The organism is Leisingera sp. XS_AS12, from assembly GCF_041224635.1.
Taxonomy (GTDB): Bacteria; Pseudomonadota; Alphaproteobacteria; order Rhodobacterales; family Rhodobacteraceae; genus Leisingera.
On the sequence record NZ_JBGFGM010000061.1, the window covers coordinates 1 to 57142 of the forward strand.

The 57142-nt window shown below is 61.5% G+C and carries 49 protein-coding genes and 3 pseudogenes (1 of these 52 cut by a window edge); 32 read left to right on the forward strand and 20 right to left on the reverse strand.

Going from position 1 to position 57142, the window contains the following annotated elements; translation table 11 throughout:
- The 3 genes and pseudogenes from AB9K35_RS02310 to AB9K35_RS02320 form a co-directional block, all read right to left on the reverse strand.
- A pseudogene (locus tag AB9K35_RS02310) lies at window positions 1–377 on the reverse strand (IS5 family transposase); the annotation flags it as partial.
- Window positions 378–596: 219 nt separating this feature from the next.
- On the reverse strand, window positions 597–1637 hold the full coding sequence (locus tag AB9K35_RS02315) for an IS110 family transposase (protein ID WP_369924261.1): 1041 nt from the start codon (window positions 1635–1637) through the stop codon (window positions 597–599).
- An 86-nt stretch (window positions 1638–1723) separates the two neighbouring features.
- A pseudogene (locus tag AB9K35_RS02320) lies at window positions 1724–1900 on the reverse strand (transposase); the annotation flags it as partial.
- A 418-nt stretch (window positions 1901–2318) separates the two neighbouring features.
- Between AB9K35_RS02320 and AB9K35_RS02325 the strand changes: the two are divergent.
- From AB9K35_RS02325 to AB9K35_RS02340, 4 genes are read left to right on the forward strand one after another with little or no spacing between them, the layout of a single operon-like run.
- A complete protein-coding gene (locus tag AB9K35_RS02325) occupies window positions 2319–3041 on the forward strand; it encodes an energy-coupling factor ABC transporter ATP-binding protein (protein ID WP_369924262.1) in 723 nt (240 codons plus the stop codon).
- Window positions 3016–3633: an energy-coupling factor transporter transmembrane protein EcfT gene (locus tag AB9K35_RS02330; protein WP_369924263.1), complete on the forward strand. Its 618-nt coding sequence runs from the start codon at window positions 3016–3018 to the stop codon at window positions 3631–3633. Before AB9K35_RS02325 ends, AB9K35_RS02330 begins: the two co-directional genes overlap by 26 nt.
- Before the next feature lies 1 nt (window position 3634).
- Complete coding sequence (locus AB9K35_RS02335; RefSeq protein WP_369924264.1) at window positions 3635–4183, forward strand: biotin transporter BioY; 549 nt, start codon at window positions 3635–3637, stop codon at window positions 4181–4183.
- A 26-nt stretch (window positions 4184–4209) separates the two neighbouring features.
- A complete protein-coding gene (locus AB9K35_RS02340; RefSeq protein ID WP_369924265.1) occupies window positions 4210–4785 on the forward strand; it encodes a hypothetical protein in 576 nt (191 codons plus the stop codon).
- Window positions 4786–5022: 237 nt separating this feature from the next.
- Here the strand turns inward: AB9K35_RS02340 and AB9K35_RS02345 are convergent.
- Together AB9K35_RS02345 and AB9K35_RS02350 are read right to left on the reverse strand one after the other, a co-directional pair.
- Window positions 5023–5331: pseudogene (locus AB9K35_RS02345) on the reverse strand (transposase); the annotation flags it as partial.
- 63 nt (window positions 5332–5394) lie between these two features.
- Entirely contained in the window at window positions 5395–6321 is a 927-nt protein-coding gene (locus tag AB9K35_RS02350; protein WP_369924266.1) for a LysR family transcriptional regulator, read from the reverse strand.
- A 112-nt stretch (window positions 6322–6433) separates the two neighbouring features.
- Here AB9K35_RS02350 and AB9K35_RS02355 point away from each other — a divergent pair, with 112 nt between their 5' ends.
- Genes AB9K35_RS02355 through AB9K35_RS02385 form a run of 7 tightly spaced genes read left to right on the forward strand, consistent with a single transcriptional unit; the run spans window position 6434 to window position 12406 of the window.
- The gene (locus AB9K35_RS02355; RefSeq protein ID WP_369924267.1) at window positions 6434–6904 is read left to right on the forward strand and encodes a TRAP transporter small permease; all 471 of its coding nucleotides are present in this window, start codon (window positions 6434–6436) and stop codon (window positions 6902–6904) included.
- The gene (locus AB9K35_RS02360) at window positions 6901–8199 is read left to right on the forward strand and encodes a TRAP transporter large permease (RefSeq protein WP_369924269.1); all 1299 of its coding nucleotides are present in this window, start codon (window positions 6901–6903) and stop codon (window positions 8197–8199) included. The genes AB9K35_RS02355 and AB9K35_RS02360 overlap by 4 nt, the downstream gene beginning before the upstream one ends.
- A gap of 32 nt (window positions 8200–8231) precedes the next feature.
- Window positions 8232–9224 (forward strand): TRAP transporter substrate-binding protein DctP, encoded by a 993-nt coding sequence (dctP, locus tag AB9K35_RS02365; protein WP_369924270.1) that lies wholly within the window; start codon window positions 8232–8234, stop codon window positions 9222–9224.
- A 60-nt stretch (window positions 9225–9284) separates the two neighbouring features.
- On the forward strand, window positions 9285–10385 hold the full coding sequence (locus tag AB9K35_RS02370; protein ID WP_369924272.1) for an NAD(P)/FAD-dependent oxidoreductase: 1101 nt from the start codon (window positions 9285–9287) through the stop codon (window positions 10383–10385).
- Window positions 10360–10674 (forward strand): (2Fe-2S)-binding protein, encoded by a 315-nt coding sequence (locus AB9K35_RS02375; RefSeq protein WP_369924273.1) that lies wholly within the window; start codon window positions 10360–10362, stop codon window positions 10672–10674. The genes AB9K35_RS02370 and AB9K35_RS02375 overlap by 26 nt, the downstream gene beginning before the upstream one ends.
- The gene (locus AB9K35_RS02380) at window positions 10661–12055 is read left to right on the forward strand and encodes an NAD(P)/FAD-dependent oxidoreductase (protein WP_369924274.1); all 1395 of its coding nucleotides are present in this window, start codon (window positions 10661–10663) and stop codon (window positions 12053–12055) included. The genes AB9K35_RS02375 and AB9K35_RS02380 overlap by 14 nt, the downstream gene beginning before the upstream one ends.
- Before the next feature lie 9 nt (window positions 12056–12064).
- Window positions 12065–12406, forward strand: coding sequence for a RidA family protein (locus AB9K35_RS02385; RefSeq protein ID WP_369924275.1), 342 nt, complete (start codon window positions 12065–12067; stop codon window positions 12404–12406).
- A 58-nt stretch (window positions 12407–12464) separates the two neighbouring features.
- Here AB9K35_RS02385 and AB9K35_RS02390 read toward each other — a convergent pair whose 3' ends face one another.
- Together AB9K35_RS02390 and AB9K35_RS02395 are read right to left on the reverse strand one after the other, a co-directional pair.
- A complete protein-coding gene (locus AB9K35_RS02390) occupies window positions 12465–14510 on the reverse strand; it encodes an FAD-dependent oxidoreductase (RefSeq protein ID WP_369924277.1) in 2046 nt (681 codons plus the stop codon).
- A 47-nt stretch (window positions 14511–14557) separates the two neighbouring features.
- A complete protein-coding gene (locus AB9K35_RS02395) occupies window positions 14558–16123 on the reverse strand; it encodes a trimethylamine methyltransferase family protein (protein ID WP_369924278.1) in 1566 nt (521 codons plus the stop codon).
- A gap of 191 nt (window positions 16124–16314) precedes the next feature.
- Here AB9K35_RS02395 and AB9K35_RS02400 point away from each other — a divergent pair, with 191 nt between their 5' ends.
- Window positions 16315–17196, forward strand: coding sequence for a LysR family transcriptional regulator (locus AB9K35_RS02400; protein WP_369924280.1), 882 nt, complete (start codon window positions 16315–16317; stop codon window positions 17194–17196).
- Window positions 17197–17206: 10 nt separating this feature from the next.
- On the opposite strand, the gene AB9K35_RS02405 is transcribed toward AB9K35_RS02400, so the two are convergent.
- Both AB9K35_RS02405 and AB9K35_RS02410 read right to left on the reverse strand, forming a co-directional pair.
- Window positions 17207–18706 carry a UdgX family uracil-DNA binding protein gene (locus tag AB9K35_RS02405; protein WP_369924282.1) on the reverse strand — a complete coding sequence of 500 codons (1500 nt, stop codon included), beginning with the start codon at window positions 18704–18706 and terminating at the stop codon, window positions 17207–17209.
- Window positions 18706–19941 carry a putative DNA modification/repair radical SAM protein gene (locus AB9K35_RS02410; protein WP_369924283.1) on the reverse strand — a complete coding sequence of 412 codons (1236 nt, stop codon included), beginning with the start codon at window positions 19939–19941 and terminating at the stop codon, window positions 18706–18708. The genes AB9K35_RS02405 and AB9K35_RS02410 overlap by 1 nt, the downstream gene beginning before the upstream one ends.
- Before the next feature lie 320 nt (window positions 19942–20261).
- Between AB9K35_RS02410 and AB9K35_RS02415 the strand changes: the two genes are divergently transcribed.
- From AB9K35_RS02415 to AB9K35_RS02465, 11 genes are all read left to right on the forward strand, one after another.
- Entirely contained in the window at window positions 20262–21659 is a 1398-nt protein-coding gene (locus AB9K35_RS02415; protein WP_369924285.1) for an HWE histidine kinase domain-containing protein, read from the forward strand.
- A gap of 210 nt (window positions 21660–21869) precedes the next feature.
- Entirely contained in the window at window positions 21870–23522 is a 1653-nt protein-coding gene (locus AB9K35_RS02420; RefSeq protein WP_369924287.1) for an ATP-binding protein, read from the forward strand.
- Window positions 23519–24856 (forward strand): sigma-54-dependent transcriptional regulator, encoded by a 1338-nt coding sequence (locus tag AB9K35_RS02425; RefSeq protein ID WP_369924288.1) that lies wholly within the window; start codon window positions 23519–23521, stop codon window positions 24854–24856. The genes AB9K35_RS02420 and AB9K35_RS02425 overlap by 4 nt, the downstream gene beginning before the upstream one ends.
- Before the next feature lie 123 nt (window positions 24857–24979).
- Window positions 24980–25990 (forward strand): C4-dicarboxylate TRAP transporter substrate-binding protein, encoded by a 1011-nt coding sequence (locus tag AB9K35_RS02430; protein ID WP_369924289.1) that lies wholly within the window; start codon window positions 24980–24982, stop codon window positions 25988–25990.
- A gap of 71 nt (window positions 25991–26061) precedes the next feature.
- Window positions 26062–26694 carry a TRAP transporter small permease subunit gene (locus AB9K35_RS02435; protein WP_369924291.1) on the forward strand — a complete coding sequence of 211 codons (633 nt, stop codon included), beginning with the start codon at window positions 26062–26064 and terminating at the stop codon, window positions 26692–26694.
- A gap of 12 nt (window positions 26695–26706) precedes the next feature.
- Window positions 26707–28107 carry a TRAP transporter large permease gene (locus AB9K35_RS02440; protein WP_222455672.1) on the forward strand — a complete coding sequence of 467 codons (1401 nt, stop codon included), beginning with the start codon at window positions 26707–26709 and terminating at the stop codon, window positions 28105–28107.
- Window positions 28108–28548: 441 nt separating this feature from the next.
- A complete protein-coding gene (locus tag AB9K35_RS02445; RefSeq protein ID WP_369924292.1) occupies window positions 28549–30036 on the forward strand; it encodes an aldehyde dehydrogenase in 1488 nt (495 codons plus the stop codon).
- Window positions 30037–30081: 45 nt separating this feature from the next.
- Window positions 30082–30963, forward strand: coding sequence for an NAD(P)-dependent oxidoreductase (locus AB9K35_RS02450; RefSeq protein ID WP_369924293.1), 882 nt, complete (start codon window positions 30082–30084; stop codon window positions 30961–30963).
- Window positions 30964–31049: 86 nt separating this feature from the next.
- Window positions 31050–32030, forward strand: coding sequence for a TRAP transporter substrate-binding protein (locus AB9K35_RS02455; protein WP_369924295.1), 981 nt, complete (start codon window positions 31050–31052; stop codon window positions 32028–32030).
- A gap of 55 nt (window positions 32031–32085) precedes the next feature.
- Complete coding sequence (locus AB9K35_RS02460; RefSeq protein ID WP_369924296.1) at window positions 32086–32613, forward strand: TRAP transporter small permease; 528 nt, start codon at window positions 32086–32088, stop codon at window positions 32611–32613.
- Window positions 32606–33889: a TRAP transporter large permease gene (locus AB9K35_RS02465; protein ID WP_369924297.1), complete on the forward strand. Its 1284-nt coding sequence runs from the start codon at window positions 32606–32608 to the stop codon at window positions 33887–33889. Before AB9K35_RS02460 ends, AB9K35_RS02465 begins: the two co-directional genes overlap by 8 nt.
- Before the next feature lie 60 nt (window positions 33890–33949).
- On the opposite strand, the gene uxaC is transcribed toward AB9K35_RS02465, so the two are convergent.
- From uxaC to AB9K35_RS02490, 5 genes are read right to left on the reverse strand one after another with little or no spacing between them, the layout of a single operon-like run.
- Window positions 33950–35350, reverse strand: coding sequence for a glucuronate isomerase (gene uxaC, locus AB9K35_RS02470; RefSeq protein ID WP_369924298.1), 1401 nt, complete (start codon window positions 35348–35350; stop codon window positions 33950–33952).
- A complete protein-coding gene (locus AB9K35_RS02475; RefSeq protein ID WP_369924393.1) occupies window positions 35347–36771 on the reverse strand; it encodes a mannitol dehydrogenase family protein in 1425 nt (474 codons plus the stop codon). The genes uxaC and AB9K35_RS02475 overlap by 4 nt, the downstream gene beginning before the upstream one ends.
- A gap of 5 nt (window positions 36772–36776) precedes the next feature.
- The gene (locus AB9K35_RS02480) at window positions 36777–39131 is read right to left on the reverse strand and encodes a TIM-barrel domain-containing protein (protein WP_369924299.1); all 2355 of its coding nucleotides are present in this window, start codon (window positions 39129–39131) and stop codon (window positions 36777–36779) included.
- Complete coding sequence (locus AB9K35_RS02485) at window positions 39131–40432, reverse strand: TRAP transporter large permease (protein ID WP_222455663.1); 1302 nt, start codon at window positions 40430–40432, stop codon at window positions 39131–39133. Before AB9K35_RS02485 ends, AB9K35_RS02480 begins: the two co-directional genes overlap by 1 nt.
- A gap of 9 nt (window positions 40433–40441) precedes the next feature.
- Window positions 40442–40960, reverse strand: a complete 519-nt coding sequence (locus tag AB9K35_RS02490) for a TRAP transporter small permease (RefSeq protein WP_369924301.1) — start codon at window positions 40958–40960, stop codon at window positions 40442–40444.
- A 261-nt stretch (window positions 40961–41221) separates the two neighbouring features.
- On the opposite strand from AB9K35_RS02490, the gene AB9K35_RS02495 reads away from it, so the two are divergent.
- The 4 genes from AB9K35_RS02495 (at window position 41222) to uxuA (ending at window position 45987) form a co-directional block, all read left to right on the forward strand.
- A complete protein-coding gene (locus AB9K35_RS02495; RefSeq protein ID WP_222455661.1) occupies window positions 41222–42196 on the forward strand; it encodes a TRAP transporter substrate-binding protein in 975 nt (324 codons plus the stop codon).
- A gap of 21 nt (window positions 42197–42217) precedes the next feature.
- On the forward strand, window positions 42218–44032 hold the full coding sequence (locus tag AB9K35_RS02500; protein ID WP_369924303.1) for a glycoside hydrolase family 2 protein: 1815 nt from the start codon (window positions 42218–42220) through the stop codon (window positions 44030–44032).
- Window positions 44029–44760: an FCD domain-containing protein gene (locus AB9K35_RS02505; protein ID WP_222455659.1), complete on the forward strand. Its 732-nt coding sequence runs from the start codon at window positions 44029–44031 to the stop codon at window positions 44758–44760. The genes AB9K35_RS02500 and AB9K35_RS02505 overlap by 4 nt, the downstream gene beginning before the upstream one ends.
- A 66-nt stretch (window positions 44761–44826) precedes the next feature.
- Window positions 44827–45987 (forward strand): mannonate dehydratase, encoded by a 1161-nt coding sequence (uxuA, locus tag AB9K35_RS02510; RefSeq protein ID WP_369924305.1) that lies wholly within the window; start codon window positions 44827–44829, stop codon window positions 45985–45987.
- Between the two features lie 119 nt (window positions 45988–46106).
- Here the strand turns inward: uxuA and AB9K35_RS02515 are convergent, their stop codons facing one another.
- Together AB9K35_RS02515 and AB9K35_RS02520 are read right to left on the reverse strand one after the other, a co-directional pair.
- Entirely contained in the window at window positions 46107–47693 is a 1587-nt protein-coding gene (locus AB9K35_RS02515) for a class I adenylate-forming enzyme family protein (RefSeq protein WP_369924306.1), read from the reverse strand.
- On the reverse strand, window positions 47662–48837 hold the full coding sequence (locus AB9K35_RS02520) for a thiolase domain-containing protein (RefSeq protein WP_369924308.1): 1176 nt from the start codon (window positions 48835–48837) through the stop codon (window positions 47662–47664). The genes AB9K35_RS02515 and AB9K35_RS02520 overlap by 32 nt, the downstream gene beginning before the upstream one ends.
- A gap of 115 nt (window positions 48838–48952) precedes the next feature.
- On the opposite strand from AB9K35_RS02520, the gene AB9K35_RS02525 reads away from it, so the two are divergent.
- Together AB9K35_RS02525 and AB9K35_RS02530 are read left to right on the forward strand one after the other, a co-directional pair.
- Window positions 48953–49519 (forward strand): LuxR C-terminal-related transcriptional regulator, encoded by a 567-nt coding sequence (locus AB9K35_RS02525; protein ID WP_369924309.1) that lies wholly within the window; start codon window positions 48953–48955, stop codon window positions 49517–49519.
- 315 nt (window positions 49520–49834) lie between these two features.
- Window positions 49835–50077 (forward strand): VPEID-CTERM sorting domain-containing protein, encoded by a 243-nt coding sequence (locus AB9K35_RS02530; protein WP_369924310.1) that lies wholly within the window; start codon window positions 49835–49837, stop codon window positions 50075–50077.
- Window positions 50078–50084: 7 nt separating this feature from the next.
- Here AB9K35_RS02530 and xrtE read toward each other — a convergent pair whose 3' ends face one another.
- Window positions 50085–51683, reverse strand: a complete 1599-nt coding sequence (xrtE, locus tag AB9K35_RS02535) for an exosortase E/protease, VPEID-CTERM system (RefSeq protein WP_369924312.1) — start codon at window positions 51681–51683, stop codon at window positions 50085–50087.
- A 316-nt stretch (window positions 51684–51999) separates the two neighbouring features.
- Here xrtE and AB9K35_RS02540 point away from each other — a divergent pair, with 316 nt between their 5' ends.
- The 3 genes from AB9K35_RS02540 to AB9K35_RS02550 are packed head-to-tail and all read left to right on the forward strand — an operon-like array spanning window position 52000 to window position 54149.
- Entirely contained in the window at window positions 52000–52740 is a 741-nt protein-coding gene (locus AB9K35_RS02540; protein ID WP_369924313.1) for an amino acid ABC transporter substrate-binding protein, read from the forward strand.
- 3 nt (window positions 52741–52743) lie between these two features.
- A complete protein-coding gene (locus AB9K35_RS02545; RefSeq protein ID WP_369924314.1) occupies window positions 52744–53418 on the forward strand; it encodes an amino acid ABC transporter permease in 675 nt (224 codons plus the stop codon).
- Entirely contained in the window at window positions 53415–54149 is a 735-nt protein-coding gene (locus tag AB9K35_RS02550; protein ID WP_369924315.1) for an amino acid ABC transporter ATP-binding protein, read from the forward strand. Before AB9K35_RS02545 ends, AB9K35_RS02550 begins: the two co-directional genes overlap by 4 nt.
- A gap of 155 nt (window positions 54150–54304) precedes the next feature.
- Here the strand turns inward: AB9K35_RS02550 and tcuB are convergent, their stop codons facing one another.
- The 3 genes from tcuB to AB9K35_RS02565 all read right to left on the reverse strand — a co-directional run.
- Window positions 54305–55363, reverse strand: coding sequence for a tricarballylate utilization 4Fe-4S protein TcuB (gene tcuB / locus AB9K35_RS02555; RefSeq protein ID WP_369924317.1), 1059 nt, complete (start codon window positions 55361–55363; stop codon window positions 54305–54307).
- The gene (gene tcuA, locus AB9K35_RS02560) at window positions 55350–56738 is read right to left on the reverse strand and encodes an FAD-dependent tricarballylate dehydrogenase TcuA (RefSeq protein ID WP_369924318.1); all 1389 of its coding nucleotides are present in this window, start codon (window positions 56736–56738) and stop codon (window positions 55350–55352) included. Before tcuA ends, tcuB begins: the two co-directional genes overlap by 14 nt.
- A gap of 153 nt (window positions 56739–56891) precedes the next feature.
- Window positions 56892–57142 carry the final stretch of a LysR family transcriptional regulator gene (locus AB9K35_RS02565; protein ID WP_369924319.1) on the reverse strand. 667 nt of this gene lie beyond the right edge of the window, so 251 of the gene's 918 nt are visible here — the last part of the coding sequence; its start codon lies beyond the right edge, outside the window; the stop codon is at window positions 56892–56894.

A 57142-nucleotide genomic window follows, 5' to 3' on the forward strand; every position in this document is an offset into this window, starting at 1 on the left:
TTGCAATGCCTCTCGGAACCAGTCGGCGTCATAGCCCCGATCCCCGAGCAACCAATCGACGTTTGGCAGGCTGCTGAGCAGCGCCCGTGCGCCGACATAATCGCTCACCTGCCCGGCGGTCACGAACAGGTTGAGAGGTCGGCCCTGGCTATCGCAGATGGCATGCAACTTTGTGTTCATACCTCCCTTGGTTCGACCGATCAGGCGACCACGCCCCCCTTTTTCTCGGCCATGCTGGTCGCTGTGCGGTGGGCCTTCAGGTAGGTCGCGTCGATCATCACGGTCTTCGCTTCGCCGCATTCGGCAGCCAGCCCGACCATCATCCGCGCAAAGATGCCTTTCTCGCTCCAACGCTTCCACCGGCTGTAGAGCGTTCTCTGATTGCGGCCTTGTCAAGCGTGGGAGGGGTGTTGTCCGTTCGGGGTCATGGTTCTCTCCGAGGTCGCATTGAGCGCCTCATGATGGTTTTCGGTGGCGGATCGTCTCCAATGTCTTGTGCGGGATGTGGCACCAGGCCATCCCATGCTCTACAGCGAGATCGATCAACCTCCGTCCCGTCGGGACTGCGCTCCCCGCTTCGGACGCGAGAACTCAGATCAGGCGGTGGCCTCCTTTGTCCATTGATAGTCGGTTCCATTTTTCCAGAGCGTCAGCATAAGCACGGCGATTTTGCGGGCCGTCGCGACTGCCGCCTTGCGAAAGCCGCGCCGTCTGGCCAGTCGCACGGCCCAGCTTTTCAGCCGCGAGAAACGTTTCACCTGGTGGAGCACGGATGATGCCGCCTCGAACAGTAGCCCGCGCATCGCACCGTCACCGCATTTCGAAACGCGCCCCGACCAATCCATCTCGCCAGACTGATGCCGCTTTGGCGTCAACCCAAGAAAAGCGCCCACATCCGACGTCCGGCTGAACCGACTGGGATCATCAACCAGGGCTATGAAGCTGAGCGCATTGACCGGACCAACACCGGGGATTGTCATGAGGCGGCGCGCGACAGGATGGACCCTGGCGGTTTTCTTCACCGCCTTGTCCAGGTCGTCCGCCGCTTGGCACAACTTGGCATGGGTCGCGATGAAGGCATCGGCTATGGCCCGCAGAACCGGGTCGGTCTCGCCCGCTGCCGCCAGTTGATCGCGGAACGCCTGCCTCTGCCGCCCCTGGCCAATGCCGATCATACGGATGCCGAAGGTTTTGAGGACGCCACGAATGTGACCTTCGAGGTCCTTACGCAGCCGGATCAACCGTTCCCGCGCGCCTACCAAGCTGCGAAGCCGGTCCGCCTCTTCGCTGCGTATGTGGACCGGTGTGAACCAACCGGTGCGCGCAAGCTGTGCCAGACCTTCGGCGTCGGCAGCATCCGACTTGTTGAGCCGTGCCGACAAGCTTTTGTGCGCCTTGCGGGCATCAATGCAGGTCGCAGGCAGACCGAGACCGGCGAGGCCGCGCTGCAACCAGATCGACAGCATTCCGCTTTCATGCACGATCCGTCGGGGCGTGAGTTCACGGTTGCGAAACCAGCCCGCCACGCCCTCGGGATCAGCGGGACAGACGCCATGCGCTACAGTCTCGCCATCCCTGTCTACAACGCAGATCGAAATCTCTTTCAGCGACACATCCAAACCGACATAGTATTCCATAGGTCGTTCTCCTCACGGCTTACATCCATGAGGCCAACATACCGGACCTCGTTCGCCGCAGGAGAGCGACCGCCGCAATCACACCATGTCTTGTAGGGACCATAGGTGGCGGGAGCGTCACGCCATCGCAAACCATTGCGATTTATGAAGATAATTCCGCTCAGCACCCGCTTGTCATCAACCCGAGGCTTGCCATGCGACTTCGGGAAAAAAGGGGGGAGCTTGGCCATCTGCTCGTCGGTCAGCCAGAAAAGATCGCTCATGTCACAGCTCCATTTTCCGAGCCGTGAACCACGCAGTGCGGCGGAAATCAATGCATCCTGACTCTAGCGACGTGTTCCCCTTAGACCCCAGTGGAGTTGCGACTGCTCGCGCCCTTTTGTCTTGCGGGATCGGCCGATCTCAACCTCCTGTTCCTGCCGGGCAAGCAGCTTGGCGCTATCCTAGCCAATGCAACGCTCCACCACCTCGTTTCCCAGCCGCTAATTATCATACGAATATCCGCTACCGCGGTTACTTTGCGGCTAACGCTGCCCTTCAACCGGCTGACACTGCCATCCTCAGCATCAGCAACGGATCTGCCGAAGCCGCGGCGCCTTAGAGCAGGAAATGCTTGATATTTGCGCAGCCGCAGTCCAAGGCTCCGCCCCAGATTGAGAGGCAGCGGAAAGACCAGAAACCATGACCAGCCGGATCGAGCTTTGCGACCTCGTCTTTACCGTCGAAGGCAAGACCATCCTGCGCGGCCTGACCCTGGACCTGTGCCAGCGCCGGATCGGGATCGTTGGGCGTAATGGCTCCGGCAAATCAACTCTGGCCCGCCTGATCGCCGGTCTGACCCGTCCCAGCAGCGGCGAGATCCGCGTCAACGGGCACGATCTCGCCCGCGATCGGCGCGCCGCGCTGGATGAGGTCGGTATTCTGTTTCAGAACCCCGAGCATCAGATCATTTTCCCCACCGTCGGCGAGGAGCTGGCCTTTGGGCTCGAACAGCAGGGCCAGAGCAAGGCCGAGGCCAAAACCGCCGCCGCCGCGGTGCTGGCCCGCTTTGGGCTGCAACACTGGCAGGAGGCCTATGTGAACACCCTGTCGCAGGGGCAGAAACATCTGGTCTGCCTGATGGCGGTGGTGGCGATGAACCCGCGGCTGGTGGTTCTGGACGAACCCTTTGCCGGGCTCGACATCCCAACCAAGGCGCAGCTGAACCGTTACTTGCGTCTCTATCAGGGCAGCCTGCTGCATATCACCCACGACCCGGCAGATCTGGCAGATTACGACCATCTGGTCTGGATCGATCAGGGGCAGCTACGCCAGTCCGGCCCGCGGGACGAGGTGATGGCGGCCTATCTGGCTGCGATGCATGATCAGGGAGGGGCAGATGATCTCGCTCACCTCGCCGGTTAGAACCCGCGCCCACGACTGGCCCGCCGGGGTCAAGCTTGGCCTCTTGGCGGTGGCCACCTTTGGCCTGTTCATGCTCAGCGACCTGCGCCTTCAGACTCTGGCAGCGCTTGCGATGCTGGGCCTATATGCGCTGCCGGGCAAACGGTTTTTCCTCAGCGGCATGGAGCGGCTGCGGATGCTCTGGCCCTTTGTGGCGATCCTCGCGCTCTGGCATGGCCTCACCGCCACCTGTGCTGAAGGCGTCCAGTTCATCCTGCGCCTGCTGACCACCGTCGGGCTGGCCAATCTGGTCACCATGACCACCGCCTTGTCCGAGATGATCGCGGTGTTTCGCTGGCTCGCCACGCCCTTGCGGCGGCTTGGGCTGAACACCCGCGCGATGGAACTGGCAATTGCGCTGGTCATCCGCCTGCTACCCACATTGATTACCAACGGCCAGCGCCTGACAGACGCCTGGCGTGCCCGCTCCCGCCGCCGCCCCGGATGGCGGGTGGTGGTCCCCTTTACCCTGCTAGCCCTCGACGATGCCGACCACCTGGCCGACGCATTGCGCGCCCGCGGAGGCATTCTGGAAACCAAGGAGAAACCCTGACATGGAACGCAATGTCGTCCTGATCGCCCTGTTCACCGCGATGATCGCCGCGCTTGGCCTCTTGCCCAAGCTGACTTTGGCCAGCGGCATCCCGATCACCGCCCAAAGCATGGGAGTCATGCTCTGTGGTACCGTGCTCGGCGCCAAGCGCGGCGCGCTAGCAGTGCTTTTGTTTCTGCTGCTGGTGGCGGCGGGTCTGCCGCTGCTGACCGGCGGTCGCGGCGGGTTGGGTGTGTTCACAACTCCCTGGGCAGGCTTCTACATCGGCTTCCCACTTGCGGCCTTTGTCGCCGGTCTGGTGATGCAGACCTGGCAGCGCGGCAATATCACCGTGATCGCCATCGTCGCAGCTGTGATCGGCGGCATCGGCGCGATGTATCTGGCAGCGGTGCCCTATTACATGCTGGTGAAACCCGCCGGTCTGGGGGAATCCCTGCTGACCGTCATGGCACCCTTCGTGCCGGGGGATCTGATCAAGGCCGTGGTGGCCGGGCTGATCACCGGCGCGCTGTACAAGGCCCGCCCCGCCAGCGTACTGTCGCGCAGCTGATCCACAGGCCGGCGGAGGGCAGCCAGATGACCACAGACCCAAGCAAGCGCTCCGCCTTTGCCAGCCGCGCCGAATGCGACGCGGCGCTGCCGCATATTCTGGCGGCGCCGCGCGACGCGGCCGCCATCGACAGCCTGTGTTTTCGCCCCGCCTATGGCGAACGTCGCTTTCCGGAGCAGCTGCATCTGACCGTGGCAGGCGGCATCGCAGGTGAGCGCTGGTTAAAAGCTCCCTGGCTGACCCTGCCCGACGGCAGCCCGGACCCGCGCATTCAGGTCTCGATCCTGCCGCGGCGGGTGATGGACCTGTGCTGGCGCGACCGCACACATACCGTCCATCCCGGCGACACCATGGTGGCGGACCTCGATATGAGCGAGGCCAACCTGCCCACCGGCACCCGCCTGCATGTGGGCAGAGCTGTGCTCGAGGTTTCGGATAAATTCAACACCGGCTGCGCCAAATGGCGCGACCGCTACGGTGCCGACAGTCTTGCGTGGATCAACCACACGCCCAACCGCCCGCTGCGCCTGCGCGGCGTGCTCTGCCGGATCGTGCAGGACGGTGTGATCCACGCCAGTGACCAGATTCGGGTAGAGCGCTGAGCGCCGCGCCGACCGTTCCCCCTAACAGGCCGGTGCCGCGTCATAACCTGCCGACTATTCAGCCCCTACCGTAGGCGTGCCCCGCCTGCGGCGCTGAGAGCGGCAAATGCGCTGACCCATCGAACCTGATCCGGCCAGGAACGGTTTCATGTATGAACACGCATACCGTATCTTAGCGCCAACGTGTTTATCTTCTGGGATACCTAGGGTCAGGAGTCATGACCAACAGTTGCAGTTCGCAGTGCGATGCGCCTTCAAATAGATCGCGTCGACGATCACGGTCTCTTCCTCGCCGGGCTCGGTGGCCAGTGCGATCATCATCTGCGTGAAGATGCTTTTCTCACTCCAACACTTTCATGAGCAGTGAAGCGTCTTGTGCGGACCACATTCCCGCGGCGGATCCCGCCAACACAATCTATTGCGACCAATGCAGAAAAGCCCGCTCAGAACCCGTCTATCACCCACCCGTGGCTTGCCGTGTGACTTCGGGAGGAAGGGAGTGAGCACAGCCATTTGCGCGCTGGTCAGCCAGTAAAGGGCGCTGATGTCACGACAGCGATTTCCGAGCCGTGAGTCACGCAGCGCGTTGAAAATCAATGCATCCTGGCCTTAAAGGCTGTTTTGCAATTCAGTCTGCATATTTCCAATGGCTTCGCATAGATGGGTTGTGAAGGCTTTTGACGTTAGGGACTGTGTTGCGTAGCCCGGTGTCAGGATCGAGACGCTGGTGCTGATCCGAGGGCGGAACGGGCGGATCGCGAGCTCTGTCGTAGTTTGCCGCTGCTGGAGGCAGCTGTAGCCGGTGATCATGTCACAGATCATGTAACACATGCCTGCGGCGACGAATTGCAGGCCCGGTGCCCAGGTTCGCAACTCCAGCCGCTTGCGGAATTGGTATCCGCTTTTTTGAAATGCCGCTTCTGTCCGGACCGTCAACGGGTGCTTGTCGAACAGCACCGCCATCGGCTGACCGTCCAAATCCTTCGGCGTGATCTCCTCGGCTGTCGCAAGTGGATCGTCGGCTGGAACGACGCACACACATTCGAGATCGAAATCCATCTGTTTCACGGAAGGGCGCGGCAGTGGTGTCTCGGCAAAGCCGATGTCGAATTGCTGCGAGGCAATTAGGTCTTCAATCACGTCAGACGAGCGCATAATCAGCGAGACTTCCAACTCACCTTTGCCTTGCAAGAACTCCGTTAGAATTCGCGGCATGAACATTCCGGCCGCCGCCGGGTGGCAGGCGACACGCAACTTGCCTGCCTCGTGGGTGCGGATTTTCTTCACCGTGCGTTCGATGCGCTCTATCCGCTCCAAAACGGTTTCGCATTCCTCGAGAAAAAACCGCGCTTCCGGCGTCGGAATGAGCTTGCCCTGATCGCGCACGAACAGGCTGAAGCCCAGTTCGCCCTCCAGCGTCGAAATCATCGTGCTGACAGCAGGTTGGGTGCGCCCGACGGTGCGCGCCGCCTGGGAAATGGAGCCGCTGCGCATGACTTCCCGGAAGGTGAATATCTGGCGGAGGGAAAAGTTCATGCCCGGCCCATTAAGCAAATTGATGGAGTCACAGATATTTTGAAATTGATTTTATGCCCCGTGTCCAGCCAAATCCGTCAGACACGCTGCGGGACCACGGGAGGGAGGACCGATGGACACATTTTCCAAATATCTGCTGACAGGTCTGATCTGTTTGGTGGCCCTGGGGCAGTTCGTGCAGGTCGTCACCCGCTACGTGCTGCAGATCCCGGTGATGGGGCTGGAGGAGACCATGCTCTATCCCACCATCTGGCTCTACATTCTGGGCGCCGTCAACGCCTCGCGCGAGGATACCCATATCCGCGCCAACGTCCTGGAGATCGCCATCAAGACAGAGCGTGGCCACACCGTACTGGCGATCATCGGTGAAATCATCAGCCTGATCGTCGGCCTGTGGCTGCTGAGCTGGGCGTGGGATTACACCCTTTACGCCTGGCGGGTCTGGAAGGAGAGCCCGACGCTCTACCTGCCGACATTCTATTCCGAAGCAGCGCTGGTGGTCGGACTGGCCCTGATGATGTTCTACACTGCGCTGCACCTGCTGCGCCACGTCAATGCGCTGCGCGCGGGAGCCGCAAAATGATCGAGATCGCCCTTCTTGCCATTGCCGTTCTGGTGCTGACGCTGACCCTCGGCGTGCCGCTGCCCTACTGTTTCGGCGCCGCCCTCATGATCATGTACTTCCTCGGCGACGTGACCATGAAAGGCATGATGCTGTGGGGCTCCCAGCAGCTGGGGAACCCGGTTCTGTTGGCCATTCCGCTGTTCGTGCTGGCAGGCACCATCATGTCGGCCAGCGGTATCGCCGCGTCTCTGCTGAACTTCGTGAATGCCTTCATCGGCCATGTCCGCGGTGGCCTCGGTGTTGTGGCGGCGGTGAGCTGCGCCATCATCGGCGCGATCTCCGGCTCGGGGCTGACCGGCATCGCCGCCATCGGCCCGCTGCTGATCCCCGAAATGGAAAAGCGGGGCTATCCGCGGGAATACGCCACCGCGCTGATTGCCAATTCCTCGATCCTCGGGCTGCTGATCCCGCCGTCCGTCACCATGATCGTCTATGGCTGGGTCACCGACACCTCGATCCTCGCCTGCTTCCTCGCGACGCTGGGGCCGGGCCTGCTCATCATGTTCAATTTCTCGGCCATGAACCTGTGGATGAGCCGCAAGTTCGACCTGGTGCTGGACGATGTGCCCGGCGTTTCGCAACTGGCCGGTGACGTGGCGAAGAAGGGCTTCAACGCCACCCCGGCGCTGTTGATGCCGGTGATCATCCTGGGCGGTATCTACGGCGGCATCATGACCCCGACCGAGGCCGCGGCCCTGTCAGTGATCTACGCGGTGCCGGTCGGCTTCTTCATCTACAAGGGGCTGAAATGGGACAGCTTTCTGGAGGCCGGCAAGGAGGCCGCGACCGCGGTCGGCGCGATCATGGTGATGATCCTGTTCTCGATGATCCTGAGCCAGATGTTCGTCTACGAGGCGATCCCGCAGAAAATGGTCAGCGCGATCTTCGAGATCACCGAGAACAAGGTGCTGCTGCTGATCTTCGTCAACATCCTGCTGTTCCTGGTCGGCATGGTGGTGAACGACGTGACCGCCATCATCCTGATCGCGCCGCTCTTGCTGCCGCTGATGCAGGCGATCGGTGTGTCGCCGGTGCAATTCGCCGCGATCATGGGCGTGAACACCGCGATGGGCGGCGTCACCCCGCCTTATGCCTCGATCCTCTACCTTGGCGCGCGGATCGGCAACGTGAAGGTCACCAAGGTGATCCCGCCCGCGATGATCCTGATCCTGACAGGCTATGTGCCGGTGGTCTTCCTGACCTCGCTCTGGCCCGACCTGTCGCTCTTTCTGCCGCGCCTCTTCGGCTACTGACCCACCCCTGACACCAACGGAGGAGACCATCCATGAAACACTTTCTGACCGGCACCGCAGCCGCCGCGCTGATGTCGCTCGCAGGCCTTGCCTCGGCCGCCGACCTGAAGATGAGCCACGTGCGGCCGCAGGACACCACCATCGACAAGGAGCTACGTGCCTTTGCCGCCGAGGTGAACGAGGCCACCGGCGGCGACGTGTCGATCAACATCTTCCCGGCATCCGCGCTGGGGGACTACACCACGGTTCAGGAACGCATCAGCGTCGGCGCCATCGACATGGCGACCCAGCCCGCAGCCGCGGCCGCTGATCGCCGGATGCAGATCAGCTCCTTCCCCTACCTTGCAGGCAACTGGGAGGACGCGCGCGCGATCTACGGTCCTGAAGGCCCGGTGCGCGAGGTGATGGCAGAGCTCTACGCCAAGCAGGACATCACCATGCTGGCAGCCTACCCGGTGTATTTCGGCGGCATCGCGCTGAACACCGACCCGGTCAACCCCGGCGATCCATCGCAGCCGAACGGCATCAAGGTCCGGGTGCCTGGCATCAAGAGCTTCCAGATGACTGGCGAGGCACTTGGCTACATCCCCTCGCCGATCCCCTTCTCCGAAGCCTTTACCGCGATCCAGACCGGCGTTGTCGACGGCGTGATCGGCTCCGGCGCCGAAGGCTACTATGCCTCCTTCCGCGATGTGACCAAAGCCTATGTGCCCGCCAATACCCATTTCGAGGTCTGGTACATGATCATCTCCAACCAGTCGCTGGCGGAACTGGACGCGGAGGATCAGGAAGCGCTGAGGACCGCTGCGGCCGAGTTCGAGGCCAAGCGCTGGACCGTGGCTGAAGAGGACCAGCGCAAATGGGAGCAGCGGCTGGCCGACGAGCTTGGCGCCAAGGTCGTCGAGCTGAGCGACGCCGAGCGCGAAGCGATGGCCGCCAAGGTGCGCGGCGAGGTCTGGCCGGTGGTTCTGGAAGACGTGGGCGCCGAGTGGGGCCAGGACATTCTTGACAAGATCGGCAAGTAACCCGCGGCCGGAGGGGGCGGCACCGCGCCGCCCCGCACCCAATCCCGGAGAGATGGCAGAATGGAAGCAGATTATGCAGTGATCGGCGGCGGCGTCGTCGGCCTGTCGGTAGCCTGGGGGCTGCTCAGGCGCGGCAAGCGCGTCACGGTACTGGACGGCGATGACGGCGCGTTCCGGGCCAGCCGCGGCAACTTCGGGCTGGTCTGGGTCCAGTCCAAGGGGATGAAGCAGCCGCGCTACGCCGCCTGGAGCCAGCGGTCCGCCGCCGCCTGGGCAGGCTTTGCCGCCGAGTTGGAAGACGGCACCGGCCGCTCCGTCGGGCTGGAGCAGAACGGCGGCTATGACCTGCATTTCTCCGAAGAGACGCTTTATTCCACCGTCGCCCAATACGAAACGCTGAAGGAGAAGCTTGGCGGCAACTACCCGTTTGAGGTGCTGGGCCGCAACGCGCTGAGCCGCGAGGAGCCGCATATAGGGCCAAAGGTTGCGGGCGCGATCCTGCATCACCAGGACGGCCACGCAAACCCGCTGCGGCTGCTGCAATCGCTGGCCGAAGACGTCCGCAGGCGGGGTGGCCGGGTCTTGAACGGCAAGACCGTCACCGGCGTAGCCAAGCCGGATGGCTTCCGCGTGAGCTGCGGGGACGGCACCGTGGTGACGGCTGGAAAGGTCATCCTGTCCGCGGGCCTTGGCGCGATGGAGCTCGGGCCGAAGCTGGGCTTCAAGGCGCCGGTGCGGCCGCAGCGCGGCCAGGTCCTGATCACCGAGAAGCTGCCGAAGATGATCCACCGGCCCTCGCTGATCGCCCGCCAGGTGGACGAGGGCGGCATTCAGATCGGCGCCACCAACGAAGAAGCGGGGCTGGACGACAGGGTGACCCAGCCGGGGCTGTCCCGGCTCGCGGCCGAAGCCGTGGCGGCCTATCCGGCACTTGCCCGCGCGCAGCTGGTGCGCAGCTGGGGCGCGCTGCGCATCCTGACGCCGGACGGGCTGCCGATCTACCAGGAAAGCCCGGAACTGCCCGGGGCCTACCTCGTCACCTGCCACAGCGGCATCACCCTGGCCGCGGCGCACGCGCTGTTTCTGCCGGACTGGCTGGAAGGCACATCCGCAGCCCCCGATCTGGAGGTGTTCAGTGAAGACCGATTCCCTGTTTCTTGAGCTGGAAGAGCCCCCCCGCGTGCGGATCTGGTTCGACGGCCAGCCGCTCGATGTGCCCGAGGGGGCCAACCTTGCCGCCGCGCTGCTGGCCGCCGGCGTGCAGGTGTTCCGGCACACGCCGGTGTCCAGCGCGCCACGGGCTCCGTACTGCATGATGGGAGCCTGTTTCGAATGCCTGGTGGAGACCGGCGGCACCCTGCGCCAGGCCTGCATGATGGAAGCCGAAGACGGCCTGCGCATTTCCCGCCCGCATGAAACCGCAGCAGAGGTGCGCGATGGAACGCTTTGACCTTGCCATCATCGGCGCCGGGCCGGCCGGCATGGCCGCCGCCGCAGAGGCCACGCAAAGAGGGCTGGACGTCGCCCTTCTGGACGAGCAGAACCGCCCCGGCGGGCAGATCTACCGCGAGGTGGACCGCGCCGCCGGACCGCGCGGTGCGATACTGGGGCCGGATTATCTGCATGGCTTGTCTCTGACGGCGGGGATCGCCCGGCTTGAGATCCGCTACCTGCCGGGCACCGTCGTCTGGGCGGTCGAGGACGGCTTGCGCATCTCCTTCACCCGGGACGGCCACGGCGGCCAGCTGGAGGCCGGCCGGGTGATCCTGGCCACCGGCGCGCTGGAGCGTCCCATGCCGGTGCCTGGCTGGACCCTTCCGGGGGTGATGACGGCCGGAGCGGCGCAGATCCTCTTGAAGCAATCGGGTGTGCTGCCCCGCCGTGCGGTGCTCGCGGGGAGCGGGCCGCTGCTCTACCTCATCGCCGCCCAGATGGTGCGCGCGGGCACGCCGCCGCTGGCACTGGTCGAGACCCAGACCCGGGCGAGCCTGCGTGCGGCAGGCCGCCACCTGCCCGGGGCGCTGCGCGGCTGGCGCTACCTCGCCAAGGGACTGAAGCTGCTGGCAGAAATCCGGCGCGCCGGCGTGCCCCGCCATACTGGCGCAACGGCCATTGCCGTGGAAGGCGGCACCGCGGCCGAAGCCCTGACCTTCCGCTGCAACGGCCGGACGCACCGCATCCCCTGCGGCACCGTCCTGCTGCACCACGGCGTGGTGCCGAACACCCAGGCCGCCCGCTCGATCGGCGTGCCGCACCTGTGGTCCCCTGCTCAGCACTGCTTTGTGCCGGAAACCGGCACATGGGGGGAGACCGCCAAACCCGGCGTCCTGATCGCGGGTGACGGGGCCGGCATCCACGGCGCCATGGCCGCCGAATACGCAGGCCGCATCGCCGCTCTGAAGGCCGCGGAGGAACTGGGGCGGGTCTCTGTCCCGGAACGCGACCGCCTTGCCCGCCCGCTTCTGCGCGCCCGCAGCCGGGAAATCGCGGTACGCCCCTTCCTGGATGCGGCCTATACGCCCTATGCAGAGGCCTTGCAGCCTGCCGACGGCACCATCGTCTGCCGCTGCGAGGAAGTGACCGCGGGCAGCATCCGCAGCCACGCCCGGCTCGGCTGTCTCGGCCCTAATCAGGCCAAGGCCTTCAGCCGGGCCGGAATGGGCCCCTGCCAGGGCCGCTACTGCGGGCTGACCGTGACCGCGCTGCTTGCCGATGCCCATGGACAATCCCCGGACGAGACCGGCTATTACCGTATCCGGCCGCCGATAAAACCGGTAACGCTTGGCGAGCTCGCCGCGATGGACGAGCCGCCTTCACATGCCGCCGAATAGGAGAGAAAGATGATCGAACGGATCGATACCGGCCCCCGCATGAGCAAGATCGTGAAGCACAATGGCGTCGCCTACCTGTGCGGCCAGGTCGGCGATGGCGCCACCGTGGCCGAACAGACCCGCGACTGCCTGGCCCGCGTCGAGGCGCTGCTGGAGAAGGCAGGCTCCTCGCCGCGGCAGATCCTTCAGGCAATCGTGTGGCTCGCCGACATGAAGGATTTCGGCGAGATGAACGAGGTCTGGGACGCATGGGTGCCGGAAGGCCATGCCCCCGCCCGCGCCTGCGGCGAAGCCCGGCTTGCGCGCCCGGATCTGAAGGTCGAGATCATCGTGACAGCGGCCTGCGACTAACTCCATATTCGTTCTTTGCTCAGGTAGCTTACGAGAGCAAAGTGCGGATACAGGAGGGTCAGATATCCTTCACCAGGCGCAGCGCGTCGTAAATCGCCGCGTGGGTGTTGCGGGCGCTGACGGCGTCGCCGATGCGGAATAGCTGGAACGAGCCACCGGGGTTGCGTTGCACGGTCTGAGGACGCCCTTCGATCAGCGCATCGTAGTCGACGGCTCCTCCGTTGGCGGACAGGGGCTTGAGGTCGAAATAGAGGTCATCAAGCGGCAGCGTGCCATAGTTCACCACAATCTGATCGTAGCTCTTTTCCGACGTGAAGTCGCTGTAGTCGGTGCCGATCTTTGCCTTCAGCAGGTTCCCGTCGCGGCTGACGTCAAGCAGTCGTCGGGCCACGGTGAAGGTCACGTCCTTGTCCTGTAGGGCGCGCATGTAGGGTACGAGGTTCATCGCCATGATGTCCGGCGCAAAGACCCGGTCTGGTGTCATAACCTCGACCGATGCACCGGCATTGGCTGCCACTTCTGCTGCTTGCAAGCCAGGGTGATCGCCGCTTTCGTCATAGATCAGCACGTTCTGCCCCGGTTTCACGTCGCCTGAGATCAGGTCCCAGCTGGTCACCACGAGGTCCTGTTGCCGTCCACTTTCAAACAGTTCCGTGTTGGGCAAGCCGCCTGTTGCAACGATTACCACATCAGGGTCCAGCGCGGTCACGTCCTCTGCCTCTGCCCAGGTGTTGAACCGGAATTCGACATCCCGTGCCGCGCATTGTGCCATGCGCCAATCGATGATTGAGATCATTTCCCGTCGGCGCGGGCTCAGAGCGGTCAGGCGTACTTGTCCGCCGGGGTCGGGTTGGGCTTCGAAGACCGTCACCTCGTGACCGCGTTCGGCGGCCACACGCGCCGCCTCGAGTCCGCCCGGTCCCGCCCCAACGATCACAACCTTCTTTTTCTGCTCCGCGGTGGTCAACTCATGCGGCATGGTCAGCTCGCGCCCGGTTGCCGCGTTGTGAATGCACAGCGCGTCTCCCGCCTGATAGATCCTGTCGAGACAGTAGGTCGCGCCAACGCAGGGGCGGATGTCATCCTCCCGGCCTTCGGTGATCTTTCGCACGATATGGGGGTCGGCCATATGGGCGCGCGTCATGCCGACCATGTCGAGCAAACCCGCCTGCACCGCATGGCGTGCGGTGGGAACGTCCGGGATCTTGGCGGCGTGGAAGGTGGGCATCCCGGTCGCCTCCTTCACCGCGCCGGCGAAATCGAGGTGCGGCGCATTCTTCATACCCTGGACGGGGATCACGTCGGTCATGGCGGGGTCGGTGTGAATACGTCCACGGATCACATTCAGGAAGTCGACCATGCCGCTGTCGGCGAGACGTTTGGAAATCTCGAGGCCTTCTTCGGGCGTGATCCCGCCCGCCTCGGCCTCGTCCGCGGTGTAGCGCAGGCCAACGATGAAATCATCGCCGACGCGTTTGCGGATTCCCCGCAGCACCTCGAACGGCAGTTTCAGACGGCTTTCCAGATTCTGCCCGCCATAAGGCCCATCCAGATCATTGGTCAGCGGTGACCAGAACTGGTCAAGCAGATGCCCGTAGACCTGCAATTCGATACCGTCCATGCCGCCTTCCTTCATGCGTTCGGAAGCGTCGGCAAAGTCCGATATGATCCGCTCGATGTCCCAAGCTTCGGCCAGCTTCGGAAACGCCTTGTGCGCCGGTTCGCGATGTTTGGAAGAACTGACGGAAGGAAGCCAGTCGCCCTTGTTCCAATTGGTGCGGCGCCCCAGGTGAGTCAGCTGAATCATCACCGCGCAGCCGTGTTCGTGGCAGGCGTCGGTCAGCTTCTTGATCCACGGCACCACCTCATCTCGGTAGGCGAGGATGTTGTTAAAGACCGGCGGGCTGTCTTTGCTGACTGCGGCAGAGCCGGCTGTCATGGCAAGGGCAACACCCGCCTTGGCCCGTTCCGCGTGGTAGGCAGCATAGCGTTCCTTCGGCATGCCGTCTTCCGGATAAGCCGGTTCGTGACTGGTGGTCATGATCCGGTTTTTCAGCGTCAGGTGTTTCAGTTGGAAGGGCTGCAAAAGCGGGTCCTTGGACATCGGTCTTTCCTTGAGTTGTGCTTTGCTGGCGATTGAGGAGGGCGGTTTCAGTACCAGGCATCCTTCAACGAGGCTTTCTTGCGGGCAATGAAATCCTGCAAAGCCTCGTCCGTGTCTGCATCCATCGGCGGGGCTTCATACTGATCCAGAATGGACTTCCAGCGCGCGTTCGCGCGCTGTGCGGCGTCAATACTTCCCTGTTCTTCCCAGCTCTCGAACGGCTGGTCATCGTTCAGGGCGCTGTCCCAATAGGCGGATTGATAGTGACGCAGCGTGTGCTCGGTGCCGAACAGATGTTCACCGGGCCCCTTTTCGGCCAACGCCTCCACGCCCAGAGTGTCGTCGCTCACCTCTATTCCTCTCAGGTAGGCATGCAGTGCGCCGCACATGTCCGTGTCCATCACGAATTTTTCGTAGGACATGGAGAGCAGGCCGTCGAGAAAGCCTGCCGAATGCAGGATGTAGTTCGCGCCGCCCTGTATCGCTGACATCATCGACATCATCGATTGCTGCATGGCCTGCGCATCGGGTCGTTTCGAGGTGCTGAAATTGCCCGCACACCGCAGCGGCATCTCGAGCCGCCGGGCGAGCTGCCCCATCACCAGTGATCCAAGGGCCGGTTCCGGTGTGCCGAAAGTGGGTGAGCCCGAGCGCAGAGACATGGAGGAAAGAAAGCCGGCCAGCACCGCTGGTGCGCCGGGGCGAACCAGTTGGGTGAGCGCGCAGGAGGTCATTGATTCAGCGAGACATTGGGCGATCGCTCCGGCCATTGTCAGCGGCGATACCGCACCGCCAAGCAGGAACGGCAAGTGGATTGATCCTTGACCGGCGCTGGCGTACTCGCGAATGCCGCGGGTGGTGATGCCGTCAAGCACCAGTGGCGATGTCGTGTTGAAGTTCCCAAGAATGACGCAGTTCTGTTCAACGAAATCCGGTCCGAACAGGATGCGGCACATTTCAATGCTGTCCCTTGCGCGCTCCGGTGCGGTGATGGAGCCAAGAAAGGCGCGGTCGCTGTACCGCATGTGGGCATAGACCATGTCGAGATGACGCTTGTTGACCGGAATGTCCGTCGGTTCGCAGATCGTCCCGCCAGAATGGTGGAGCCAAGGCGAGGATTGCGCCAACTTCACCAGGTTCTGGAAATCCTCGATCGTGCCGTAGCGCCGCCCCTTGTCCAGATCCATCACGAAGGGGGACCCATAAGAGGGCGCAAAGACCATCGCGTCGCCGCCAATTTCGACCGAATTCGCGGGATTGCGGGCGTGCTGGGTGAACCGTGAGGGTGCAGTTCGCAAGATTTCGCGGATCATGCCGGGTTCAAATTTGATGTTCCAGGTTTCCGGCGATACCTGGCGGACCTTGCCACCGGCTTGGCGGAAAAGCTCGACCGTTTCGGGGTCTTCGCGAAACTCCATGCCGATCTCGGCCAGAATTCGGTCGGCGGCCTGTTCGATTCTGACGAGTGCCTCTTCGTCCAAAAGGTCATAGGGGGGAACCCGGCGGGTGATGAAGGGGACGCGCAGATGCGGGTTTTGACCTGGAGTGCTGTCGCGACGGGTATGTAGGCGGCTGCGTCGACCCCGCGCTCTTGTCGTGGAAACCTCGGTCATGGCGCGCTCCTTTCAATAGTAGGCTTCAGCGGGCACTGCGTTTTCCCGTTGCAAGCAGCGTGCGGACAATCGCGATTGGCGGCAATGACAGAAAAATTCACCTAGGCTTAGCTGAAGTAATCTGAAAATATCCAAAAGCGGTCAGAATTGCGCTATAGTGGTGCGATTGATCTAACGTGAATGAGGAATTCTTGGCCAAACGACCTTACGACCTTCCCCCGATGAATAGCCTTGTCGCGTTCGAGGCCGCGGCACGCCATGTCGGCTTCAAGGCTGCCGCGCGGGAACTGAATGTCACCCCGGCGGCGATCAGCCATCAGGTGAAGGCCCTGGAAGCCGAATTGCGCTGTCCGTTGTTTCGGCGCCACCATCGTGGCGTGGAGCTGACGGAAACGGGGGCCTACTTGCTGGTCGCCCTGCAACGCGGCTTTGAAGCCATGGGAGATGCGGTGGACCAGCTCAGACAGCGGTCGCACCGGGCCTCGGTCACGATACGGGTGACCACGGCGGTCAGTTCGCTCTGGCTGACACCCAAGCTTGCGCAGTTTTGGAAATCACACGGCGATATCTCGGTTGCCCAGATTGTCAGTGATACCGAGCAAAGCGCGGAAGATTGCGACCTTAGTATTCACTACGGTATCAAGCCGCGCGTGTCCGGCCATTGCAGCACCTTGTTTCATGACCGGATCATGGCGCTCGGCAGTCCGCGGTTCGCCGAACTGCACCCGGTCAAGCATGCTGCGGATCTTGCAAAGCTGCCGCTGATACATTTTGAATCTGCGGGGGCTGGTTGGACCGACTGGACCGGCTGGTTTCGAAATCTCGGGTACGCTGGGCCCGTGAAGCACAGTCACAGCGTCAACAATTACGTGATTGCCCTGCAGGCGGCGCGCGATGACATGGGGGCGGTTCTGGGCTGGGTTGGCTTGACCGAAACCTATCTTGAGAGCGGTGAGTTGGTGCCTTTGCTGCCGGACCGTGTCGAAACGGTGGAAAACTTCTACATCAGGTTGGCCCCCCATGCCTCGCAACGGGCCCGGCTGGTCTATGATTGGCTGCTGAGCGCCACGTGATCGCAACGTGTCAGGGTGCGCGGGGGCTCGGAGCCTCCTGGGTAAAGGCTTGCAGATGATCGCTATGCGCCGGGGCCTTGTCCGGCGCGACAAAGGTCGCCGCCAACGCCAGATCCTGCGTGAACTGCGCTTCGGCCTGCTTGCGGACCTCCGGTTCTGACAATCGTAACAGGTAGGCGGGGTGAAAGGTGATCAGGACCGGCAGACCCGCTCTGCCTGTTTCGATGGTGCCGCGCCGGGCGTGAAGACCGGTTTCCTTCCCCGTCAAGCTGCGCGCGGCGGTGGCGCCCATGGCCAAGATCAACTTGGGGCGAACGGTTGCGATTTCGGCATCAAGCCACCAGCGACAATGTTCGATTTCGGAGACATCCGGCCGTTGATGGATGCGCCTCTTGCCGCGGACAGAAAACTTGAAATGCTTCACAGCATTGGTGACATAAGCGGTCTCGCGGTCCAGTTCGGCCTTGGCGGCGGCCTGGTCGAAGAGCTGGCCCGCCGGTCCTACAAACGGACGTCCACTCAGATCCTCCATCTCGCCGGGCTGTTCACCCACGATCATAAGGTCGGCTTGGGCCGGTCCTTCTCCGAGCACGGCTTGCGTTGCGTTGCAATGCAGGGGGCAGCGCGTGCAGCTTCGGATTGCCTTTGGCAAGGCTTCCGAGGATCCGCTCCAGGCAGATTTGCAGGACGCCAGTTGCGCCTTGAGCTGTTCGACGCGGGCAGGGGGCAGGGTCGGCGCTGCCTCCGCCATGGCGCGGGCACGCATCGGCGCATCGGCGATCATCTGCGGAATATACGCGGCCTCGGGGAGGTTCTTCCAATATTTCTTGGGCATTTCCGATTGCATTGCCTGCACCTTGAGGCGCGCAGGATTGAAGATGTTCTGGAAGTAGGTGATCCAAAGTGCCTCGCTGGCATCCTCCGGCAGATCGGGCTTGTCATATCCCTCGGAAAACGACAGTTTGCCCTGCTCGAATACAGCCGACACATCAGGCGTCAGGATCCGCCAATCCATATCGCCAAAGCGGCGCACGAAGAAATCCGCTGTCGGCTCGACAGTGTGATGGGTTGGCTCGAACCAGGCTGCAAAACTGCGACGTGCCGCGCCTGGACGGCCAATTTCGCGAAAGCGGACAAAGGCCTTCATCTTGTGCTGACACCGGCGCACGTTTTTCTCCATCCGGCGCAATCTTGCCAGATCCCGGTCACCCCGATCTGCCATTAGGTTTTTGTGTGGTGTTTCTCTCAGCCGCCACAGGAAGGCATAGAGCAGGGCAAAGCGTTCCGGATCACTGTGCCAGACAACCGTTTCGGCCATTTGAATGAAATTGCGCGGTACCGATACCGCGCCTCCGTCCGTCGGTGGGCTGTCGTCGCTGAGCAGGTCGGGGGCGGTTGCATGATCGCCCCAAAGGATTTGCTCAGGCGGGACGTTCCCTGCGAGAAAACTGCGGGCGGCGTCGCGCCATGCGCGGAAGGTGCCAATAGGGGGCAGGGTAACCCGATGCATCAGAACAGGACCAATTGTTCGGGCGGCGGGGCAAAGCGTGCGCGCAAATCCGCGCTGTCGGTCAAGGCCCCCGGTGTCCAGCCCCCTGCGGTGATGAAGGCCCGGGCCTTCTTCATCTGTGCTCCCATACGCAGGAGGTCTTCGTAGCGGAGCGTCCGGTGGCGGCGGCTGGCGAGGAGCCGATTAACGGTTCTGACGCCGAAGCCCGGCACTCGCAACAGCATCTCGCGGCTGGCGCGGTTGACGTCCAGTGGAAACACTGCCCGGTGCGCGAGGGCCCAAGCCAGCTTTGGGTCGATCTCCAGATCCAGGTTGCCGTCACGCGTGACGGACGTGATTTCGTCCAGCTGAAAATCGTAAAAGCGCAGCAGCCAGTCTGCCTGGTATAGGCGATGTTCGCGTTGCAACGGTGGCCGGATCAGCGGCAGCTTGGCAGAGCTGTCGGGAATAGGCGAGAAGGCAGAGTAGTAGACGCGTTTGAGTTTGTAGCTAGAGTAAAGTCGGGTCGATTGCCCCAGCACCGTCGCATCGTTGGAGCCGTCGGCCCCGATGATCATCTGCGTGGACTGTCCGGCGGGGGCAAAGCGGGGCGGGCGCTTGCCGGTAAACGACTTGTCCTTGCCGGCCTCCTTTGTCATGCGCACATTGGCCATCGCCCGGCGGATCTGTTCCGGCTTCTTTTCTGGCGCATATTGCTGCACCGCCTGATCCGTGGGCAGTTCGACGTTGATCGACAAACGGTCGGCCAGCAACCCCGCTTCCTTGATCAGCTCGGGCGCGGCGTCGGGGATCGTCTTGAGGTGTATGTAGCCGCGAAAGTTCTCCTCGTGGCGCAGTTTGCGAGCGATCTGCACCATGTCGGACATCGTCGCGTCGGGTGAGCGGATGACGCCCGATGACAGGAACAGCCCTTCGATGTAATTGCGCCGGTAGAATTCTATCGTCAGCCGCACCACCTCGTCGACGGTGAACCGGGCGCGGGGCACGTTGGAGGAGGCACGGTTTATGCAATAGCTGCAATCATAGATGCAGAAATTGGTCATCAGGATCTTGAGCAGGCTGATACAGCGGCCGTCGGGCGCATAGGCATGGCAGATCCCGCTGCCTTCGTTGGACCCCAGCCCCTTGCCATCGCGGGAATGGCGCTTGGTCGATCCGGATGACGCGCAAGAGGCGTCATATTTTGCCGCATCGCTGAGAATTTCCAGTTTCTGTTTTAGGGTCTGTCGTGCCATTTGTTCTATATATGTTCTCACGCGACATTTGTCACGAGCAGAAGCATCGTCATTCCGCCGGGTAACGGAAATCCGCTCATTGCGTCTCCGCTCAGGCGTTTCCGTCCGATCGCAGCGGGTGCGGAAGCGCCAGTTGCCGAGGCGCATGTCCGGTCACCATTTGCCTTTGTCAGGCGGGCAGGGCGGGGCAAGACACGGCATCGCCATGCGGGCTCGCGAGGCGCAGGAAATTGCATGTCCGCTGCTTCTCATCTAGGCTCTGCATTCTAGGTTCAGCACACTCGCGTCCGGTGAAGCGGCGCAATCCAAGGAATAATTAGATGCAAACTGCCTTAGTGGCTGACGACGTGTCCGACATACTGGGCGTCCTGAATGCCTTGGATGACGAAATCGCCGTTCTCGACGCCTCGGGCCACATAATCGCCGCGAATGCTGCCTGGGAGAAGTTTCGGGTGGAAAACGGTGGAAATCCAGAACGGTGCTCGGTCGGGAGCAACTACTTCGCTGTTTGCACATCGGCTTGCGGATCATCGAGCGCCACCGCGGGGATCGTGGCGGACGGGCTCACCGCGGTGCTTGCAACCGGAGAAACCTTCCGGTGTGAATACCCCTGCGACAGCCCGACCGAGAAACGCTGGTTCGATCTGACCGTAAACCGGTATCTCCGAGGCAAGGAAAGTTTCCTGATCGTTCAGCACCGAAATGTCAGCAAGCGCCATGTCCAGCGGGAGGAGGTTGAGCAGGGCTATATCAATTCCAACGCGATGGCCGCGTTGATCGCTTCCACCAGCGATGCGGTGATCAGTTATGATCTGGACGGCAATATCATCACGTGGAATCCCTCGGCGGAACGTCTTTATGTCTACGAAAAGTCCGAAATTCTCGGGCGGTCTCTTGAAACGCTTTATCCCGAGGGCTGGCCGAAACGGGTCGCCAGTTATCGCGACGAGATCATCGCGGGCAGGTTGCGTGATTTCGAAGCAACGCGGATCGCGAAGGATGGAACGGGGCGGGAAGTCTGGATCAGCTGCGCTCCGATCCGCAACGTGGACGGTGAGGTCATCGCGATTTCGAACATTCACCGCGATGTGACGGAGGTGCGCAATGCGGAACGCGCCAGGGATCTGATCGCCCGGGAAGTCATCCACCGCGCCAAGAACATGTTGAGCGTGGTATCCGCGATCCAGCGCCAGACCGCGCGCACGGCGGAGACGCTTCAGGATTTCAACCGGAGCTTCGGGGCGCGGCTCGCATCACTGGCAAAATCGACGGATCTGCTGGTCAATAACGCATGGACGAGCGTTTCGCTCCGCCAATTGGTTGCGGAGCATCTGGAACCCTTCACGATGGTTGAGGCGGACCAACATATCCAGCTGTCGGGGCCAGATGTGGATTTGCAGCCGGAAGCCGTTCAGACCATCGGCATGGCCATACATGAGTTGGCCACGAATTCTGCCAAGTACGGCGTATTGCAGCAGAGGCAGGGGCGGGTGTCCATATCTTGGGACATTGATCGCGGCAGTGGCGAATTGCAGTTCCAGTGGCGGGAAACCGGGATCAGCATTGATGGCACCCCGTCCAGAACGGGGTTCGGGCATTCCGTGTTAACGAATTATGCCGCTACGGTGCTGGATGCTCCGGTTTCTTATGTCGTGGATGGCAGCGGTATCGACTGGGACATTAAGGTACCCGCGTCCCATTTTCAGGCGGCCTCATGATGCACCGTGGCAGCGCAGGACATTGCAGCGGTCTCCGGCCCTTGGGCGGCTGACGGTTCGATGACCACGGTTAGTCGACATCAGTCCCCAAAGCCGCGGCTGGTGGCGGGGCGTCGCCTACAATCATTGCCGTTTCGGCGCAGGTTGCCTTTTCTGATACCTCTTCTTGCCGCGATCGTCCTGGCTGTCGCAGTCTTTAAGGCCTCGGAGGTGTATTTCCTTTCCGAGGAGCGGGCCAAGGCGGAAGGGCGGCTGTCTTTGTATCAAAGCAGCGTCATGGCGGAACTGGACCGGTTTTCGCACCTTACGTATGTACTCGCGCAGGATGCTGCCGTTCTGGCGACGGCCGAAGGTGGAAATACCGATGTCCTGAATGAACGCCTGCGGCGTTTTGCAGACAAGGCCGGGCTGGATGCCATCTACCTCATGGATGTGGCGGGATCGACCATCGCCACGTCAAATCACGGCCGACCAGACAGTTTTCTCGGGCACAATTACGGCTTCCGCCCCTACTTTCAGCAAGCCTTGGGCGGACGACAAGGGCGGTTCTTCGCAATCGGGACCACGACCGGGCTGCCGGGCTATTTCATTGCCGATGCAGTGCTGGGGGCAGATGGAACGCCAATTGGCGTCATCGCCATCAAGATCAGTTTTGCCCGACTGGAACAGAGTTGGCGCAAGTCGGGCGAACAGGTTTTATTGGCCAATGAGGACGGTGTCGTGCTGCTCGCCTCGGAACCCGACTGGCGCTATCGGGTGTTGTTCCCGCTATCCGACGGCCAGCGCCGCCGGATCATAGACGCCCGACAGTTTCCTGGCCGTAGCCTGGAGCCGATGGACTGGCGGCCGGGCGTCGATCAGCGCGCGGTGATAACGGGCCGAGAGCAATTGCACCTCACGGCAGCCATTCCCCCCCATGACTGGACGCTTCACTATTTCGCCAGTGATGATCGTGCGGTCGCCCGCAGCTGGTTGCTGACCTTGCTGGTCGGTTGCGCGGCGGGCCTGGCGCTGATCCTGTTTCAGGTTCAGCGGGCCCGTCGGATCAGCGCCGCGCTGGCACGCTCCGAGCGAGAGGAGGCAGAGCTGCGCCGCGCCAATGAGAGATTGGCGAGCGAGATCGAGGAACGGCGCGCAGCGGAGCAGCGCCTGAAGCGTACCCAGGAAGAATTGGAGCGGGCCAGTCGTCTGGCCGCGTTGGGGCGTTTGGCTGCCTCGGTGACGCATGAGCTGGGGCAGCCGATTGCCGCCATGCGCAACCATCTCGTGGCAGCCGAGATGGCGCCGATCGATACCGCCATGCTGTCGGCGCGGATCGGTGCCCTGGTGGACCGGATGGAGGGCATCACCCGGCAACTCAAGTTCTTTGCGACCCCGGATGCTGAAACCCTCGCGGTTGTTGATCTCAACGCAGCGCTGCGCGACGCAGCCGCGTTGGTGGCGCCCAATCTTGAAGCCGCCAAAGCCGAGTTGCGACTGGACCTCTGCCCTGATCTTGGAGGCGTCCGGGGCAGCCGTTTGCGGATCGAACAGGTCATGACCAATTTGCTGCGCAATGCCATCGACGCCAGCGAAGACCACGCGGCCCCGCTGATCGAGGTCGAGACCGGGGCTGGGGGGGACGGCATCTGGTTCGAAATCCGGGACAACGGCCACGGATTGGGCGAAGCGACCTTGGCGGAATTGCAGGAACCCTTCGTCACCACCCGTGAAAGCGGTCGTGGCATGGGCTTGGGCTTGGCGATTTCAGCCGGTATCGTGCAGGACCACGGTGGAACCATGACGGCCCGCAACAGGGACACCGGCGGTGCGGTATTCCGCGTCGCCTTCCCGGCCACATCAGCGAAGGACGACCAACTATGAACGGCTTAAGGCCCTTCAGCATTCTGGTGATTGACGACGACCGGTCCATGCGGCAGTCGCTGGCCGAACTGCTTGAGGCCGCGGGCTGGCAGGTCACAACGGTTGCCCGGGCCTCGGCAGGGCTCGAAAGACTGGATGCCTTGAGCCCCGACGTCATTTTGTCCGACGTGCGCATGCCCGGCATGTCCGGGCTTGAGCTGCTGGATGTTCTGCCTCCCGAGGCACCGCCTCTGGTGCTGATTTCTGCTCATGGCGACATTCCCATGGCGGTCAAGGCGATGCAGGATGGAGCCTATAGTTTCGTTGAGAAACCCTATGAACCACGTCGCCTGCTGGCCATCCTGCGCCATGCGGCGGAACAGCACCGGATGCAGCAAAGCAATGCCCGGCTGAAGGCGCGCCTGTTCGAACTGTCGGGGCTTGATCGGGTGTTGTTGGGGCAGTCCGCGCCGGTCGTGCAGCTGCGGCAGGATATTCTGGACCTTGCGGACACCGGCACCGCGGTCCTGATCGTCGGAGAAACCGGGACCGGCAAGGAGCTTGCAGCGCGAGCGCTTCACGATCTGGGCCCCAACGCCGATGCCCCGTTTCTGGCACTGAATTGCGCGGCCCTGTCAGCCGCCACCTTCGAGGCGGAAATGTTCGGTGTCGATGGCGGGCCCGGCGGACGGTTGCTGGCGGCTTCCGGCGGTACGTTGTTTCTGGACGAGATATGCTCCTGCCCGTTGGACGTGCAGGCCAAGTTGCTGCGGGTGATCGAGGACAAGCAGATCTTGCCGGTCGGCGGCCAGATGCCGGTGCCCGTGAATTTTCGCGTGGTCACCGCTACCAATGAGGATGTTGACCTCGCAGTGACAGAGGGGCGGCTGCGCAAGGACCTGTTGTTCCGGCTCAACACGATGGTGCTGACCCTGCCACCACTGCGCCATCGCCGTGATGATTTGACGTTGCTGACAACCTATTTCCTTGAGAAGTTTGCAATGCTCTACGAAACCGCCGTTCCCGAGATCACCCAGGATGACCTCGCGGTCCTGCTGGCCCATGAATGGCCCGGCAACGTGCGTGAGCTTCGCAGCATCTGCGAGCGCCGGGTGCTCGCGGCGCGAAGGGGCGGTGGCAGCATGGCGTCGGCAATCCGGATCGATCAGCATCCGGATGATGTACCCGATACCTTGCGTGAGGCGGTGGCGGCTTTTGAGCGCGAATTGATCGGAAAGGCGATCAAGGCGCATGAAGGGCGCATGGATGCGGCAGCCGAGGCGCTGGGAATTGGTCGGCGTACGTTGAACGAGAAGATCGTCAAACTGGGCCTCGACAAAAGCGCTTTACTCTGACTTTCGCCCTGCGGAAATCCGCAGGATGGTTGCGGAAACGCGCGCATTTTCCTTCATAGGCAGCGGCATAACCTTCTGGAATATTCCCCCAATCATTTCCGTATGCATCTGGGAGGAGCATCCGTGCGCAACTACCTCAAAGGGGCCGCTCTTGCCGCCCTCACCACGACCTTTGCAACCGAAGCCTTGGCCACCGAATGGAATGTCTCGCTGTGGGGCAAACGCCGGGCCTTTACTGAACACGTCGAGAAACTGGCGGAACTGGTCGAAGAGAAGACCGGCGGCGAGTTCGCCCTGACCATCAGCTATGGCGGTCTGTCCAAGAACAAGGAAAACCTCGACGGGATCTCGATCGGCGCGTTTGAAATGGCGCAGTTCTGTGCGGGCTATCACCGGGACAAGAATCCCACCATTACCGTTTTGGAACTGCCGTTCCTGGGCGTCAGCTCGCTGGAGCAGGAGATCGCGGTCTCGCAGGCCCTGTATCAACACCCGGCGGTTGAAAAGGACCTGGCGCGCTGGAACGCAACCTTGCTGATGCCGTCGCCATTGCCGCAGTACAACCTGGTCGGCACCGGTGACGTCCCTGCGACGTTGAAGGATTTCGAGGGGCTGACCGTGCGCGCCACCGGCGGTATCGGCAAGGCGATGGAGGCGGTTGGCGCCGTTCCCACCTCGATGTCGGCCACCGAGGTACGTCAGGCAATGGACAGCGGTATCGTCAAGGCAGTTGCCTTTGCGCCGCACGCGCACATGTCCTTTGGAACCCTCGAAAACGGGGCGTGGTGGACCACAAACCTGAACCCCGGAACGGTAAATTGCCCGGTGGTTGTCAATACAGATGCTCTCGACAGCCTGCCTGACGACCATCGCACGGCGCTGATGGAATCGGTGGACGAAGCGCTGCAGCATTATGTCGACTTCTACAAGTCCAAGACGTTGGATGCCTGGGAGCCTGCACTGGAGGCCGCTGGTATCGAACAGGTGACGTTCTCGGCTGAGGAACTCGCCGCCTTCAAAGACGCAGCAGCAGCGCCCGCGGCTGAAGCCTGGATCGCGGAAAACGCGGCTCGCGGCATCCCTGCCCAGGAACTCTATGATCTGGTGACCGGTCTGATTGCCGAAGGCAGCTAATCCTGCCGTGCCCCGTAGCCTTCGGCTGCGGGGCTGTTTTTGCTGTCCTGAAAAAATGATGGAGGCACGCCATGGCTGGCACATCCCTTGTGCTGACTGATGACAGCCGTCTCAGTTCACTCGACCAAAAGCTCTACCGTTTGGAAAAGCCCCTTGCCCTGCTCAGTGGCTTGGCGGTGTTTTCGCTGATGCTACTGGCGGTCGGGTCCGTTGGCGGGCGTAACCTGTTCAACAGCCCGTTGCCGGGCTACGTCGACTGGATTGAGCAGGCGATGCCGTTGATCGCCTTCATGGGGATCTCTTTCACGCAACGCGACGGCGGCCATATCCGCATGGACATGATCGTAGGTGCCTTGAAGGGACGGGCGCTCTATCTGGCTGAATTCATCACCACTGCCGCCGTGCTGTTGCTCATGCTGCTGATGGTCTGGGGCTCTTGGGCGCATTTCGAACGCAGCTTCGATTTTGCCGCGCCGTGGTGGAGCGCCGACAGCTCAATGGATATCTCGTTGCCGCTGTGGCCGGCCAAGCTGCTGGCGCCGGTTGCCTTCAGTGTGCTGTGCCTGCGTCTGTGTCTGCAGCTGTGGGCCTATGGTGCAGCGTTTCGCAGCGGAACAGATCAGCCCGTTGCAGTCCCGATGATCGCCGACGCCGCCACCCAGGCCGCGATGGAGGCGGAACACGTCTCCGGCCACGACACCTGAGGAACATCTGACATGGAACCGATTGAAATTGGCCTGATCGTCTCTGCCGGGCTTTTGGTAATGGTGGTCCTTGGCATGCGGGTGGCATTTGCCGCGGCCGCCGCAGGGATGGTTGGCCTGATCTGGATCTTCTGGGCCAAGTTTGGCTACGATCCGGCCCGCTTTGGCAAGGCGCTCACCATTGCGGTCAAGACCGCAGGGCAGGTGCCACATTCCAAGGTCTCCAGCCAGGCGCTGTCACTGATCCCGACGTTCATCCTGATTGGCTATCTTGCCTACTACGCAGGGCTGACCCGTGCCTTGTTTGAGGCCGCCAAACGCTGGCTGGCCTGGGTCCCCGGCGGGTTGGCGGTGTCGACCGTTTTTGCCACAGCAGGCTTTGCCGCCGTGTCCGGCGCGTCTGTTGCCACCTCGGCCGTGTTTGCCCGTATCGCCATCCCGGAAATGTTGAAGATTGGCTATGACAAGCGTTTTGCAGCTGGTGTGGTGGCTGCTGGCGGCACGCTGGCCTCGCTGATCCCGCCCTCAGCGATCCTGGTGATCTATGCGATCATCGTCGAGCAGGACGTGGGCAAGCTGTTGTTGGCCGGTTTTATTCCCGGCGCCTTCTCCGCGCTGATTTACGGCGCACTGATTGTTGGCATGGCGATGGTCATCAAGGACTTCGGTCCCCGCGTCACCGGCTTCACCTGGCGTCAGCGCTTTGCCGCCTTGCCGCAAGCCTTGCCGATCCTGTTCGTTGTCGTGACCATCATTTTCTTTGTCTACAACCCCTTCGGTGGCGACGCTTGGGGTACCCCGACCGAAGGCGGCGCAATCGGGGCCTTCGTGGTTTTCCTGATGGCGCTGCGTCACGGCATGCGCTGGCGCGAGTTGAAGGATGCGCTGCTCGAAACCGCCAAACTGAGCGTGATGATCTTCACCATCATCTGGGGGGTGCTGATCTACGTGCGTTTCCTTGGCTTTGCCGATCTGCCCGGAGCCTTTGCCGATTGGATCACCTCGCTGGAGATGAGCCCCATGCTGATCCTGATCTGCATCCTCCTGGCCTATGCGGTATTGGGCATGTTCATGGATGCGATCGGCATGCTGCTGTTGACGTTGCCCGTGGTCTATCCTGCCGTCATGGCTCTGAACGGCGGGGAAGCGGTATCAGCCGCCGACAGCACCTTTGGCATGTCGGGGCCGATGTGTGCTATCTGGTTCGGCATCCTGGTGGTCAAGATGGCAGAGTTCTGCCTGATTACCCCGCCGATTGGCCTCAACTGCTTTGTGGTCGCCGGCGTGCGCGACGATCTGAGCGTGCAGGACGTGTTCAAGGGTGTTACGCCGTTCTTCATTGCTGACGCAATCACGATCGCGCTGCTGGTTGCCTTCCCGGCTATCGTGTTGTGGTTGCCGGGACAGGTCTGATAAAACTGGGGCCGCGCGACCGAACGTGACACGGTTTTCGCGGCCCCGCAGGCCTGGTTGGCTGTAAACGGCTTCCATTCCGTCTCCCTTCGAAAGGCGCCTTGGTTTATTCGGACAAGAGGCGAAGTTGAGTGGAACGCGCGGCTGGATATTCTCGAAACCCTATAATCATGGTTATGTTATTATTCTGTGACCACCGGTGCGCTAAGTCGCAGCCCGGGGCTATCTTCTCGCGGCACATTTTACGTGGTGTAGCAGCCGCAACGGTTGCCGGGACCAGTGTGATCACACTTGGCGGCCGTCGAGCGAATGGTAATTAGCATGTATACTAACTTGTAATGCCGCAACCTATCGGAGTACAACGTCGTGGCGTCCAATCCGGCGCCGAGCGCGGCCTTTTCGGAAGCCAACGCACAACAGTATCAGACAGGGTTACACGCAATGAAGGACTGGAATTCAGCCGCGGCTGGTCTCTACAAGGGCGAATTTCGCCGGATGTTCATCGACGGTCAGTGGTGCGAAGCGCGCTCCGGCGAAGTGATCGAGGCCCGAAACCCGGCCGATAGCAGTCTGCTTGCAACCGTCCCGCGTGGCGGCCGTGAAGACATTGACGCGGCGGTGGCGGCTGCCCGCAAGGCATTTGAGGGGCCTTGGTCGAAATGGACGCCATTTGAGCGTCAGGCCTTATTGCTGCGCATAGCGGAGCGCTTCGAGGCCGAATGGGAGACCCTGTGCCTGTCCGATACGCTCGACATGGGGATGCCCATTCAACGCACCCTCGCCAACAGCCGTCGCGTGCTGGGTATGTTGCGTTTCTATGCCGGTCAGGCGGTGGCGATCCATGGAGCCACGATTCCCAACTCTTTCCCGGGTGAGATCTATTCGCAGACGGTGCGCGAACCGATTGGTGTTGTCGGGGCCATCATTCCCTGGAACGCACCGATTGCGGGGGCGGTGTGGAAGATTGCGCCTGCGATTGCCACGGGCTGCACCATCGTTTTGAAGCCGTCCGAGGAAGCTTCGCTGACTGTTCTGATGATTGCCCGCATCATGCAGGAAGCCGGGTTGCCGGACGGCGTTCTGAATATCGTGACCGGTACGGGCAGCGAGGCCGGCGCCGCCCTTGCGGAACATCCCGGGGTGGACAAGATCGTCTTTACGGGGTCGACCGCAACTGGCCAGGCGATCGCTCGCGCAGCCACTGGCAACCTCAAGCGGGTGTCGTTGGAGCTTGGCGGCAAGTCGCCGGTAATCGTTTGCCGGGACGCTGACATCGAAAAGGCCGTGCCGGTGGCCGCGATGGCCGTTTTCGCCAACTCGGGGCAGATTTGTATTGCAGGCTCGCGGCTTTTCGTCGCCCGCGAGATCCACGACGAGTTTTTGCGCCGGGTTGCCGACTATGCCGCGTCCTTGCGGATTGGTCATGGCATCGAGGAAGATACCGACATCGGACCTATCATTTCCGCCCGCCAGGCAGAACGCATCGCCGGCTATCTGGCGGCAGGCCCCCAGGAGGGGGCCACGGTTCTGACGGGGGGAGCCCGTGCCGACGGGCCAGAGCTGCAGGGCGGGCACTTCTTCCAGCCTACCGTTCTGGGTAACGTGACCGACGACATGAGCGTTGCCCGTGAGGAGATCTTCGGACCGGTGATTTCGGCCCTGCCCTTTGACAGCCTCGACGAGGTCGTCGAGCGCGCCAACGCGACTCCATATGGCTTGGCTGCAGGTGTATTCTCGACACATCTGGGCACGGCGCACAAGCTTGCCCACCGTCTGAAGGCAGGCTCGGTCTGGGTGAACATGTACCATGCAATCGATCCTGCCGTGCCTTTTGGTGGTGTCAAAATGTCCGGCTATGGCCGGGAAGGTGGCACCGAGCACATGGAAGAATACCTCGACACCAAGGCGATCTGGATCAACGCGGACTGAGGTCTGGCTTCGAGCGCCCCCACGTTAAGACGGAAAGAGCATAAAATGCATGTAGGTATCATCGGCGTTGGCCTTATGGGGCATGGTATCGCCCGCAACGTCCTTTTGAAGGGCGGTTTCAGCCTGAGCTTCCTCGATCACCCCGGCAACCAGCCAACGGAGGAAATCCTTGGCCTCGGTGCCAGCGCCTGCGCCAGCCCGGCCGAGGTTGCGGCGAAGTCGGATGTCGTGATCCTTTGTGTCACCGGCTCACCGCAGGTCGAGGCCATCGTGGCCGGGTCAGAAGGTGTTGCCTCGGCGCTGAAGCCCGGTGCCGTTGTGGTGGATTGCTCTACAGCGCTGCCGGAGACGACACTGCGCATGGCCGAAATCATTCGTCAGGCAGGTGGCGATTACATTGATGCTCCAATGACGCGCACGGCGAAACACGCCCATGAAGGCACGCTGAATCTGCTGGTCGGTGGTGCGACAGAGGCGCTGGAAACGGTGCGTCCGGTGCTGGCTGCCTTTACCGAAAAGGTCGATCACGTTGGCCCGCTGAGTCATGGTCACCGGCTCAAGTTGTTGCATAACTATGTGTCGGTGGGTTTCATGACGCTGCTGGCCGAGGCCGCGGCACAGGCTGCGGATGCCGAGATTGATCCGCAGGTGTTTGTCGATGTGCTGGCGCAAGGTGGTGGCGCGAGTGTCGCGCTGGAGCGGCTGGCCCCTTACATCGTTGACCAGGATCGCGAGGGGCTGCCCTTCTTTGTGTCGAACGCATTGAAAGATATTGATTATTATCGTGGGATGTCGGAGGCCTCCGGTGCGCGAAAAACGGTTGCCGATGGTATTTCCAAGGCCCTGAAAGCGCCGGTGGAAGCTGGCCAGGGCGAGGCCTATGTCCCCGAACTTGTGCAGCTGTTTCGCAAGGGCGAAACGGCCTGAAAACAGGATCGGCAGCCTCAACCCCTGGGGTTGCCAGAAAAAATTGCCTTGTGTAGCAATTAACAACCTTTAGAGGGAGGATTTCAATGACTTTCGCGTATCGCGGGCTGGCCACGGTCGGCTTGCTCATTGCCGCCGGTTTACCGGCATTTGCCCAGACCGAAGTGAAGATCGGCTATGCGCTTGCGCCTGACAGCCACTATGGCGTTGCGGCCCAGAAGTTCGAGGAGGTTCTGAAGGCTGAAACGGGAGATGCGTTTGAGTTCAAGCACTTCCCCTCCTCCGGTCTGGGCGGTGAACGGGAAGTCATTGAGGGGCTGCAACTCGGAACGATCGAGGCAACCATCGTTTCGTCCGGTACCCTGGCGAATTTCGTCCCGGATACAGGCGTTTTCGACATTCCCTTCCTGTTCCGCGATCTGGAGCATGCCCGCGCGGTGCTGGATGGCCCGATTGGTCAGGAAATCCTCGCCAAATTCGATAATGTTGGCTTGCACGGATTGGCCTGGGGTGAACAGGGCTTCCGCCACATCACCAACAACCGAAACCCGATCCATACTCCGGCCGATGCCGAGGGGCTGAAGCTGCGAACCATGGAAAATCCGGTGCATCTCGCCGCGTTCAACGCGATGGGCGCCGCTCCGACACCGATGGCTTGGCCGGAGGTGATTTCGTCGCTTCAACAGGGCGTCATTGACGGTCAGGAAAACCCGCTGTCGGTTATCGTTTCGGTGAAACTGGATGAAGTGCAGAAATATCTGACCTTGTCCGGTCACGTCTATTCCCCGGCCATGCTGTTGGTGTCCAAGCCGTTCTGGGAAGGTCTGGACGAGACGCAGAAAGCCGCCTTTGAGAAGGCTGCTGCCGCGGCCACCGAGGCAATGCGTAGCTATGTCGACAATGTTGAGACCAGCGGCGTCGAGACGCTGAAGGACCGCGGCATGGAAATCAACGCCCTGTCTTTGGACGAGAAAGCCGCGTTCCAGGAGTCCATCAGCGCCGCCTATGAAGGGTACTACGAGACCTACGGCAAGGATCTGGTGAACGCGATCGTCGCATTCAAGTGATACGTGCGTGTCGGCGCCCCTCCGGCGCCGACACCTTTTCGGTGGCGGGGAAGTCGTGAAAAAGCTGGAAAACCTCTTTGTGGCGCTCAATGGATGGGTGCTGATCCTGATGCTGTCGGCCATGGCACTCACCGTGGGCAGCAACATCACGCTGCGATACCTCACCTCGCATTCACTGCCCTGGGCTGACGAGGCGGCACGTTACCTGATGATCTGGCTGACATTTATTGGTGCGGGGCTGATCCTGCGTATCGGCGGCCACGTCGCAATCACCAACCTCCAGGATAGCCTGCCGCAGGCCGGGCAACGGATGTTGCGGGCGGCGATCGTTGCGATGCTGTTGCTGTTCTTTGCGTTCATGGTGCACGTCGGTTGGCAATACGCCGAGCGGATGCAGTACCAGGTCACGCCCGCGCTGCGCCTGCCCTTTTTGTACGTATATGCGGCAATGCCGGTCGGCTTTTCCTTGTTGATCCTGCATCTGCTGTTGATTGCCCGCCCGTTCATCGAGGCGGGACGTTACCGGTCGCTGGACCCCAATGCCAATGGGCCGGATGCTTTGCCCGGAGGTGCGAATGGCTGAGATCCTGTTCCCTGCCCTGTTCGTGCTGCTGGCGCTTGGACTGCCGGTCGCCTTTGCGATGGCGATTTCGGTGTTTCTTGCCATCACCTTTGCCTCCAATTACCCGCATCTGGTGGTGGTGAAGGAAATGTTTGCGGGCCTTGACAGTTTCCCGCTATTGGCGGTGCCCTTCTTCATCCTCGCCTCCGAGATCATGACTGGTGGGGCGGTGACCCTTGCGATCTTGCGTCTGGCGCAGGCATTCGTCGGCCATTTGCGCGGTGGTCTGGGCCATGCCAACGTGGTCAGCTCGGCGATGTTCGCGGGCATTTCAGGCAGTGCGCTTGCCGATGCCGCCGGCCCGGGTACGATGATGATTCGCATGATGGAAAAAGGTGGCTATGACCGCCCGTATGCCGGGGCGCTGACAATCGCCAGTTCGGTCGTGGGACCGATCATCCCGCCTTCAATCACCATGATCATCTATGCCATGCAGGACAAGGAAGTCTCGGTCGGCTCGCTGTTCATGGCGGGGGTCTTGCCGGGACTGCTGATCACTCTGCTGATCCTTCTGGCCAATGCCCGCGTCAGCAAAGCCCGCAACTACGCTTCCGGGCAGCCAATGCCCACGCTGGCCGAAATTGGGCGGATTGCATTCTTTGCCGTGCCGGCGTTGTTGCTGATCCTGCTGGTTGTGGGCGGTATCCGCTTTGGTGTTTTCACCCCAACGGAAGCGTCCGTCATCGCCGTGTTCTACGCGCTGCTTGTCGGCATGTTCGTCTACCGCTCACTGCACCTGCGCGATCTGCCGGGGATTGTCCTGCGAGCAGCTTTGACGTCCGGAGCGGTGCTGTTGATTCTAGGCGCCGCCCGGGCTTTTGCCTGGGTGCTGATCATCGAAAGCGTGCCGCAGTTTCTGGCAGAGACGATCATCTCTTGGGACCTGTCCCCGATTGTCTTCCTGTTGGCTGTCAACCTGCTGTTGCTGCTTTTTGGCCTGTTCATGGATCCGCTGCCGGGGGTGATGATCCTGGTGCCGATCCTCGCGCCAATCAGCTTTGCCCTGGGGATCGACCCGAACCATTTCGCGATTATCGTGATCGTGAATCTGACACTGGGATTGGCCACGCCGCCGGTCGGCAGCCTGATTTTCGTGGTATCCTCCACCGTGGGGCTCAAGCCCTCGGCCTTGGTACGGGAAATGCCGCCATTTTTTCTCGCCCTGGCCGTCGCACTGCTGCTGATTACCTTCCTGCCGTTCCTGTCGACATGGCTGCCGAGCGTCAGCGGCTTTTGACGGCCCCTGTGCATGGGGTCGTCAGTATTGGCGACGTAGGTCGCGTATGTGCCGAACGGGCTACCTGGGATCGATGAACCAGGCCTTGGCGTTTTCGTAGCAAATCCCGCGGACCAGTTGCTCCAGCGCCTCGGGGTCATCGGGCAGATGTCCGGTTTCGGACCAGCGCCCGATCATGCCGCAGAGCAGTCGACGGAAATATTCGTGGCGCGGAAAGGACAGAAAAGAGCGGCTGTCCGTCAGCATGCCCAGAAAAGTGGACAGCAGGCCAACCTGCGCCAGCGTGCGCATCTGGCTTTCCATGCCGTCCAGCGTGTCGTTGAACCACCAGGCGGATCCGGCCTGTATCTTGCCCGGTACCGAGCCGTCCTGAAAAGTGCCCGCCGTGGCGACCAGCACCGGATTGCGCGCCGGATCCAGCCCATAGAGCACCATGCGCGGCAGTTGCCCGTCGCGGTCGAGCCGGTCGAGAAGCACGTTCAAGGGCCCGGCCATATCGGTGTCACGCAGTGAATCCCCCCCGGCATCCGGGCCGATCGCCTGCAACAGCCGGGTGGAGCCGTTGCGCACCACATTCATGTGGCACTGCATCACCAGCCCGCGCGCCGCATAGGCACGTCCCAAGGCGTCGAACAACGCCGCCCTGTGGCCGGATGCCTGCTCGGGCGTGACAGGTTGGCCTGCACGCGCGGTGCGCAAGGCCGCATCCAAAGCGGCGGCGCTCGGAATGTCACCTACATCGAGGTGATTGATGCCATGATCTGCCGCCCGGCAGCCGTGGGCGACGAAATGATCCAATCTCAGGAGCAAGGCCGCGACCAGATCTTCGAAGCTGCGGATCGGATGCGTGAGAGCCTCCAACCGCTCGATGTAACCGGCAAAGCCGGACGCCTCTATCTGCACCGTTTTATCGGGCCGAAAGGTTGGCACAACGGTGATGTCCGCGCCCTTCATGGCCGCGTGATGCGTCAGGTCGTCAAGCGGGTCGTCGGTGGTTCCGACGAGCTCTACGTTCATTCGGCGCAGCAAACCCTGTGCCGTGAAGCCCGGCTCCGACAGGCGGGCATTGGTGGCGTGCCATACATGATCTGCGGTCGTCGGCGACAACACGGTTCCAGTCAGGTCGAAGTAGCGCCAGAGCTCGAGATGCGACCAGTGATGTACAGGGTTGAGGACTGCTCGAGGCATGGCCTCGGCAAAGGCGTCAAATTTCTGTCGCCAACTGGCGTTGCCGGAGACACGAGCCTCATCCACTCCGGCCCACCGCATGACGCGCCATTTGTAGTGGTCGAAGGCCAGCCACATCTCGCCGATGTTGTCCCATTTACGGTCCGCGGCAATCTCGGCCGGTGGCAGATGGTTATGGTAGTCGACGATCGGCAGGTCACTGGCGATTTCGTGAAACAGGTGCCGTGCAGTGGCGGTGTCGAGCAGAAAATCACTGTTTAGAAAGGCAGTCATTGCGCAGCCTCGGCAGGTGAAACATGGGTGAGCGTTGCGGCAAGAGTTGCTGTTGCGCCAGTCTCTTCGAGGCGCGCATAGGCCTCCAGCACCGGACCGGTTAGCACCGTGCAATCGTGCAGCGGCTCCGGTAGCAGGCCGGGCAGCGCGAGGACGGAGGTGACGGGCGTGTCCGAGGCCGCGGCCGCATACAACTCGGCCTGCCGCGGATCGTCGATCGGGGCGAGGTCGCGCAGACCCTTGATCCACGCGGCTAGGGCAAGGGAACTGATGCTGCAGTCTCGGTCGGCTGCGATGTTTTGTGCGATGGGCGCCAGCAGGCGTTGGGGCATTTTCTGACTGCTGTCCATGGCGATTTGTGCCAGCCTGTGGCGCAGCCGGGGATTGGCAAAGCGCGTAAGCAGGTCATCGGCATAGGCTACAATGTCAATCCCGCCCGGCAGTGTCAGTGTCGGGGCCTGTTCCGCCAGCATCAAGTGACGCAGCGCAGTGCGCAGATCATTGTCCTGTATACAGTCCGAGACAGTCTCATGCCCAAGCAGTTGCCCAAGCCAGGCCAACGTCGTGTGCGCACCATTCAGAAGCCGTAACTTCATCTCTTCAAAGGGCCGTACATCTGGTACCAACAGCGCTCCGCCTGCAGCAAAGGGGGGGATGTCTCCGGCAAAATCGTCCTCGATCACCCATTGGCGGAAAGGTTCGCACAGGATCGCGTTCGGGTCTTCTGCATCCAGCGCATCACGGATTACGGCGCGGCCATCGTCGGTCATTGCCGGAACGATGCGGTCGACCATGGAGGAAGGAAACCGCACATGAGTGGAAATCCAATGCGCCAGCTCCGGGTCCAGTGCCCCGGCAAAATCCAGAACCGCCGCACGCGTCAGCGCGCCGTTGTGTGGCTGGTTGTCACAGGACAGGATGGTCAGCCCGCCATGGACCGCGGTGCGACGTTGCGCCAGCCCGGCAACAATCACTCCAATCGCCGTTGACGGCGCCCCGCCCGCAAGATCGGCGCGAATGCCGGGATGGTCGACGTCGAGCGCGCCAGCTTTGGTGCAATAGCCCTTTTCGGTAATCGTCAACAGGATCAACGACATGGAGGCCGAGGCAATCAGCGCGGGCAAGGCCGCGGCGCCGTCGCGGACGGGATGGCAACTGCCGGTCAACACTCCGATTTCGCGCAGGGTGATCGTGTCACCATCCGCTTCGGCAACGTGGTAGAGACCATCAGCCTGATCGAGCGCGTCAAGCGCGTCAACGCCTGAATTCAGCCGAGCCGCCACGACGCCCCAGTCACCGCCCGCCGCGGCCAGCCCATGGTGCAGGTACACCATCGGGTGGGCGCGGGCAAAGGCGCCAAAGCCAAGGTGCAGAATGCGTGGACGAAGGGCCGTGCGGTCATAGGAGCACGAAATGCGCATGCTGGTCACAGGGGGATCCTTCTTGCTGTCTTCAATGTGCGAGACTCGCCGGATGGAAGCAGCAGGTCCGCTTCCGGCAGGACCGGCCTGCCGGGACCTTCGCGGCGGGTGCGCAGGCTGATGCTGTCGGTGTCGCAGGACACCTCGAAATGGGTCAGGCACCAGTCGCTGTCGCAGGACACCCCGTCATCCTCGTACATCAGGCTGCCATGGCATCCCTCTCCGGGGGCCGGGAAGATGGCCAGCACGCGCCCGGTTTCAGCCTCCGGGGCGGCGCGGTCGGCGCCCTCGCCCATCGGGATCACCGCACCACCGCGCACGAACAGCGGGATGCTGTCGAGCGTCACTGGAAGCTCCAGCCACTGACCTCCGGCATGCCAGGTGCCAGCGTGGAAGTCCCACCAGCCGTTGGCGTGTCTGGGCAAGTAGACCGCATGGGTGTCACGCCCCTTGTCGAGCACGGTTGCGACCAGAAGGTCCCGACCAAGAAGGAAGCTGTCCCCCTCCTCCCAGGTTTGCGGGTCATCGCCGAAGTCCAGGAACAGTGGTCGAAGCATGGGCTCGCTGTGCTCTGCGGCTTGCCACATGCAGGTGTAGAGATATGGCATCAGGCGATAGCGAAGGCGGATCGCCGCCCGGATTTGATCGGTGACCTCGGGGTACATCCAGGGCTCGTTGACCGTCGCATCTTCATTCCAGGAATGAATGGTGAAACGAGGGTGAAAGATCCCGTTCTGCACCCATCGCACGAACAGTTCCGGTTCCGGCCGGGGGCCGGAGAAACCGCCGACATCATGGCCGATGTTGAAAAAGCCTGACAGGCTCATCCCCAGCCCGGTGCGCTGGTTCCAGCGCAGCGTCTTCCAGTCGGTGCGGTTGTCGCCGCTCCACGTCTGCGCATAGCGTTGCAATCCCGGCGCGCCGGAGCGGCTGATCAGATAGGGGCGCTTTCGAGGGGCATGTGCTTGTTGCGCTTCCATGGAGGCGCGGGTCATCAGGATGGGCATCACCGGACGCATCAGCGCGATATCAATGCTCTCGCCAAAGCCCGCGCATTGGGCGTGGCGGTCCCAGATTTCATACTCGTTGTTGTCATTCCAGGTGGACCCGATGCCCCGCGTCAACAGCGCCGAGGTGACGTTCGATTTCCACCAGTCAATTGTAGCCGGGTTGGTGAAATCCAGATGTGAACCCTCGTCATCCCAGAACATGGACATCTCGGGGCCAGCGTCTGCGTCCGCTTCCGGGCTGGCGTGGATGAACAGACCAGCGTCCGCTGCCTCTGCATATCGCGGATGGTCCTGCAGCAGGCAGGGTTTGATGTTCGCGATGAGATGCACGCCAAGTTCCGCAAATTTCGAGGCCATACCCTCCGGATCGGGCATCTTGTCGTCGTTCCAGTTGAACACGTAACGCTTTCTGCCAATGGAGGTATAGCCAGAGGACATCTGAAAGCTGTCGCAGGGAATTCGATGTTCGGCGATCTTGGTGAGGAAGCCTTCGAGCTGGGCTTGTGCGTCTGGCGCGTCCGTATAGGACATCGTTGAACCGGAGTAGCCAAGGCTCCAGCGCGGCGGAAAGGCGGTGCCGCCGGTCAGCTGTTCCTGACGTTTGACGAGGTCCAGAACCTGCGGCGCCCAGGACATGTAGAAATCCAGATCGCCGTCTTCGGCCCGATAGGCGCGGTAGGGTGCGTGATAGTTGTCGAGTTCGTTGCCAAGGTCGAACCAGCACCCGGCGAGATTGTCGTAGAAGATTGACCAGCACCCGGCGGTCGAGGTTCGGGTGATGGTGAAAGGAACATGTTTGTAAAGCGGGTCCGTGCTTTCCGCATCATAGCCCATGGCATCGATGTTGCGCATCTCGTAGCGTTTGCCTGCGCGGTTCAAGGGACCGGTCTTCTCGCCAAGGCCAAAGACCGGTTCGCCTGCCGTGCGGGCAAGGAAATGGGCGTGGGCGTGATCGCGCAGGCCCAGGTGGATGCCGCCGGTGGCGCGATCCTTTGCAAAGCATTGCCAGGTGCCTCCGACCTTGGCCTCCCAGATCATCTGCAACGGGGACAACAGCCGCAGCCGCAAGGTGTCCGTGGCGACAGTGATCTCGCTCTCGGAGGTGGTCACCTCCGGGGGGGGACAGGAAAACCCTGTGAGATCATCGCGGCTGCGTCCGTGCCATGGGGCCTTGCCCTCCGGCGCGATTGTCCAGGTGCGATTCAGCCGCCACGCCGCATCCTTTTGCAGAGACACGCGGAACAGCGTGGGCTCCAGGACATGAATATGCAGCAGGTGACGTCCCTCGACGCGCAAGGTGACGCCGGTTGGGGTCTCCGCCTCCAGAGACCAGGATTTCAGGCATTTCATTATTGATATCCCAACAGAACACGCGGCAGGAACAGGCTGATTTCAGGGACGTAGGTCACCAGCATCAGCAGTCCGAACAGCAGTGCGTAAAATGGTAACAAGGGCCGGATGACCCGCGCGATCGATGTTCCCCCGACCGAGCAGCCCACGAACAGGGCCGAGCCGACTGGCGGGGTGCAGATGCCGATGCACAGGTTCAGCGTCATCACCACGCCGAAATGTACCGGGTCCATCCCGAGTCCTTTGACAACCGGCATGAAGATCGGCGTAAAGATCAGCAGGGCCGGCGTCATGTCCATGAAGGTGCCGACGATCAGAAGCGCCACGTTGATCGCCAGCAGGATCGCGATAGGATTGTCGGACAGGCTGAGCAGGAAGTCCGAAATCGCGAAGGGAATGCCACCAAAGGCCATCACCCTGCTCATGGCGATAGAGGCGCCGATCATCAGCAGCACGACCGAGGTGGTGACGGCGCTGTCGATCAGGATGGCAGGCAGATCTTTGAGGGTGATCTCGCGGTACCACACCAGCGCCAGCAACAGGGTGTAGAGCACGGCCGCCGCCGAGGCTTCGGTCGCGGTGAACACCCCGGAGATGATGCCGCCCATGACGATGACAATGAGGCCAAGTGGCAGCGCCGCATCACGGGCGGCGACCCAGACCTCAGCCAGATCCGGGCGCGGCGCGACCGGATAGCCGCGACGCTTGGCGATGATGCCGGCCACGATCATCAGGCCAAGTCCCATCAGGATACCGGGCAGATAGCCGGCCACGAACAAGGCTGCGATGGAGGTGCCGCCGGTGATCAGCGAGTAGACGATCAGTGTCGCCGAGGGCGGGATCAGCAGTCCGGTGGGACAAGAGGCGATGTTCACCGCAGCCGAGAATGCCGGATCGTACCCTTCCTTTTTCTGCAGCGGCGCCATCACCCCGCCCACGGCCGCGGCCGAGGCAACGGCCGAACCGGAGATTGAGCCGAACATCATGTTTGCGATCACGTTGCAATGGGCCAAAGCACCGGGCAGTCTGCCGCCGAGGACCTTGGCGAAATTGATCAGCCGCATGGCAATGCCGCCGCGGTTCATGATGTTTCCGGCCAGGATAAAGAAGGGGATTGCCAGCAGGGTAAAACTGTCGAGACCGGACGCCAACTGCTGGGCCACAATGAACAGTGACTGGTCCAGGCCCATGAACAACAGGAAGGTGACAGTAGTTGCGATACCGATGCTGAAGGCAATCGGCACCCCGAGAGACATCAGCACGGCAAAGCTGCCGAAAAGAAGAAAGATAGATTGGGTCATGCCGTTGCCTTAGTCCAGAGGTCCGCCGACCGGCGCGCCGTTGCGGGCCGCATCCGGATCAGACGGGCCGTTGCGCCAAATCTCAAATGAAAAAATCGCGCAGAAATAGAGGATTACTGCACCCGCGAATGGAATGGCACCGTAGACATAGGCCATGGGAATTTGCAGGGCGGGCGTGACCTGACCGGAGGCCAGGGTCTTCATGACCAGTTGCCCTCCCCCTTTCACCATCACCATGCCCGCGAACCCCGCAACAGCCAGCAGGACGAAGCCCTCGGAGAGCGCCCGCGCACGTCCGGTCAGCTTCTGGGTCAGCAGTTCGATCGCCAGGTGGCGCCGCAGTCCCATCGTGTAGGCTCCGCCGATCAGCGCCAGCCACATGAACAGGAATCGGGCCAACTCATCCGTCACCGTGGAGGGGGTGCCAAGAATGTAGCGGCTGATAACTTGCCAGCTGACGCAGGCCACCAGCACCACGAAGATCACTGAAATAACGGTTTTGAGAAAGGCGTCGACAAAGGGTCTCATATGCAGCCCTCCCCGTTTTCACGAGGTGTTGCGATCCATGTCATTGGCTTCCTCCCTTTCACTGGCTGGCCAGTCCTGCGTCAGAACCTTGCGCAGGAATTCATATTGGTCAACCAATTTGTGGTGATCGGTATGGGCTTTTGAGAATTCGGTCCCGAAATAGAGGTTTTGGTTGACTGAAGTTCGAATCTGGTGAAGTTTCTCGCCATACTGGTTGACCAATTTGGGTATGTCAGACCAAAATCCACGGGAGGAGAGACCATGACCAAGACATTCACGACCGCTTTGTCTGCGCTGGCGCTGGCCGCATCGGCTGGGCTTGCAGGCGCGACAACGTTGAAATTGAACCACAACAATCCGCCGGATCATCCGGTTCATGTTTCCATGCAGGTGATGGCTGATCGTGTGGCAGAACTCACCGATGGCGAGATCAAGATCCAGATATTCCCGAATGCGCAGCTGGGCACCCAGCGCGAATCCATGGAACTGGTTCAGAACTGCGCCCTGGAAATGGCGCGGTCCAACGCGTCCGAGCTTGAAGCCTTCGAGGAGAGCTACTCTGCGTTGAACCTGCCGTATATCTTCTCTTCAGAAGAGCACTTCAATTCGGTCATTACCGGTGATATCGGCCAGGATATCCTGAACGCCTCTGTCGACCAGGGGTTTCGCGGTGTCGCCTTCTATACCGAGGGCGCGCGTTCCTTTTATGCCCAAAAGCCCATTCTGTCGCCCGACGACCTGAAGGGGGTAAAGGTGCGGGTGCAGCCCAGCCCTTCGGCGATCCGCATGGTGGAGCTGCTGGGCGGCAACCCTACGCCGATCTCCTGGGGTGAGCTGTACAGCGCCTTGCAGCAAGGCGTCGTGGATGCCGCGGAAAACAATCCTACGGCGTTGACGACTGCCCGCCATGGTGAAGTTGTCAGCGATTTTTCTCTGGACGAACACACGATGATCCCGTCTGTCGTCGTGATCTCCAACTGTGCCTGGGACGCGATGACGTCGGAGCAGCAGGCGGCTCTGCGCACGGCCGCGCTTGAATCGATGGCGGCGCACCGCAAGGCGTGGAATGCGGCCTCGGATGCGGCAATCGATGAGGCCAAGGCGTCGCTGAACGTCAACATCCATACGGTCGACAAGGCACCCTTTGCGGCGGCCGTTCTGCCGATGCATGAGGAAGTCGCTGCGAAATCGGAAAAGCTCGCCGAGCTGATCGATCGTATCAAAGCGGCACAATAACCGGCAGAGGCACAGGCACCAATGTTAGAACGCTCCGAACTGGCAGATAATGCGCTGCAGGCGCTGCATGACGAAGACTATGATCGGCCCTTCAACACGCAGTCGCTGAACGCCGACACGCTGATCTTTACCCGCGGCCGCCACGGGCAGTCGCTGGACGGGGATTGGAACTTCTGTGTCGATCTGCTGGACACCGGCCTCAGGCAGAAGTGGTTCGCCATGCTGCCGGAGGCACCGGAAGATCGGATCGAACCCTGGGATTACGATCCTTACATGGGGGAAACGGTGCCTGTGCCCTCCTGCTGGCAGATGCAAAAGGATAAGTGGTATTTCTTCGAAGGGTCTGCCTGGTACACGCGGGCGCTGACCCATACGCCGTCCGAAGGCCGCCGCCAGATCCTGCGTGTTGGCGCGGCGCAATATGACTGCAAGGTCTTCCTGAACGGGGAATTTCTCGGCAATCACTACGGCGGCTCGACCCCGTTTTGCGTGGAGCTGACGGAAACGCTGAAACCCGGCCGGAATTGGCTGATGCTCTGCGTGAACAACACGCGCACCCTTGACCGCGTTCCGATGCGCAACACGGATTGGTTCAACTACGGTGGCATCTACCGCGAGGTGACGCTCTACGATTTGCCATCCACAGTGATCCGCGACCTGTTCGTGCGCCTTGACGATGACGAGATCCGTGTCTCTGCCGAGGTTGACGGCCCGGTGGATCTGGCCCGGTTTGCCATCCCGGAGCTGGGCGTGGATGTGGCCATGCCGCTAGTCGATGGCAAGGGCGAGATTGCGATTTCTGCAACGCCGGAGCTCTGGTCGCCGGAAACTCCCAAGCTTTACGAAGTGCGCCTGACTGCTGGTGAGGACGAAATCCGGGATCGTGTCGGGTTCCGCACCATCCGTCGGGAGGGGACCGAGATACTGCTGAATGGTCGCCCGATTTTCCTGCGGGGCATCTCGGTGCATGAGGATGACGAAACCCTCGGAAAAGTGACCTCAGACGCGGACATTCGCCGTCGCTTTGCACATGCCAAGGAACTGGGCTGCAACTATTTGCGTCTGGCACATTACCCGCATCACGAACGCGCTGCCGAAATTGCCGACGAGCTGGGGCTGATGCTGTGGGAAGAAGTACCGGTCTATTGGGCCATCGACTTTGCCAACCCGGCGACGCGACGTGACGCGCAGAACCAGTTGCGCGAACTGATCCGGCGCGACCGCAATCGTGCCAGCGTCATCATCTGGTCGGTCGGCAATGAAAATCCGGACACCGATGCAAGGCTCGACTTCATGCGTGGGCTGGCGGATCTGGCCAAGTCCGAAGATCCGACCCGGCTCACCTCTGCAGCTTGCCTGGTCAATCATGCCAAACTCAGGATCGAAGACCGGCTGGCGGCCCACATTGATGTGATTGGGCTCAATGAATACTATGGCTGGTACGAAGAGAATTTCGAAGAATTGGGTGTTATCGGCCGCAACTCCGCTCCGGATCGGCCTGTTGTTATCTCCGAAACCGGGGCAGACGGCGATAACACGGATCAAGGCCCCGAACGTGGATTGTTCAGTCTTGCTTATCAGGATGAAGTCTATCGCAAGCAGATCGCTACGCTTCGCGAACTCGACTACATCAAGGGCATGTCTCCGTGGATCCTCTATGACTTTAGAGTGGAGCGGCGTCAGGGCATTTTTCAGCGCGGCTGGAACCGCAAGGGGCTGATTGCCGCCGACAAGGAAACCAGGAAACCCGCCTTCTATACGCTTGCTGCGTACTACGCTGAACGCGCTGCGCAGGATCGGGATGCGGCGGCAGCAACCAAGGGGGATCAGGCATGAGCCAATATCGGCGATACCAGGATGTGGCGCAGGCGCTTCGGGGGATGATCCGCGATGCCGGGCTTTCGGTCGGTGACCGGCTTCCGCCGGAGCGACAACTATCGGAGCGCCTGTCGGTCTCGCGCTCGCTGGTGCGCGAAGCGCTGATCATGCTGGAGATCGACGGGCTGGTAGAAGTCCGAAAGGGCTCTGGTATCTATCTGGCGGCATCTTCGGCCACCGCCGCACCGCCTGTCCGGGATGATATCGGCCCCTTCGAACTGTTGCAGGCGCGGCAGCTTCTGGAAAGCTCGATCGCTGCCTTTGCCGCCGAGATGGTGACCAAGAACGACATCATCCGGATGCGCGAAGCGCTGGAGATGGAGCGGGCCGATATCGAGGCTGGGAGCACGGACCATTCCGGCGACGAGCTGTTTCACCGTCTGATCGCAGAAGCCACGCAAAACAGCGTATTGGTCGATATGGTGCATGAGTTATGGCGCAAACGTGACCAAAGCCCAATGTGGGCCAAGCTGCACGACCGCATCTTTGATGCGGATTATCGCCGCAACTGGCTGGAGGATCACCAGCGGATCCTGGCCGCCCTGCGGACCAAGGACAGCGCCGCGGCGCGGGCCGCCATGTGGCAGCATTTGGCGCATGTGCGCGAGACCCTGATGGAATTGTCGGACGTCGATGATCCGGCCTTCGATGGCTACCTGTTTCAATCCATTTCCGCGCCGAACTGAGGCCGGTCTCACCTTCCCGGCGCGGTTTCCCACCGGCCCATAGACTGAAAAGAACAAGAGGATCGCATGATCGAAACCTGGCGCTGGTTTGGCCCGCACGACCCGGTAACACTGGATGACATTCGCCAGGCAGGGGCCAGCGGCATCGTCACCGCCCTGCATGAGCTGCCCAACGGGACTGTCTGGCCGGTCGAGGCGATCGCGGCGCGGCGCGACATGATTGCCGATGCGGGCCTGCGCTGGGAGGTTGTCGAGAGTGTACCGGTGCATGAAGACATCAAGCGGGCCGCACTGGGCTGGGAAACTAAGGCTGAGGCCTGGGCGCAATCTCTCCGAAATCTCGCGGCCTGCGGTATCACCACGGTATGCTATAATTTCATGCCCTTGCTGGACTGGACGCGCACCGATCTTGCCTACGCTCTGCCGGATGGCGCGCTGTGCCTGCGCTATGATGCTGTAGATGCGGCGGTGTTTGATATCCATATTCTGGGCCGCAGTGGCGCTCTGAGCGATCACCGCCCGGATATCGTCGAGCGCGCGGCAAAGCGATATTCGGATATGTCCTCCGAAGCCTGCGAGGCGTTGACACGTACCATCATCGCAGGCCTGCCCGGAGCGGAAGAAAGCTTTGACCTCGACAGCTTTCGCGCCCAGTTGGCGCTTTACGATGACATCGATGCGGCGCGCCTGCGGAAAAACCTGGCAGCGTTTCTACGCTACGTGGTTCCGGTGGCCGAGGAGATCGGCGTCCGGCTGGGGATTCATCCGGACGATCCGCCCTTTCCCATTTTCGGCTTACCGCGGGTGGTCTCCACCGAAGACGACCTCCAGGCTATTCTTGACATGGTCAATAGTCCCGCGAACGGCCTTACTCTCTGCACGGGATCGCTTGGCGCGCGGAAGGACAATGCGCTTGTGCGGATGCTCGACCGTTTTGCCGCGCGGGTGAACTTCCTGCATCTGCGTGCCACGTCGCTTGAGCAGGATGGTGTCAGCTTTCACGAGGCCCCGCACCTTGCTGGTGATGTCGACATGGTGGCCATGGTGCAGGCGGCGTTGGAGGCCGAGGCTGTGCAGGGGCGGTCCCTGCCCTTCCGCCCCGACCATGGGCACATGCTGGCGCATGATCAGCGCGTCGATAGCACGCCAGGTTACCCCTACATCGGGCGTCTGCGTGGTCTTGCAGAACTGCGCGGGGTCATCCATGCGCTTGAAAAACGTCAGTAAAAGCCAGTGGCTTCTAGCCCAGTTTGTTGCTTGCAGCGTGCGGAATGCGCCAGCGTAGTACTGTGCCTACATGGCGGCAGGGAACTCAGTCCTGCCGTGAGGTGACGCGGATGATACCATCAAGCGGTCGGTCCAGCTGCGCCGGAATCGGCTGACTGGCCGCCGCGCTTGCGCAGCTCTGTCTTCAGGATCTTGCCATAACTGTTCTTGGGCAACTCTTCGACGAACTCATATCGCTTGGGGCGTTTGAAGGCTGCGATCCGTTGGCGACACCAGCTGTCCAGCTCGGCAACCGTGACGGTCTGCTCCCGCGCCAGAACCACATAGGCGACCACTTGCTCCCCCCAGTCGGGTTCCGGTTCGCCGATCACGGCAATCTCAAAAACTGCCGGGTGGGTCAGAAGGGCTTCCTCGACCTCTCGCGGGTAGATATTGGTGCCACCGGAAATGATCACATCCTTCGAGCGGTCCGTGAGATAGAGAAACCCGTCCTCATCCATGTGACCCAGATCTCCGGTGTGCAGCCATCCGTCCCTCAGCGCTTGCTTGCTGGCTGGTTCATTTCGCCAATACCCACTCATCACGGTTGGTGCCCGTACGCAGATTTCACCGGTCTGCCCTGCGGGTACGGGGGAGCCATCGGGACCGAGCACAGCCAGCGTCACGGCGCCCTGGGCGATCCCGACGGAGGCACGACGGGCTTTCCAACGTGGATGTGACTGATCTGCGATTAGGTCTCGGGGCAGGACCGAAATCGTCATCGGCGTTTCGCCCTGGCCATAGATTTGCACGAATTTTGGCCCGAAACAGGCGAGCGCTTCGTCGATGTCATTGCCATACATCGGGCCGCCGCCGTAAATGATCGTGCGGATCCCGCCGCCATCGTAGCCGTGCTGTTTCGCGTGAGCGATCAAGCGTTTGACCATCGTTGGCGCGGCGAAGAAAACGAGATTACCCCGGCTTCCGGCAAGCCGGATGATCTCATCGCAATCGAAGCCACGCGACGCGGGCACAAGATGACGGCCGCCCGCACGGATCTGCGCGAACATGTACAGACCCGCGCCGTGCGACATGGGTGCGGCATACAGCATGTGTTCGTCCGGTCGCGCCGTGTCGACGTCCATCGCGTAGCACAGCGTCATGCAGCGCAAGTTGTCATGGCTGAGCATCACGCCCTTCGGCGTGCCGGTAGTGCCGGACGTGTAGAACAGCCATGCAAGATCCTGATCTGCGACTTGCTCGGGTGGGGAAATGGCGACCTGCGTTCTGACCTGGGCACCGAGGGCCGCTTCGGAGATTTCCGGATGTTCCGCGAACACGTCTCCCGACTGGGTCAGGACCAAGGCTGCGCCGGAATTGTCGATGATCCATTTCGCTTCCCGAGGGTGCAGTTTGTGGTTGATCGGCACCGCCACGGCACCGAGCCACCAGCAGGCGTGCAGCGCCTCAATGTATTCCGGGGCATTTGCTGCATAAATTGCAACACGGTCCCCCGCACCAATGCCGTGCCGGCCGCGCAACCACGCCGCGCGGTTGCAGGTCGCCTGCATCAGCTCATGATAGCTCTGGCGCAGTTTGTCTCCCTCGTAGAGCGCCGGACGGGCGGGCCATGATCGAGCCGTCTGATACAACCAGTTCGCGATATTCATAGTCTTGAGACGTTCCGGATAGGTGTCAGGCGCGATCAGCTTGCAAAATGGTGGCATAATTTGCCACAGCTGCTCCGCCCATGTTGAAGGCAAGACCCCATTCGGCGCCAGCACGCTGTATGCCGCCGGCGCGGCCGGTTAGCTGGCGAAAGCCCAGGGCATGCATGGACACGCCCGTGGCCCCCACCGGATGGCCCTTGGCCTTGAGCCCGCCAGAGAGGTTCACAGGCGTGCGCCCGTCGGCGAAGACGGTGCCGTCCTCGAGGGCACGCGCGCCCTCACCTTCTGGCGCCAGGCCGATCGCTTCGTAGATCAGTAGCTCTGCCGGGGTGAAACAATCATGGACCTCGGCAAAGTCGAGATCGGATACAGTGATGCCTGCCACCTCGTAGGCCTGCCGGATCGCGCGGGCTGGTCCTTCAAAGGCGACAAAGTCGCGGCGGTTCATGGGTAGGAAGTCCGAGACATGCTCTGCGGCAGCGACCCTGACCCGTGCAGGCGCATCTCCGGCCTCGGCATTCGCGGCACTCAGCACGATCGCCGCGGCACCATCTGTCACCAGAGAGCAGTCGCTCAGGCGCAGCGGCGGAGCGATCAGCGGGTTGCGCTCACTTTCCTCTCGGCAGAATTCATACGTGAGCGGCTTGTGCATGTGGGCCAAGGGGTTCTTCATCGCGTTGTCGTGGTTCTTGGCCGCGATGCGCGCCATTGCATCCATGGGGCTGCCGTATCGTTTGGCGTATTGCTTTGCAGCAATTGCGAACACCTGCGGAAAGCTCAGTCCGGCTTCGGTCGGGTTGTTTTGATACCCCGCTCCCGCCAGCGCCTGGGTGACCTCGACTGTTGACCGGTGGGTCATCTTCTCGGCACCCACGACGAGCACGTTGCGGGCTGCGCCCGACCGAATTGCATTTATGCCGCCGTGGATCGCGGCCGCCCCGGACGCGCAGGCGTTTTCGCAGCGCGTGGCAGGCTTGAACCGGAAGTCCGGATGAGCCTGAAGGATGAGAGAGGAGGCAAATCCATCTGGCACCAGACCCGAGTTGAAGTGGCCGAGGAAGACTGCATCAATATCGGACGCAGAAACTTGTGCCTCCTCCAGTGCCTCTCGCGCCGCCTCGACGATCAGATCCTCAAGGGTCTCTTCCAGTCGGCCAAAGCGGGTGTGGCCGGAACCGATGATATAGATGTCGTTACTCATGAAATGTCCTCCCACGCTGACCCTGACGGAAAATACCTGTGGCCGGTATTCGTAGAACTACGTAGAAATCTACGTAGACGCTACGTAGATACGGGTGCAGTATGGAGGGGGCGCATTGAATTACGACCAGATTTCAGAAGCGGATCTGAACCTGACCGGCTTCATGGATGCGCCGATTGGCCTGATGGTGTTGTCAAACAGGGTGATCCAGCGGGTCAATACGGAGATCGAGCATATCTTTGGCTGGGGCCGTGAGGAGCTGGAAGGGCAATCCATTCGTATCCTGTACCCTTCCAGCGTGGACTATGAAAAAACCGGCATCCGCTGGCGCCGCTGGTTGGATGGTCGTCCCCGCTACACCGATGAGCGGTTCATGCAGTGTCGTAGCGGCGAAATCATCTGGACGCGTGCCTCTGGACGGACCCTGACACCGGCTGACCCGTTTCGGTTGATGGTGTGGACCTTTCAGCACCTTGAACATCGGCCGCCTGATGCGGCGACGTTGACCCCCCGTGAACGTGAGGTCGCACGCTATATCGTCAATGGCTACACCAGTAAGGAAACCGGAAATGCGATGGGAATATCACCGCGAACCGTCGAGGTTCATCGCGCATCGGTCATGAAAAAGCTGGGAGTGCAGAACGCCGCCGAGCTGGTCGCCAAAATGATTGTTCAGAGTTAGAGGCGCGTCTCAAGGGAATACGACCGTTGGGCCATGTCGACCGCTGCGACGCAGATGATATCTGCCCTGCGCCACTGCTGGTTTTTGAGCGTGGAAGCAGGCGAATCCGCAGCGCGAGTCCGTTCACCACGCGCGCCTGGTCGACCAAATCTGGAGGGGCACTTGCATCTGAGGTCGCAAACGGGCGCCGATTCAGAAACAATGGCGAGCCTGTGCGTGTACTGTATGGGATTGCGTGAACAAGCGGCGGAATTGTTTGATTTTTAGACAACTCACTTCAATTATGAGGTGAGCTGTTTACGAGGAGGTCTATCCATGACGCGTATTACAAAGATGTTCAAGGCTTGTAGTGCATCGCTCGCAATGTTCAGTGCGCTGCCCACAATTGTTTCGGCACAGACGGTTGGCGTGGATCTTGGCGTCGACGTGCAACTGGGGGGAACCCGACCAGCCGCAGTCCCGGAAATCGACGCATCAACTGGCGCCATGGCGCTCGCCGCCTTGGCCGCTGCACTCGTGCTGACTTGGGAACTCAACCGCCGCCGCAGGGCGAAATAAGCGGCGGTCAAATCAAGGACCATTGCCCAGTGTACAATGCAACGGCGGCGATGTATGCGTTGGCGGTAACATGTGCAACGACTGCATCGCCCAGCCGTCCCCGGCGCAGCATGGCTGCCGCAAACAGCAGCCCGGCGAGGGCAGCCAGAGCAAAGCGGCCGTGCAGGGCCGCAAACAGTGCCGTGGACACGAAGATCGCAACGACTTTGGCTGTCAGGGTGCCAGTATCAAGTCGGGACAACAGGTAGCCGCGGAAAAAGGCTTCTTCGATCACCGGGACCAGAAGGGTTGTGCCGACGGTTCGGATCAATGCCCAGATCACAAACGCGCCGCCGCTCAAGGCGACGACTGGCATGTCCTCGCTAGGCGCGGGGGCTGAGAACCACACCCAGACCGCGCCCACTGCAAGGCCCACGGTGACTGCAAAAGGGTCAAGCGACAGTTGGATCTGGGCGCGCAGAGGTCGACGCATCCACAGCAGGGCCCCAAGCATGGCGGCCGCCTGCAGTGGATAACCATGTGCCGGGTTCTCCCAGAACGCATGCGCTATGATGCCTGAAACCATAAACGCGATGAACGGAATGATGAGTGCGGCGACGGGATCGGTGCCGAGTGTGGTGTCATCGCGTTTGATGCGTTCCACCCGACGCAGTGCAGGCACAGACTGGGCGAGGTAGAGCACCCCAAGCGCGAGCATGATGAAAAGGAGCCAGCCGGCGAAACTATGGAACCCGTTCACGGCAAGCTCCGGCGACACGTGCTTGCCAAGGAGGATCAGCACCGTGATCCGTACAATGTTAAAGAGCCAACTTGCCAGGAGCGCAGCGGGCCAAAGCATGAGCCAGAACACGCCCTGTCGTAAGGTTTCTCGAAACAATATGGCATAGATCGCCATGAACCCCGTGATCAGAGCAAAACCTTCAATGCCAGAACATTGGCTGGCGACGGCCACCACAAACCCCGGCAGCCCGATCCAGGCGCGAGAGTGTTCGATGAAGACCTCCGGCTCCACGGCCGAAAGCAACAGCGCGACGCCCTGAAAGGTTGCTTGTGAAACCATCTCGACGGCCCAAAGGGGCTCCAGCATCTGGGCAAGGAATGGGATCAGGGCTGCCAGCAACAAAATGGCAAGAGGCTGGAAATTCTCGCCTTTCAACCAATGCCACCAGTTTGCGGGCCGGACCACCCAGCATAGCGCCCCGACAGCGGTCAAGGCGCCGCCTGTGGCAAGCAGCATGAAAACCTGGGCAAACCTCTCGTTCGCCTCCTGTGGCGGGATCAGATGCACCGGCAAGAACATGATCAGTACGCCTGACAGGTGGATCACGCCCCAAAGGTGGGTGCGACCTGAAACACGCATCAGATTGCGTAATCGCTGCCAGCTTTGGCGACGTGTACACATCAAGATGACAAAGGCGGTGACAGCACAGATCGCGCTGATGAAGGAGATCCGCAGGCCGCGGCACAATTCGACCAGATCTGTCGTGTGACATTCGATAGGAAAGGCAAATTGGTAGGTCACGATGACCGCAATACTCTCCAGACCAAGAAGGGCCAGAAGTGACGTGATGCCCACCTGTCGTTTTATGCCTGCCTGCCGTTGCAACCGAACCTCTGTCAAAGAGACACAACCCTGACGAGATAACCTGTTGAGTGTGGCAAAATTATGGGCTTGTCCAGGCACGGATGCGCGGACCAGTCATGGCGGATTATCCTGCTATGGACTCCGGGCTCTCCGGCGGTAGGACAGAAGTGTCCACCCCTATGGCTCCTCCGCTGACAATATTCCACGCTTGCGAGGTCAGTGGGACAACGGTTTTTTAAGTTGCAGAGGTGGTTGAAGGTCCTGCTGAAGCCGTTATGTGAGCAGCCAACGTTCTTGACAGGCCCAATCGATGGAGCCTCACCTGAAAGGTTCAGATATGAAACGCATTCTCGCACTCGCCCTGACACTGACCATGGGAACTGCAGCCGCTGCCGAAACGCTCACTGTGGGCATGTCTGGCGGCTATTTCCCTTTTACCTTTGTGAAGCAGAATGAACTTCAGGGGTTCGAAGTCGATGTGATGAACGCCGTTGGAGAAGAAGCCGGTTTTGATATCGAATTCGAAACCATGTCCTTCTCCGGTCTGATCGGGGCGCTGGATGCCGGTCGCATTGACACCATCGCCAACCAGATCACCGTCACCCCTGAGCGGGAGGCAAAGTTTGTTTTCACGCAGCCCTACGTCTTCGATGGCGCCCAGGTGGTGACCAAGAAAGGCAATGATGAGGTCGCCGGTGTCGAGGATCTGCGCGGGAAAACCGTGGCGGTGAACCTCGGTTCAAACTTTGAGCAGCTTCTGCGCAACCTGCCCTATGCCGATGAAATCGACATCCGCACATATGAATCCAACATCGAACAGGACACCGCGCTTGGCCGCGTGGATGCCTTCGTGATGGATCGCATCTCTTCTGCACAGGTCATCAAGGAAAGCCCGCTGCCGCTGCAACTGGCCGGCAAGCCGTTCTCCGAAATCCGCAACGCTCTGCCGTTCCGTGACGACGCAGAAGGTCGCGCGCTGCGGGACCGTGTTGATGCGGCTCTGACCACGCTGAAGGAAAACGGAACCCTCGCCGACATTTCCGTCAAGTGGTTCGGTACCGACATCACGGAGCAGTAACCGATGCGGGGACTGGACCTTGAATACATGCTGGGGCTGGTCCCCGTCATCGCGGGATATATCCCGTTGACCCTGGCCATCGCGGCGCTGGCGATGCTGCTGGCGCTTGTGCTCGCTGTGGCCTTGGCGATGGAACGCGTGGCGCGGGTGCCTGTGCTGGATGCGCTGGTACTGCTCTTCATCAGCTTCTTCCGCGGGACACCTCTGCTGGTGCAGTTGTTTCTCTTTTACTACGGTTTGCCACAGGTCTTGTCCTTCCTCACGGCGATTGACGGGGTGACGGCGACGATCATGGGATTGACGCTGCATTTCGCGGCCTACATGGCGGAAACGATCCGGGCAGCCATCACCGGGGTAGACCGGAGCCAGTGGGAGGCGGCGCAATCCATCGGCATGACGCAGGTGCAGATGATGAGCCGAGTGATCCTGCCGCAAGCCGCGCGCACGGCGGCGCCCACTTTGGTCAATTATTTCATCGATATGATCAAGGCGACCTCGCTGGCCTTTACACTTGGCGTGACCGAAATGATGGGCGCGACCCAGAAAGAAGCTGCCGGAAGCTTTCTTTACTTCGAGGCCTTTCTTGTCGCCGCGGTGCTCTACTGGATCATGGTTGAAGCGCTGAGCCAGTTGCAGAAACGCTTGGAAACACGTCTGAACAAGGCATATGCACGATGATCCGTATCGAGGGACTGACCAAACGTTTCGGAGAGACCACGGTTCTCAACAACATCAATCTGGAGATCGAAGACGGAGAACGGGTGGTGATCATCGGTCCGTCGGGAACCGGAAAATCGACCCTTCTGCGTTGCGTGAATTTTCTGGACCGGCCTGATGCAGGGCGGATCACGGTTGGTGCTGTCACGGTGGATGCGGCGCACTCGCGAAAGCGGGAGATCCTGGCCCTCCGCCGAGCGACGGCGATGGTGTTTCAGAATTACGGGTTGTTTGCGAACAAGACTGCGCTTGAGAACATCATGGAAGCGTTGGTCACTGTCCAAAAACGGCCGAGACAGGAGGCGGAGCAGCGCGCGCGCGACATCCTGTCGGAGACCGGGCTGAGCGACAAGGCTGACAATTATCCCGCCAGCCTGTCCGGTGGGCAGCAGCAACGGGTGGGAATTGGCCGCGCCATGGCCATCGGCTCTGAACTGATGTTGTTCGACGAACCAACTTCCGCGCTGGATCCCGAATGGGTCGGTGAAGTTCTGGACCTGATGCGCTCGGTTGCGCAAAAGCGCCAGACCATGTTGATCGTGACGCATGAAATGCGCTTTGCCCGTGATATCGCGGATCGGGTCTTGTTCATGGACGGCGGCCGCATCGTTGAACAGGGACCGCCTGAGCAGATTTTCGACGCACCTCAGGACGCGCGGCTGAAACGCTTCCTGAGCCGGGTGGCGGGCTAACAGGCGGGAGCGCGGCCGGAACGTCGGCCGATGGTCCGGATTGTCAGCCCACAGGCAAAGCCCAAGTAGCGGGAGGTGGAAGGCTTGATCGGGTCGCGCGAGGTCGCTTCAGACCTTGGCAGGTTTGGACCCGACCTCGCGTTGACGTCCCCCCTTCAGGTTCTCTGCGCATCGCGGATCAGGGCCAACAGGCGGTAAAAGCCGTGCGCCATCTTGGAGAAGGGCGTGAGCAGAAAGAAGGTGAGCACCGCACCGAGATGGACCGCGAGTAGCGCGGGCATCACGGTTGAGCTGCCAAGCGCATAGAGCGCAAGCCCGGTGAGCGCCACGAAGCCCAGAAGCAGAATGAAGGCGATGGAGCCGCCAAAGGCGCCTTCGTCATCCAGCGTCCGGTCGGCGCGCAGCTTCAGCGCTGCCATCCAGATGCAGCCCGCTGTCAGAAGGACGCCACCCGGCACGCCCAGCAGTTTCGGCAGCGACCACAGCGGATAAGGGGCGGGCATGTCGAAAGCGTAATGCAGGACCGTGCCGACCGAGGTCGAGGCAAAGCACAACAGGAACCCGTACATTACCGCCTGATGCGCGTAGCGGCGGGCGTGGCTGAAGCGGTCCTCGTCCTCGAAATTGCAGCCGTCGCCATGCCCGGCCGCAAGGTTCTTCATCTTTGCCGCCATTCCGAAAGCCCGCTTCAGATGCGCGAGCCGGATCGGCTCCCCGTCCACTGCGCGCCAGTAGCGCGCCATGCCCACGCCAAGGCTCACCAGCGGCAGCAGGAAGGCGGGCAGGAAGATCGCCACCATCGCATTGTGCGAAAGCGCGGCATAGAAGCCCTCGCCGCTGCCGCCAAGTGCCCGCAGCGCCCAGAAGATCAACGCGAACCCCAGCGCCAGCGCCAGCGCGATGGCGCCGCCATGGGTGTGGAAGCGGCGCGCCAGCGGCTGCGGCCAGGCATAGGCCTCCCAGCTGTCGCGGCGGACCTCGGCCAGCGCCTTGGGCAGGTTCAGCTCGAACTCATGCGGGGCGGTGTACTGGCAGGCGTAATAGCAGCCGCGGCAGTTGTGGCAGAGGTTTGCAAGCTGGGTGATGTCGCCGTCGGAAAACGCGCGGCCCGCGTGCATGGCCGGAAACACCGAGCAGTAGCCCTCGCAATAGCGGCAGGCGTTGCAGATTTCGGCCTGGCGGCGGGCTTCCTGGATGAGTTCAACGGTTTGCATGGGCTGCGGCCTCCCGTCCCGCGATGCGTCCAAAAACGGTTCCGATAGTCATGCCGAACCCGGCGAGATAGCCCTGCCCGAGGATCGAGCCGGCCATGGTCTCGCCCGCGGCCCAGAGGTTGCGGACCGGACCCTCGGCGGTGCGGCACTGCGCGGTCTCGTCGACCTTCAGGCCCAGGTAGGTAAAGGTGACGCCGGTGCGCAGCGAATAGCCGTAGAACGGCGGTTCGCTGATCGGCCGGGCCCAGTTGGTCTTCGGCGGCACAAGTCCTGTGGTGGCAACCCCATCAAGCTCGGTCGGGTGAAACGCCGAGGTATCGCCGCAGGCGGCGTTGAAGGCATCCACGGTTTCGCGCAGCTTGTCTGGCGGCAGGCCCATCATGCCCGCCAGTTCCTCCAGCGTGTCCGCCTTCAGCGGCGGGAAGACTGAAGGCATGAACAGGTTCAGCGATTTCGAGTCGATGATGACATGGCCCACCTGGTCCGGCTGCGCCGCCACCAGTCGGCCCCAGATCGCGTAGCGCTTGGGCCAGACGTCCTCGCCCTCGTCATAGAAGCGCTCGCCGTTCTTGTTCACCACGATGGAGAACGGTACGCAATCAAGCCGGGTGACGATGCCGCCGTCGTATTTCGGCGCGCGCCCGTCGATGGCCACCGCGTGGCACTGGTCGGCGTCGCCGATGCTCTCGACACCCTGCTCCAGCAGGTCCGCCAGCACCACGCCGCGGTTGTAGGGCGTGCCGCGGATCAGGAAGTTGCGCGCCGCAGGACCCCAGGCGCGGGTCAGCCAGTCGATATCCGCCTGGAAGCCGCCCGAGGCCACGACAACGCTCTTCGGGCGCATCGAATGCGCTCCGTCCTCATGGGTGTAGTCGACCCTCGTGATCCGGTCCCCCTCCAGCTCCAGATGGGTGACCGACGCCTCATAGAGCACCTCCACCCCCAGCGCTTCCGCGGTGCGGTAATAGGCATTCACCAGGCTCTTGCCGCCGCCCATGAAGAAGGCATTGGTGCGCGCCAGCGACAGCGTCCCGGAAAGCGACGGCTGGAAGCGCACCCCGCGCTCCTGCATCCAGGGCAGACACTCTTCGCTGCTGCGGATCGCGAGACGCGCCAGATGCGCGTCGGTCTTGCCGCCGGTGACCTTCATCAGATCGGCAAAATACTCTTCCTCGCCGTAGTCCTCCACCAGCGGCCCCAGCGGGCCGCCGTGCATGCAGCGGAAGTTGCGGGTGTGGCGCGAGTTACCGCCGCGGTAGGCCTTCGGCGCGGTCTCCAGAATGATCACGCGGGCGCCCGCCTCGGCGGCGGTCATCGCTGCGCAGAGCGCGGCATTGCCGCCCCCGATCACGGCAAGATCATAGGCTTCGGTCATGGCTGTCCTCCTGGCTGAGACCGTCCTAGCCGGAGGGATTTAATTTGACCAATGACGGTTGATCTTCAATTGTTGCGATCATCGCATTAATTGGACGTCTCGCGCTGCCCGCGTATCTATCTGAAGTCAGTCTGTGGCAAACCCGGCGCGGTTCTAGGGCTGGGAAGCGAACCTGAACCCATCAGCGTCATTCAGATATGCCTCGAAGAAATCCGTAAAAGTTGCGACCAGTGGCGGCAGGGCGTCATAGGGTGGATAGTAGAGTGACAACCACAGCGGCGCGGTTTCCCAATCTGGCAAGACTTGTTCGATCTGCCCCTTCCGCAACCCTTTCTTCACTATGAATTCGGGGAGCACTGCGACACCAGCCCCGGCCAAGGCCAACTCGTACAGAAAATCTCCAT

Excerpts from the sequence above, each read along its gene's own strand:
- AB9K35_RS02530 (WP_369924310.1), top strand. The coding sequence starts at position 49,835 with ATGACGCGTATTACAAAGATGTTCAAGGCTTGTAGTGCATCGCTCGCA.
- AB9K35_RS02385 (WP_369924275.1), top strand. The coding sequence starts at position 12,065 with ATGATCGAACGGATCGATACCGGCCCCCGCATGAGCAAGATCGTGAAG.
- AB9K35_RS02330 (WP_369924263.1), top strand. The coding sequence starts at position 3,016 with ATGATCTCGCTCACCTCGCCGGTTAGAACCCGCGCCCACGACTGGCCC.
- AB9K35_RS02485 (WP_222455663.1), bottom strand. The coding sequence starts at position 40,432 with ATGACCCAATCTATCTTTCTTCTTTTCGGCAGCTTTGCCGTGCTGATG.
- AB9K35_RS02325 (WP_369924262.1), top strand. The coding sequence starts at position 2,319 with ATGACCAGCCGGATCGAGCTTTGCGACCTCGTCTTTACCGTCGAAGGC.
- AB9K35_RS02500 (WP_369924303.1), top strand. The coding sequence starts at position 42,218 with ATGTTAGAACGCTCCGAACTGGCAGATAATGCGCTGCAGGCGCTGCAT.
- AB9K35_RS02360 (WP_369924269.1), top strand. The coding sequence starts at position 6,901 with ATGATCGAGATCGCCCTTCTTGCCATTGCCGTTCTGGTGCTGACGCTG.
- AB9K35_RS02475 (WP_369924393.1), bottom strand. The coding sequence starts at position 36,771 with ATGCGCATTTCGTGCTCCTATGACCGCACGGCCCTTCGTCCACGCATT.
- tcuA (WP_369924318.1), bottom strand. The coding sequence starts at position 56,738 with ATGACCGAAGCCTATGATCTTGCCGTGATCGGGGGCGGCAATGCCGCG.
- AB9K35_RS02350 (WP_369924266.1), bottom strand. The coding sequence starts at position 6,321 with ATGAACTTTTCCCTCCGCCAGATATTCACCTTCCGGGAAGTCATGCGC.
- AB9K35_RS02480 (WP_369924299.1), bottom strand. The coding sequence starts at position 39,131 with ATGAAATGCCTGAAATCCTGGTCTCTGGAGGCGGAGACCCCAACCGGC.
- AB9K35_RS02410 (WP_369924283.1), bottom strand. The coding sequence starts at position 19,941 with ATGGCACGACAGACCCTAAAACAGAAACTGGAAATTCTCAGCGATGCG.
- AB9K35_RS02340 (WP_369924265.1), top strand. The coding sequence starts at position 4,210 with ATGACCACAGACCCAAGCAAGCGCTCCGCCTTTGCCAGCCGCGCCGAA.
- dctP (WP_369924270.1), top strand. The coding sequence starts at position 8,232 with ATGAAACACTTTCTGACCGGCACCGCAGCCGCCGCGCTGATGTCGCTC.
- AB9K35_RS02355 (WP_369924267.1), top strand. The coding sequence starts at position 6,434 with ATGGACACATTTTCCAAATATCTGCTGACAGGTCTGATCTGTTTGGTG.
- AB9K35_RS02440 (WP_222455672.1), top strand. The coding sequence starts at position 26,707 with ATGGAACCGATTGAAATTGGCCTGATCGTCTCTGCCGGGCTTTTGGTA.
- AB9K35_RS02435 (WP_369924291.1), top strand. The coding sequence starts at position 26,062 with ATGGCTGGCACATCCCTTGTGCTGACTGATGACAGCCGTCTCAGTTCA.
- AB9K35_RS02515 (WP_369924306.1), bottom strand. The coding sequence starts at position 47,693 with ATGCCACCATTTTGCAAGCTGATCGCGCCTGACACCTATCCGGAACGT.
- AB9K35_RS02335 (WP_369924264.1), top strand. The coding sequence starts at position 3,635 with ATGGAACGCAATGTCGTCCTGATCGCCCTGTTCACCGCGATGATCGCC.
- AB9K35_RS02505 (WP_222455659.1), top strand. The coding sequence starts at position 44,029 with ATGAGCCAATATCGGCGATACCAGGATGTGGCGCAGGCGCTTCGGGGG.
- AB9K35_RS02370 (WP_369924272.1), top strand. The coding sequence starts at position 9,285 with ATGGAAGCAGATTATGCAGTGATCGGCGGCGGCGTCGTCGGCCTGTCG.
- AB9K35_RS02540 (WP_369924313.1), top strand. The coding sequence starts at position 52,000 with ATGAAACGCATTCTCGCACTCGCCCTGACACTGACCATGGGAACTGCA.
- AB9K35_RS02405 (WP_369924282.1), bottom strand. The coding sequence starts at position 18,706 with ATGCATCGGGTTACCCTGCCCCCTATTGGCACCTTCCGCGCATGGCGC.
- AB9K35_RS02450 (WP_369924293.1), top strand. The coding sequence starts at position 30,082 with ATGCATGTAGGTATCATCGGCGTTGGCCTTATGGGGCATGGTATCGCC.
- AB9K35_RS02395 (WP_369924278.1), bottom strand. The coding sequence starts at position 16,123 with ATGACCGAGGTTTCCACGACAAGAGCGCGGGGTCGACGCAGCCGCCTA.
- uxaC (WP_369924298.1), bottom strand. The coding sequence starts at position 35,350 with ATGACTGCCTTTCTAAACAGTGATTTTCTGCTCGACACCGCCACTGCA.
- uxuA (WP_369924305.1), top strand. The coding sequence starts at position 44,827 with ATGATCGAAACCTGGCGCTGGTTTGGCCCGCACGACCCGGTAACACTG.
- AB9K35_RS02545 (WP_369924314.1), top strand. The coding sequence starts at position 52,744 with ATGCGGGGACTGGACCTTGAATACATGCTGGGGCTGGTCCCCGTCATC.
- AB9K35_RS02455 (WP_369924295.1), top strand. The coding sequence starts at position 31,050 with ATGACTTTCGCGTATCGCGGGCTGGCCACGGTCGGCTTGCTCATTGCC.
- AB9K35_RS02425 (WP_369924288.1), top strand. The coding sequence starts at position 23,519 with ATGAACGGCTTAAGGCCCTTCAGCATTCTGGTGATTGACGACGACCGG.
- AB9K35_RS02490 (WP_369924301.1), bottom strand. The coding sequence starts at position 40,960 with ATGAGACCCTTTGTCGACGCCTTTCTCAAAACCGTTATTTCAGTGATC.
- AB9K35_RS02380 (WP_369924274.1), top strand. The coding sequence starts at position 10,661 with ATGGAACGCTTTGACCTTGCCATCATCGGCGCCGGGCCGGCCGGCATG.
- AB9K35_RS02315 (WP_369924261.1), bottom strand. The coding sequence starts at position 1,637 with ATGGAATACTATGTCGGTTTGGATGTGTCGCTGAAAGAGATTTCGATC.
- AB9K35_RS02465 (WP_369924297.1), top strand. The coding sequence starts at position 32,606 with ATGGCTGAGATCCTGTTCCCTGCCCTGTTCGTGCTGCTGGCGCTTGGA.
- AB9K35_RS02415 (WP_369924285.1), top strand. The coding sequence starts at position 20,262 with ATGCAAACTGCCTTAGTGGCTGACGACGTGTCCGACATACTGGGCGTC.
- AB9K35_RS02445 (WP_369924292.1), top strand. The coding sequence starts at position 28,549 with ATGAAGGACTGGAATTCAGCCGCGGCTGGTCTCTACAAGGGCGAATTT.
- AB9K35_RS02550 (WP_369924315.1), top strand. The coding sequence starts at position 53,415 with ATGATCCGTATCGAGGGACTGACCAAACGTTTCGGAGAGACCACGGTT.
- AB9K35_RS02390 (WP_369924277.1), bottom strand. The coding sequence starts at position 14,510 with ATGTCCAAGGACCCGCTTTTGCAGCCCTTCCAACTGAAACACCTGACG.
- AB9K35_RS02520 (WP_369924308.1), bottom strand. The coding sequence starts at position 48,837 with ATGAGTAACGACATCTATATCATCGGTTCCGGCCACACCCGCTTTGGC.
- AB9K35_RS02495 (WP_222455661.1), top strand. The coding sequence starts at position 41,222 with ATGACCAAGACATTCACGACCGCTTTGTCTGCGCTGGCGCTGGCCGCA.
- tcuB (WP_369924317.1), bottom strand. The coding sequence starts at position 55,363 with ATGCAAACCGTTGAACTCATCCAGGAAGCCCGCCGCCAGGCCGAAATC.